The following is a 54452-nucleotide window of genomic DNA, read 5'->3' on the forward strand; positions in this document are numbered from 1 at the left end:
GGTAGCGGGTCGGGATCTTCGTGTCGGCAACCTGCTCCACCTGCCGTTCGCTGCGGCGCCGGTACGCCACGAGGTCGGCAATGGAGATCAGCAACAGCCCGTGTTCCTCGGCGAAACGGGTGAGTTCCGGCAGGCGGGCCATGGTGCCGTCATCGTTGACGATCTCACAGATGGCACCGGCGGGACGCAGCCCCGCCAGCCGGGCCAGGTCGACCGCGGCCTCGGTGTGGCCGGGGCGCCGCAGCACCCCGGCGGCCTTGGCGCGCAACGGGAACACGTGACCAGGCTTGCTGATCTCCGCGGCGGTGGTCGACGGATCGGCCAGCAGCCTGATCGTGAGCGCCCGGTCCGCGGCCGAGATACCGGTTGTCACCCCGTCACGGGCATCGACGGAAACCGTGAACGCCGTGCCCATCCGCTCGGTGTTGTGCGGAACCATCTGATCGAGGTCGAGTCGGTCGAGATCGACGCCGTCCATGGGTACGCAGATCACCCCGGAGGTGTGCCGAATCGTGAACGCGACCAGTTCCGGCGTGGCCTTCTCGGCCGCGAAGATCAGATCGCCTTCGTTCTCACGGTCCGCGTCGTCGACGACGACGACGGGCCGTCCGGCGGCGATCGCCTCCACCGCCTCACCGATGGAGGCGAAACGTGTGTCGCCGACTGCCAGGGGCGTAGTCATGAAAGTCGTCCGCTCCCGCTCTGGATCGTGTGGGTGAAGGTCGCGGTGGTGACCTGGGCGGCGGTCAGCTTCTCGACGTACTTCGCCAGGACGTCGACCTCGAGGTTGACCCGCTCCCCCACCGCACGCCGGCCCAGGGTCGTCGCCTGCAACGTCGTCGGGATCAGGCTCACCGCGAACGAGGCCGGTCCGGACGCGGTGACGTCGACAACCGTCAGGCTGACACCGTCGACGGTCACCGACCCTTTCTCGACGAGGTAACGGTCGAGACCCGGTGGCAGGCTGATGCGAACGACCTCCCACTGGATGTCCTGGCCGACCGTGGCGCGGTCCGGGGATCCCAGCGGATCACGCAGTGATCTGTCGGGTCCGTCCTGCGCGTCACCGGAGGCACTCCCGCCGAAACTGGGTTCCCGGTCGATGACCACGCCGACACCGTCCACGTGCCCCTGCACGAGATGGCCACCGAGACGGTCGGCCAGGCGCACGGCGCGTTCCAGATTGACGGGGTCTCCGACGGACAGACCACCCAGGGCCGAACGGTCGAGCGTCTCCTGCATCACGTCGGCGGCGAATGCCTGCCCATCACCGTGCGGGAACCAGCCGGTAACGGTCAGACAGACCCCGTTGACCGCGATGGAGGCACCCTCGCTGACGTCCTCGAGCACCCTGTCGGCGCTGATGATCAGTCGGGCTGCGGCCTGGCGCAACTCGACGGCCGCGACGACGCCGAGTTCCTCGACAATGCCGGTGAACATTCCTGTCGTGCCCCCTCGTGTCGGCACCACGTCCGAGACAAGGGATGGTCACGCGGGACGCGTCCGACGTGTGGGCGCCGGACGGGGTCGGGGACAGCCCGAAGGCAGCCGGACGACACACGCCCGCGCGCGTCCTCCCATCCGGACTTTCACCGTCGGTCCCGGAATTTCACCGGATCCACCGCCCGCTGGCTGCGGACGGGTCGCGGACTGTCACCGCCGGCTCGGAGTTTCACCGACCCCGGAGCGCGCGTGCAACTGCAACTACTTGTCCGAGTGTTACACATGAAGCCTGCACAGGCGCGGGACAGGCTCTACCGGGTACCCGGTACCCGGTACCGGGCTGTCGGGACGCCGGGCGGGACCAGTCGCGGGGACGCGCCCAGCGCCTGCGCCCGCAGCGCCTCCAGTGCCGCCGCCGGGTCGGCCGCGCCGAAGACGGCGGTGCCGGCGACGAACACGTCCACCCCGGCCTGCGCGGCCCGCTCGATGGTGTCGGTGTTGACCCCGCCATCGATCTGCAGCCACAGGTCCAGGCCACGGTCGTCCAGCAGCCGCCGCGCCGCTGCGATCTTCGGCAGGACCTCGTCCATGAACTTCTGGCCCCCGAACCCCGGTTCGATGGTCATCAGCAGGAGCAGGTCGAAACGGTGCAGGTCGTCGAGGTAGTGCTCGACGGAGGTGGCGGGCTTCACGGCGAGGCCGGTGCGCGCGCCGGCCGCCCGGATGGCGTCGGTCGTGCGGGGCAGGTCATTCACGGCCTCGGCGTGGATGGTGACGTTCGCAGCGCCCCGCTCGGCATATCCGGGAGCCCACCGGTCCGGATCTTCGATCATCAGGTGGCAGTCGAGCGGCGTATCGGTTACCTTGCGCAACGCATCCACCGTGTCCGGTGAGAACGCGAGGTTGGGCACGAAGTGGTAGTCCATGACGTCGACGTGGAGCCAGTCGGCGTGCCCTTCGACCACAAGTGCCGCCTCGGCGATCCGTCCGAAGTCGGCGGCCAGCAGGCTCGGGTAAATCTGCGCTGTTGCCACCCTTCGAGCGTATCGACCGCTCCCGGCCCGTCCGACCCACCGGTGACCTCCGGCCACCGGGACCTTCGGCCTGCCACCCAGGTCGAAGCGTAGGTCGTTTCCGGCATCCCGACGGCGGTTTCCACCTACGCCCTGCGTCACCGACGGCTCAGGGGCTTGCCCGGCGCAGGATGGCGAGGAACATCGCGTCGGTTCCATGCCGATGCGGCCACAGCTGCACGAACGGGCCGTCCCCCAGGTCGTCCACCCCGGGCAGGGACGCCCGTGCGTCCAGGACGGAGACGTCGGCGCGCTGCCCGGCCACGTCCGCCACGACCTCGGTGGTCTCCGCCGGATGCGGCGAACAGGTGACATACGCGACCACCCCACCGGGACGGACCAGGTCAAGGGCGGCGACCAGCAGTTGGCGCTGCAGCGACGACAGCGTCGCGACCTCGGAGGCCGGACGGCGCCAGCGGGCCTCCGGTCGGCGCCGTAGCGCCCCGAGCCCGGTGCAGGGCACGTCCGCCAGCACACGGTCGGCGGTGCCCGGAACCAGCGGACAGCGGCGACCGTCCGCCCGTACCACGGTCACGTTCGACCGGCCGGCCACCGCACGGGCCACGAGCCGGGCACGGGCCGCCCGCGGCTCCACCGCGACGAGCCTGGTCCGCGGCAGCAGACCGGCAAGCAGCGCGGTCTTGCCGCCCGGTCCGGCGCACAGGTCGACGCTCACGCCGGTGTCCGCCCCTACGGTCAGCACCTGCGACAGCGCTGTGACGACAAGTTGGCTGCCCTCGTCCTGCACGCCGGCGCGGCCGTCGGAAACCTCGGCGAGCCGTCCGGGATCGCCGCCTGCCAGACGGACGGCGTACGACGACCACCGGCCCGGTTCGGCGTCCAGACCGGCCTGGCGTACCGAGTCCAACAGCGCGTCCCGGTCGATCAGACCCGGCCGTGCGACGAGGTGCGTGGTGGGACGCTGGTCATCGGCCTCCAGCGCGCAGCGGGTCTCGGCCATGTCACCCTGCAGGGCCGAGGCGAAGGTCTCGACCACCCACCGGGGATGGGAGGTCACCATCGCGAGATGCCCGACCGGGTCGTCGGCGTAGCTGGGCGCAGCCACGAGTGCCGCGATGTCGCCACCGGTTTCAACGACCCGGGAGGCGACCCTGCGCAGCACCGCGTTGGCGAACCGGACCGGCCGCTCGCCGCTGGTCTGGCGTACCAGGTCGACGGTCGAGGCGACCGCGGCCCGCGCCGGCACCCGAGTGTGCAGCAACTGGTAGGCACCGAGGCGCAACGCGTCGCGCACGGGCGGGTCCACCGCCTCCACCGGACGGTTCGTGGCCGTCCCGAGCAGCAGGTCCAGAACGCCCATGGCCCGTAGCGTGCCGTAGGTCAGCTCGGTGGCGAACCCCCGGTCCCTGGCGGGAAGCCGACGTTGCGCCATCAGCGCCGGCAGCAGCAGGTTCGCATAGGCACCGCGCTCGTCGACCGCACGCAGCACCTCCCAGGCGAGCATCCGCGCCGGATCCACCGGGGAGGTCTGGGGCGACCGGGCGGGCCCGGTCGCAGCGGCCCTGCTCACGCGAACCTTTCGCCGTCGGTGAGCCGGGCCCCCCGGGCCCAGGCGGCAGCGGCCATGGGCGGACGTCCCTCGGGACGCACCTCGCCCAGCAGCACGACACCGCCCCCGGTCCCGGCCGCGACCTCACCGGCACCGGCACCGGCACCCGGGAGTACGGCGACCTGCCCGGGAGCCAGCGGCGGAAACTCCGGGTCACCAGCGATGGCGGAGTCCCCCGAGGCGGTCCACGGACGCACTGGACCGATCTTGATCCTGTGGTCACGGAACGTCGTCCAGGCACCGGGCGCCGGAGTAGCCGCCCGGACCAGCCGATCAACTCCGTAAGCCGGCACGGACCAGTCGACCCGGACATCCGCGACGGTCAGCTTCGGCGCGAGCGACACTCCGTCGGATGGCTGGGGACAGGCCTCCAGCATCGCGTCCTCGATGCCGTCCAGCACCGCCAGGAGTAGCCCGGCGCCGGCGTCGGCCAGCCGGTCCAACAGGTCGCCGGCGGTGTCACGGGCGCCGACGGGCTCGGTCAGCGTCCCGTAGACCGGACCGGTGTCAAGACCTTCCTCGATCCGGAATACCGACGCCCCCGTCACCTCGTCACCGGCCAGCAGTGCGTGCTGTACCGGCGCGGCACCACGCCACGCGGGAAGCACGGAGAAGTGCAGGTTGACCCAACCGTGTTTGGGGATGTCCAGGGCAGCCCGCGGGAGCAGCGCCCCGTAGGCCACCACCGGGCAGCAGTCCGGTGCGATCTCGGCAAGGCGGGCGAGGAACTCCGGGTCACGCGGGCGGTCGGGCGTGAGGACCTCCACCCCGGCATCCTCGGCGAGGACCCGGACCGGCGGGTGGATGACCCTGCGGCCGCGGCCGACCGGACGGTCCGGGCGCGTCACGACCGCGACGACCTCGTGGCGGGGGGAATCGAGCAACCTGCGCAGGCTCGGGAGCGCCGCGGTCGGCGTACCCGCGAACACCAGCCGCATCAGGGACAACCCCGCCAGTGCCGTGCGGTACGGGGGACGAGGCCAGAAGTCACAGTTCCCAACGCTAGCAGTGGATCCACAGGGACACCCGTCACCGGGCCCAGGGTTAGCGGGCACGCCCGAACAGCGGATGCGGCGAGGCCCTCACCACCGGCGCGGCCTGCCCGGCCCACTCCGCTTCGCGGATCGCCCTCATGGCCGCCTTCTTGGTGACCCGGTCGAGCCGGTCGATGAACAGAACACCGTCCAGATGGTCGGTCTCGTGCTGAACACACCGTGACATCAGGCCGCTACCCTCGATCACGACGGGATCGCCGTAGACGTTCTGACCGACCGCCAGCACCCGCTCCGGCCGTTTCAGGTCAAACGCGAGACCGGGCAGGGACAGACAGCCTTCCTCGCCGTCCATCATCTCCTCGCTGAACGGGCCCAGTATCGGGTTGATCAGATGGCCCACCTCGTCGTCCACGTCATAGGTGAACACCCGAAGCGACACACCGAGCTGCGGCGCGGCCAAGCCGACCCCGTTCGCCTCGTGCATGGTGTCGGTGAGGTCGTCGACGAGTCTGCGAAGCTCCTTGTCGAAGGTCGTGACCTGCTCGGCGACCGTCCGCAACACCGGGTCTCCCAGCAGCCGGATATCCCGGACCGTCACTGTCGCACCTCTTCCCGCTACGCCTCTGACACGGACTTCCCCCGCGTGGCACATCCGGACAGAGCCCTTGAGCCCCACCGGCATCGCACCCCACCGGCATCGCACCATCGGTCCGGCGACCAAGGGTCGCCAGATCACGTCGCCACACCCGCGAGGAAACTCCATGCTACGGGGCGCGGGCCCCCGGACGCCCGATGAACCCCTGACCTGTCCGCGCGGGATGCGGCACATGTCACAGCAGGGCAACCGGGTCGAGCATGACCCGGACCGGCGCGGACCTGCGGGCGTCAAGCACCCCCTGTGCGGCCTTGAGCGCGACGGCGAGCAGCTGGCCATCGGCCCGTCCGACCCGGACGATGGCGCGTTCCCGCTGGTTCGGGCCGTTCACCGGGGGGCCGCCGCCCCGCGTGTCACCCGGCCTGCCCGCGGTGTCGCACGCAAGCGGGCCGAGGACGTCTGCGCCGGCGGGAAGTGACGCCGCGGCAAGCAGCTCCGCTACCGGGCCGGGAGCGCCTTCGACAACGGCGATCCGGGTCGCCGGGGGGAAACCCAGGGCGGCACGCTCGTCCGCCTCCCGCCGGATGAACCAGGCCGGGTCCCACCGTGTCAGAGCCTGTACCACCGCGAGTCCGGCGTCGCCGGTGATGACGACCCTGCCGCCGTCCGCGCAGGGCCGGGCCAGTGCCGCGGCAGCGCACCACCGTCGCAGCGCCTCCTCGGCCGCACGCAGGTCCGGCCGGCCGAGCAGCGCCCAGGTGTCGAGGAGCAGGACCGCTCCGTACCCGCCGTCCGCGACCGGCTCGGCTCCCGGCGTGGCCACCACCAGCGCGGGTCCGGCCACGACGGTCGCCAGCACGCCGTCCCGCCCGGAAGTACGGACGGTGACGCCGGGGAAGGCGCGCCCGAGTTCCTCGGCGGTCCGGCGATCACCGACCACACTCGCCCGCAGCCGGACATCCGCGCAGGACGAACACCGCCATCCCCCCACCGGACGTCCGCACCAGCCGCAGGACGGCGGACCTGAGCCGCTCGGGCGGCCCAGCGGCCCCTGGCACTGACGGCAGCGGGCCGGTCTGCGACAGCCTGCGCAGGCCAGGGACGGCTGGTACCCACGCCGCGGTACCTGCACCAGCACCGGTGTGCCCGCGGCCAACGCATCCCGGGCGGCCCGCCATGCCAGCGACGGCAGCCGCGCGGCCCGTGCCGCCGGGTCCCTGGCCTCCTCGAAGTCGGAGCCGGTGGCCTCCACCCGGGCGGCGGCGGCCCGAACCACCGGCCGTGGGGCGCTCAGGGCACCCGCCCAGCCGACGCGGACCATGGCCTCCGCCTCCGCCGACGGCGACCAGCCACCGATGATCAATCCTGACCGCTGCTGACGGGCGCGCAGCACCGCGACATCCCGGGCGTGCGGGTAGGGAGCGCGTGGCTCGGCGTGCAGATCGTCGCCGTCGTCCCACACGACGATCAGGCCGAGGTCTTCGACCGGCGCGAACATGGCCGCCCGGGTACCCACGACGACCCGGGCGCTCCCACGGCGGACCGCGAGGAAGCGCCGGTACCGCTGCGCCGGGCCCAGATCCGCGCTCAGCGCGACAAAGCCGTCCGCTCCGAGTGTGTCCGCCAGGGCGTTCGCGACCCGGTCGACGTCGCGGTAGTCGGGCACGACGACCAGCGCCCCCCGGGCGGAGGCGACCGTGGCGGCCACCGCAGCGGCCACCATCGCCGGCCAGAACGGGCCGGGAAGCGCCCACCACACCACCCGTGGACTTCCACCGGCGGCCAGGGACGTGAGCATCCGCTCGCCCTGCGGGTAGTCCGACCATCTACCCGTGGCCCACCCCACCGCCGACCGCGCATCCGGCGCCCGGAACCCGCCGTCCGGCCCGTCCGGCCCGTCCGGTTCATCGGTCCCGATGGCCGCGGCTACCCGCGGCTCCTTCTCCACCCGGGCGTGTCGAGGTGGGACGGCAAGGCGGAGAACGTCGGCGAGGCTGCCGGCGTAGCGGTCGGCCACCGCCCGGGCCAGGCTCGCGATCTCGGGCGCGAGGATGGGTTCCGCCGACACGACCCGGGTGAGGAAGGCGAGTTTTCCCGCGTGGTCCGACCGCTCGCACCGCTCCAGGACGAACCCGTCCACGAGGCGGCCGGCGAACCGGACCCGGACCCGCGCGCCCGGGACCGCCTCGGCGGCCCACTGCGCCGGAACCGTGTAGTCGAACGGCCGATCCAGATGGGCGTGGTTGACGTCCACCGCGACCCGGGCCACCGGTAGCTCGCTCGCCGGCACCTGCGCCCCCGGCCCGGTGGCCCGCACCGCACGGATGGGCTTCGGTGGGCCGCCGCAGGCCGGTGGGCGGGACGAGCCGGCCGGCGGCGGCCCACCGAAGACGCCGAGCTGTTCGGGCATGCCTGTGTAGTACCAGGCCCCTATGACAGATCCATCCAGGCACCCACGACGAACACCGCCGGGTTACCCGCGCACGGCAGCCGCCAGGGCTTCGGCGCGGGAGATCGACTCCCAGGTGAAGTCGAGCTCCGGACGCCCGAAGTGGCCGTAGGCGGCGGTCTGGGTGTAGATCGGCCGCAACAGGTCCAGGTCGCGGATGATCGCGGCTGGGCGGAGGTCGAAGACGGTGGTCACAGCATCCTGGATCTGCTCGTCCGGGACCGAACCTGTACCGAAGGTCTCGACGAACAGACCCACCGGATGGGCCTTGCCGATGGCGTAGGCGACCTGGACCTCACAACGGCGGGCGAGCCCGGCGGCGACCACGTTCTTGGCGACCCAGCGCATCGCATACGCAGCCGACCGGTCGACCTTGGAGGGGTCCTTGCCGGAGAAGGCGCCACCACCGTGGCGGGCCATCCCACCGTAGGTGTCAACAATGATCTTGCGCCCGGTGAGGCCGGCGTCCCCCATCGGGCCACCCACCTCGAATCGGCCGGTCGGATTCACCAACAGCTGGTGGCCCTCCGTCAGGATGTCGAGGGTGGCCAGCTCCGGCGTGACGACGTACTCGGCGATGTCAGGCGCGAGCAGGGTGTCGAGGTCGATGTCGGCTGCGTGCTGGGTGGACACGACAACGGTGTCGAGCCGCACCGGCCGCCCGCCGGAGTACTCGATCGTGACCTGGGTCTTGCCGTCGGGACGCAGGTAACCGACCTGACCGTCCTTGCGGACGGCCGCGAGGCGCCGGGCGAGGCGATGCGCCAGCGCGATCGGCAGCGGCATCAGCTCGGGTGTCTCGTCACAGGCGAAGCCGAACATCAGGCCCTGGTCGCCGGCGCCCTGGCGGTCCAGTTCGTCCTCGTCGGACCCGCCGACACGGGCCTCGTGCGCGGTGTCCACTCCCTGGGCGATGTCGGGCGACTGGGAACCGATCGACACGCTCACGCCACAGGACGCGCCGTCGAAGCCCTTCTTGGAGGAGTCGTAGCCGATCTCCAGTACCCGATCCCGGACGACCGCCGAGATGTCCACGTAGGTCTCGGTGGTGACCTCACCTGCGACGTGGACCTGGCCGGTAGTAATCATGGTCTCGACCGCGACCCGGCTACGCGGGTCATCTTTGATCATTGCATCGAGAATCGAGTCGCTGATCTGGTCGGCAATCTTGTCCGGATGCCCCTCGGTAACGGACTCGGACGTGAACAGGCGCGTCGCCACGTTATGACCCCCTGGGAGATCCAGTGTGATTCCGGCGAAGTCTACCGACGGGTACCGACCGCCACCCCGGCATCCGGACCATCACGGACCGCGAGTCGGGTCACCACCAGATCGAGCACCCGGTGCGCGAGAAGATCCTTGCTGGTCCGTTCGATCATGGTCTCGCTACCGTCCGCACCGAGCACCACCGCGGCGTTGTGGTCGACCTCGAAACCGAGCCCGTCGCCGACCTGGTTGACAACGAGCAGGTCGGAGCCTTTGCGGGCGAGCTTCTCCCGACCGAGGTCCAAAACGTCGACGCCCGGCCCGCCGGTCTCGGCTGCGAAGCCGACCAGTACCTGGCCGGGTCGACGGGCGGCGACCAGCTCCGCCAGCACATCCGGGTTACGGACAAGCGCGACCGGCTCGGGGTCACCGTCCGTCTTTTTAATCTTGTAAGTCGCGCGGGCGACAGGTCGGAAGTCGGCGACCGCCGCCGCCATGATGACCACATCCGCCTGCGCCGCCTCCGCGTGCACGGCCGCCCGCAGCTGCTCGGTGGACACCAACCGCACGGTGCGGGCTCCGGCGACGTCCGGGAGTGCCACGTTCGCCGCCACCACGACGACGTCCCCCCCGCGGGCGATGGCCGCTCTGGCCAGCGCCTGACCCTGCCGGCCGCTGGAGGAGTTACCGAGGAAACGGACCGGGTCGAGATGCTCCCGGGTGCCACCGGCACTGATCACGATCCGCCGACCGGCGAGATCCGGGGCCGGACCGGCCGCGAGACCGTCCCCGCCGCGAGCGAGAACGGCCCGGGCCAACGACGCGATCTCCGCCGGTTCCGGGAGCCGGCCGGCGCCGGAGTCCGCACCGGTCAGCCGGCCGACAGCCGGGTCGATGACCACACAGCCGCGAGCCCGCAGCGTCGCCACGTTGGCACGGGTCGCCGGGTGTTCCCACATCTCGGTGTGCATCGCGGGGGCGAACACGACCGGACATCGCGCGGTGAGCAGGGTGGCGGTCAGCAGGTCGTCCGAGCGTCCGGTCGCGGCACGGGCCAGCAGGTCCGCGGTTGCCGGGGCGATCAACACCAGGTCGGCCTCGCGGCCGAGCCGGACATGCGCGACCTCGGCGGCGTCCGTCCAGACGTCGGTGGCCACCGGATGGCCGGACAGCGCGCTCCAGGTGGGCTCGCCGACAAAGCGCAGCGCCGAGGCCGTCGGTACGACCCGGACGTCATGCCCGGTCTCGGTCAGCTGACGCAACACCTCGACCGCCTTGTAGGCGGCGATCCCGCCGGCCACGCCCAACACGACGCGGGGGCGCCGAACGGTGCTGCCCGATGCGGCGTCGGTCATGTCCGCAACCCTGTCATACCGGAAACCATGCCATGCCCGGTGCCTGATCCGCGGCCGGCATTCGGTACATCCAGACGCCGTCAGGATGCCGGCGGCAAGGGCTCACTGACGGTCTCGTGCGTCAACAGCCCCGCATTGATCTCACGCAGGGCGATGGACAACGGCTTCTCCTGCGCGCTGGCGGTCTCGACCAGCGGGCCCACGTACTCCAGCAGGCCCTCGCCCAACTGCGAGTAGTAGGCGTTGATCTGACGGGCACGCTTGGCGGCGTAGATCACCAGGCTGTACTTGGAGTCGGTGGCTTCGAGGAGCTCGTCGATCGGCGGGTTGGTGATGCCTTCGGGATGCGCGGCAGTGCCGGACACGGTGTCCTTCCGGAAAAACACGGGCGGCTGCCGGCTCGAAACGAGCTGGCTGCCAGGGTGGGCAGGAGAGGTTGACGGTTCGTCTGGTCATGCGCCGAGTGCCACGAGTCGAGGCCCCGGGCCATCCCAGTATGAGCTTCCAGAGTAGCGCCGCCTTCGGCCGGCATCACCGACAAGGCCTCCGGCGGCGCCCAAGAACGACGATCGCGCCGCCTTCGCCCGGTGCCCGGGACAGTCCCCGCGTCAGCCGGCTGCGACGAGTGACACGAGGCGTTCCGCAGCCGCCGTCACGTCATCGTTGACGACCACCGCGTCGAACTCGGTCTCGGCTGCCAGCTCGATGCGCGCCCGGTCGAGCCGGCGTATGATCACCTCTGTCGGTTCCGTGCCCCGTCCGGTGAGCCTGCGCACCAGTTCCTCCCAGGACGGTGGAGCGAGGAAAACGAACCGCGCGTCGGGCATGACGGCGCGCACCTGGCGGGCACCCTGCAGCTCGATCTCCAACAGGCACGGCACCCCCGCGGCCAACCGCTCTCCCAACGGCGCGCGGGGCGTCCCGTAGGCATGACCGGCGAACATCGCATGCTCAAGAAGTTCACCTGTCTTGACCATTTGGGCGAACTCCTCGGCATCGACAAAGTGATACTCCACCCCGTCGGTCTCCCCGGGCCGGGGTGCACGAGTCGTGCAACTGACCGAGACCCAAACCTGAGGGTGGCGTCGACGCACCTCGGCGACGACGGTCCCTTTACCGACACCCGACGGGCCGGACAGAACTGTGAGCCGCATCAGCACACCTTAGTGGTCGGCGCCGGAAGTTCGTCCAGGGTCTGCCGGCGCCAGGCGGCGCCTCGCATCGTTGTCGTTGGCCCAGGTAGAACACCGCTACCTGGGCCTCCTCCGCCTTGCGACGCATCCACCTGACATCCGACACCCCCCGAACAACTTACGAGCGCCGACCACTTAGAGCCTGCCTGGTAGCGCGTCGGACACCAGTGCGCCGCACGATGACTTACCTGGTTAGTTAGACATCACGCGGGTTGTTAGGACAGAGCTCCGGTGCATCCGCAAAGAAACGCGGTCGGTGCGGCGTCCCGGTCATGGGGCGAGGTTCTCAACCATGACCGGGACGCCGCACCGACCCGACAGCACCCAGGGAGGTGCGTCACACGCCTGTCGAACACTGGTGTGGATCAGGAACTCGCAAACTCCTGCACCAGCGCGGCACGCTGTTTGGCACCAAGGCCTCGAAGCCGGCGACTGTCGCTGATCGCCAGCCTCTCCATGATCCTTGTGGCGCGGACGCGGCCGACGCCTGGCAGGGATTCGAGAACTGCGGCCACCTTCATCTTTCCGATGACCTCATCGGTATCGGCTCTCTCCAGGACGGATGCAAGAGACACTTCCGCCTTCTTGAGCCGCTCCTTGAGTTCTGCACGCTGCTTACGCGCCAACGCAGCTTTCTCGAGGGCAGCAGCCCTCTGCTCGGGCGTGAGGGGCGGCAGGGGCACGGGTACGCCTCCTTCTTTCGGGTGATCGCGGCGCCGCGCAAACTAACGAGTAACGGGCGTCTCGGTCCAGCCGGTAGTACGGGCACATCCACGGACTATTGTCCACAGAACAGCACCCACACGTCCGAACGAATCGGGTTGCTTGCTCCCGTACCGTTTACTTTCGGTCGTTCGCGGACCCACCGTACCGGGCAGATCCGCCTGAGATGGCCCGACCGGGGCCTCTGTGACATCACACCAGGTCAGCGGCACTGTGATGGTGTCAATAACTAGTCAGAAACCGAGCAGCCGATGCACCTGGATCGCTCGAAGCAGTGATCGGACGCCCTACCACAAGGAGATCGGAGCCTGCCTGGAGCGCCTCCGCGGGTGTGGCTATACGCGCCTGATCGTCGCTGCCGGCACCCCTCGAACGAACTCCGGGCGTGATAAGAGTCACATCACTTCCGACCTCCGCGCGCACCGCGGAGACCTCCATCGGGCTGCACACCACCGCTCGGGCCCCGGCCCCCACAGCCAACACCGCAAGCCTGCGGACGATGTCGACAGGGGCCCCGCCGAACCCCAGCGAGGTCAGCTCGTCACCACCCAGGGACGTCAGGACGGTCACCGCGGCGATCTCGACATCCGGGGCGGCGTCAACCGCCGCCCGGACCATCGCCGCGCCGCCAGCAGCGTGGACCGTCACATACCGGGGCTTCAACCGGGCCACCGACCGCAGTCCACCGGCCACCGTGTGGGGGATGTCATGCAGCTTGAGGTCGAGGAAGAGCCCGATCCGGTCCCGCCCGGCCGGGCGGGCTCCTCCGGCCGGGCGGGCTCCCGACTCGCCTCCGACGGCATCCCACAGCGCGGCCACGATGTCCGGTCCCTCGCGGTGGAACAACTCCAACCCGACTTTCAGGACGGCTACGTGCGGCGCCACCGCACGGGCCAGGCGCAGCGCGGCCGGCCCGTCGGGCACGTCCAACGCGACCGCCACCGGCGGACGCGACGTCCACGCGTCCAGCCGGGTCCGCGGGTGCGTCGTCAACCCGTCGTCCAAGGGGTTGCAGCCGGTGCGACCGGACCCACGCCCTTCGTGATGACACTGTTCACGGCAGGGCCTTCCGTCACAGGACGCTCCGGACCGGCCGGTTCCTGGCCGACCGCCGACCATGAACCGGCCGGTGAGGTGTCCGTCCACCCGGCCCGCAGCTCCGTGTGGAAGCTCTGTAGCGGCATCACACCGATCTCGCCCCGTACCAGGGCTTCAATACCCTGCACACAGGCGGCCGCGCCCTGGATCGTGGTGATGCACGGCACGCCGATCGCCACGCACGCCGTCCGGATCTCATAGCCGTCCAGTCGCGGCCCGACACCCCACGGCGTATTGATCACCAGATCGATCTGACCGGAGGTGATCATTTCAACGCAGTCGGTCAGGGTGGAACTGGGCGCGGAATGCTTGCCGAGGATGACCGCCTTCACCCCGTTGCGGCGCAGCACCTCCGCGGTTCCCTCGGTGGCGTACACGACGAACCCGAGATCCGCCAGACGCTTGATCGGAAAGATCATCGCACGCTTGTCGCGGTTGGCCACCGAGACGAACACCCGACCGTAGGTGGGCAGCGACGCGTAGGCGGCAGCCTGTGACTTGGCGTAGGCGATACCGAAACCCGCGTCGATGCCCATGACCTCGCCGGTGGACTTCATCTCCGGTCCGAGCACGGTGTCCACGCCGCGCCCGCCCGAGTCCCGGAACCGACCGAAGGGCAGAACCGCCTCCTTCACGGCGATGTGGGAGTCCAACGGCAGGGTCGCACCGTCACCGCGGGGCGGCAGCAGCCCCTCCGCGCGCAGCTCGGCCACTGTCGCGCCCAGCATCACCCGGGCCGCCGCCTTCGCCAGCGCCACCGCGGTCGCCTTCGACACGAACGGCACGGTTCGCGACGCCCTGGGATTCGCCTCCAGCACATACAGGACGTCGGACTGCAACGCGTACTGGACGTTGAGCAGGCCCCGCACGCCCACCCCCTCGGCGATCAACCGGGTGGACTCCCGGATCCGCTCCAGATCGGCCCGGCCCAGTGTGATCGGTGGCAGCGCGCACGCCGAGTCGCCGGAGTGGACCCCGGCCTCCTCGATGTGTTCCATCACGCCGCCCAGGTACAGGTCGGTCCCGTCGTAGAGGGCGTCCACGTCGATCTCGACCGCGTCGTCGAGGAACCGGTCGACCAGCACCGGGTGCTCGGGGGAGATCTGGGTCGCACGCTCGATGTAGGCGCGCAGCATCCGGTCGTCGTAGACGATCTCCATCCCGCGCCCGCCGAGGACGTAGGACGGGCGCACCAGCACGGGGTAACCGATCCGCTCGGCCACGGTCCGGGCCTCAGCGTAGGAGGTCGCCACGCCGTGCGGCGGCGAGGGCAGACCGGCCAGGGTGAGCACCCGGCCGAACAGGCCACGGTCCTCGGCCAGGTGGATCGCGCGCGGGGGCGTCCCCACGATCGGGACATCGGCGGCGGCGAGTGCCGCGGCGATGCCCAGCGGGGTCTGCCCACCGAGCTGGACGATCACTCCGACCAACGGCCCGGCCTGCCGTTCGGCATGGACGACCTCCAGGACGTCCTCGACGGTGAGCGGCTCCACGTAGAGCCGGTCGGCGGTGTCGTAGTCGGTGGAGACCGTCTCCGGATTACAGTTGATCATAATCGTCTCGTAGCCCGCGTCCGACAGCGCCATCACCGCGTGGCAGCAGGCGTAGTCGAACTCGATGCCCTGGCCGATCCGGTTCGGCCCGCTGCCCAGCACGATCACCCGCGGTCGGTCGCTGGCGACGACCTCGGTCTCCGAGTCGTAGGACGAGTAGTGGTACGGGGTGGCCGAGGCGAACTCGGCCGCGCAGGTGTCGACGGTCTTGTAGACGGGCCGGATGCCGGCACGGTGCCGGAACGTGCGGACCACGTCCTCCTTCGTGTCGAGCACCTCGGCGAGCTGCGCGTCGGAGAAGCCCGCCCGCTTCGCCCGCAGGATCCCGTCCGAGTCACGGCTGGTGGTCGCGGCGATCTCGTTGAGATACGCGATCTGCTCCACGAACCAGGGATCGATGCCGGTGACCTCGGTGACCCGGGCCGGCTCCGCCCCGGCCCACAACGCCTGCTGCACCGTGCGCAGCCGCCCGTCATGCGGGATACGGGCCCGCTCCAGCAGTTCGTCGGCATCCCCGGAATCACCCGCGAAGGAGAACACCACTGACGGCTGCTCCAGTGAACGCAGCGCCTTCTGCAACGCTTCCGCGAAGCTGCGCCCCATCCCCATGGCCTCACCGACCGATTTCATCGTGGTGGTAAGCGTCGGGTCCGCCCCGGGGAACTTCTCGAAGGCGAAGCGGGGCACCTTCACCACGACATAGTCCAGCGTCGGCTCGAAGGCGGCCGGCGTGGTGCGGGTGATGTCGTTGGGGATCTCGTCGAGGGTGTACCCGAGCGCGAGCTTCGCGGAGATCTTCGCGATGGGGAAACCGGTAGCCTTCGAGGCGAGCGCCGACGACCGCGAGACCCGGGGGTTCATCTCGATCACCACGAGCCGCCCGGTCGCCGGGTCCACGGCGAACTGGATGTTGCAGCCGCCAGCGTCCACGCCGACCGCCCGCATGACGGCAATGGCCATGTCCCGCATCCGCTGGTACTCGCGGTCGGTCAGCGTCATCGCCGGTGCGACCGTCACCGAATCGCCGGTGTGGACGCCCATCGGGTCTATGTTCTCGATCGAGCAGACCACAACGACGTTGTCGGCGCGGTCGCGCATCAGCTCGAGTTCGAACTCCTTCCAACCGACGACCGACTCCTCGACGAGCACCTCCGACGACGGGCTCGCGGTTATGCCGTCCACGGCCATCCGGCGCAACTCGTCCGGGTCGTGCGCGAAACCGCTCCCCGCGCCTCCGAGGGTGAAGCTCGGACGCACCACCACCGGATAGGAGAACTCCTCGGCGGCGTCGAGGCACTCCTGCGGCGTCGTGCAGATGGCACTGCGCGCGGTCTCGCCTCCGACGGAGGCCACGATGTCCTTGAAGGCCTGACGATCCTCACCCGCGCGGATCGCGTTGATGTTCGCGCCGATCAGACGGACGCCGTAACGGTCGAGGACACCCGCCTCGTGCAGTGCGACCGCGGTGTTCAGCGCGGTCTGGCCGCCCATCGTCGCGAGCAGCGCATCCGGGCGCTCCCGATCAATGATCTTGGTGACCATGTCGACGGTGATCGGTTCGATGTAGGTGGCGTCGGCCAGGTCCGGGTCCGTCATGATCGTGGCGGGGTTGCTGTTGACCAGCACCACCCGCAGGCCCTCGGAGCGCAGCACCCGGCAGGCCTGCGTCCCGGAGTAGTCGAACTCGCACGCCTGACCGATGACGATCGGCCCTGATCCGATGACCAGGACGCTGGTCAGATCCTCTCGCCGCGGCATCAGCGCATGACCTCCCGTCCGCGTCCCTGTGTATCCGGCCCACTGCCTCGCACGCCGGGTCGCGCGCCGTCCTGCCCGCCGGGTCGCTTCCGGGCCCTCACCGGTAGGCCGCCATGAGATCGCGGAAGCGTCCGAACAGATCCTGGGCGTCGTGGGGGCCAGGAGCCGCCTCGGGATGGAACTGGACGCTGAAGGCGGGCACGTCCAGGCAGGCCAGGCCCTCCACCACGCCGTCGTTCAGCGACACGTGGCTGACCTCCACCCGTCCGTAGGGAGTCTCTGTGACGCCTTCCAACGGTGCCCGGACGGCAAATCCGTGGTTGTGGCTCGTCACCGCGATCCGGCCGGTCGCGGCGTCGGCCACCGGCTGGTTCAGCCCGCGGTGACCGTAGGCCAACTTGTACGTGTCGAAGCCGAGCGCCCGGGCCAGCACCTGGTTACCGAAGCAGATACCGAAGACCGGGATCCCCGCGTCAAGCACCGCGCGCACCGCGGCGACCTCGTGGTCCGCGGTCGCCGGATCCCCCGGACCGTTCGACAGGAACACGCCGTCCGGAGCGAGACCGACGAGCACGTCACCGCCGGTGCGGGCCGGTAGGACATGAACCTCGCAGCCGAGGGCCGCCAGTGACGCCGGTATCGACCGCTTCATCCCCAGGTCGAGGGCGGCCACCCGGAACAGCGGCTCACCGGTCCCGGCCGCCACCACATAGGGCCGTTCCGTGCTGACCTGCGGTGCCAGGTCCGCGCCGACCATGCTGGGGCTCGCGCGTACCCGTTCCAGAAGCTTGCCCTCGTCATCGGAGGCGGCGCCGATACCGCACCGCATCGCCCCGCGTTCCCGCAGGTGGCGGGTGAGCGCCCGGGTGTCGACACCGCTGATACCCACCACCCCGGCCGCCCGGAGGTCCTCGTCCAGGGTGCGCTGCGCCCGCCAGTTCGAGGCGATCCGGCTCGGGTCGCGGACCACGAAGCCGGCGACGTGGATCTTCTCCGACTCGTTGTCGTCGTCGTTCATCCCGGTGTTACCGATGTGCGGGGCAGTCATGACCACGATCTGCCGGTGGTAGGACGGGTCGGTCAGGGTCTCCTGGTATCCGGTCATGCCGGTGGCGAAGACAGCCTCACCGAACGCCTCCCCCGACGCGCCGAACGCCTCCCCGACAAAGCTGCGCCCGTCCTCCAGCATCAGCCGCACGGCCTGGGGACGCGCACCACGACGGCCAGCCGCCTGCGCCGGGGACTCAACCGGTTCGCTCCCGCCGTCCGCCAGCCCGGCGGCATCCGACAGCAGCGCGAACGCGTCCTCACTCGTCATCTCGTCTCGGATGCCCTTCGGCGACCCGTTCCCCCCGGTCTCGGTCCCGGTCTCGGTCCCGGTCCCGGTCCCGGTCCCGGGACGTGAACTCTGCTCGCTCCCGCCCGCGCTCACCGGGTGTCCTTCATCTCGCGGACGACCTCACCCAGCGGGGATGTGAGGGGGTCGACATGGATGGCATCGGGGAGATACCCCGGACCACCGGTGGCCGGCCCGTCCTTCCCGGTGGCCACCGAACCGGGACCCCCAGCCCCGGGCCGCGTCCCGGGGACGTCGGAGGCCATGGGCGCACGGGTGATGACCGGAATGGGCGACGTGCCCGGCGAGCGGGCCGGTGGCACGGTGCCGACCGGCGCCCCACCCGGACCGGACCGGGCGGCTCCCGGTGTCCGACTTGTTGCCTGACCCGGTACCTGACCCGGTACCTGACCCGCTGCCCGCGGGCGAAGCCGCGACACCGCCCGCCCGACCGGTCGAGGCTTGGTGACCTCCCCGTCGGTCGGCCCCGGCCCCGGCCCGATCAGGTCGTGCACCGCGCGAACCACCTTGGGCTGGCGCGCCCGGTCGTCCCCGCGCAGGCCGGTCTCCAACTCATGGCCGCCGAACGACCAGGCGATGACGATGATGCGCCCGGCACCGGCGACCTTGCCTGCGTGGGCCCGCTCGAGGCGGGCGCCGCGCACGGCCTCCCGCGGGATCCAGAACGGCTCGCTGCCGGTCCGGTCCACCTGGATCCCCCGGTCGTACACGGTCACGTACGCGTCGGCACGTCCACCGAGCCCCCGGGCGGTGATCCGGTCGAGCCAGTGCCCGGCGTCCACCGTGCCCAGATACAGACCCTTGAGCGGCGCGGCGAGAACCGTGCCGGTCTGCCCGGGAACGGGCGGCAGGTCGGGGAGGTCCTCCTCCTGCCGCTCGGCGCGGCGACGCCAGGTGCGGCGCATGCCACCGACCGCGGCCACGAACAGCAGCAGGCAGCCGAAGGCGAACAGCAGGTGCAGGCCCAGCCGGTCCGGACCGCGTTCGGGGGCCGCCGTGGGAAGCCCGTCCGCGAGAGCGGCGAGCGAGGCGGTGAAGGTGAGATGGTCGGTCATACGATCTTCCCGTCGAGCACGGTGGGACGCCCCCGCAAGAACGTCGCCTGGACGCGGCCAGGCAGGTTGCGGCCGGCGTAGGGAGTGTTACGACTGCGGCTGGCGAGCGCACCGGGGTCGACCGTCCAGCGGGCCGCCGGATCGACAAGGACCAGGTTCGCCACGGCTCCGGCCGACAGCGCCCTGGTCCCGTCCGGGGATGCGTCGGGAAGGCCGCCGATCCGGCCCGGGGCGATCGCCATCCGGTCGGCGAGCCCGGCCCAGTCCAGCAGTCCCGTCTCCACCATGGCCAGGATCGCGATCGACAGTGCCGTCTCAAGGCCGACCATGCCGGGACGGGCGGCCGCCCACTCCGTCTCCTTGTCCTGCGGGGCGTGCGGCGCATGATCGGTCGCGATGCAGTCGATCGTGCCGTCCGCGAGCCCGGCGCGCAGCGCCTCGACGTCGGTGGCGGTCCGCAGCGGCGGGTTGACCTTGAATACCGGGTCGAAGGATGTGACCAGGTCGTCGGTGAGCAGCAGGTGGTGCGGGGTGACCTCGGCGGTGACACGCCAGCCCTTGGACTTCGCCCACCGCAGGATCTCCACCGAGCCCGCGGTGGATACGTGACAGACGTGCAGCCGCGAACCCACGTGGCCGGCGAGCAGCGCGTCACGAGCGATGATCGCCTCCTCGGCCGCGGCCGGCCAGCCCGACAGACCGAGCCGTGCCGACACCGCACCCTCGTTCATCTGCGCGTCCTCGGTCAGCCGGGGTTCCTGGGCATGTTGTGCGATAACCCCGTCGAATGCCTTGACATACTCCAGTGCCCGGCGCATCAGCACCGCGTCAGACACGCAGTGACCGTCATCGGAGAACATCCGGACACCTGCGGCCGACGATGCCATCGCGCCGAGCTCGGCGAGCCGGACGCCCCGCAGCCCTTCGGTCACCGCGCCGACCGGGCGCACGTCGCAGTGCCCGGCGTCACGCCCGAGCCGCCATACCTGCTCCACCACCCCGGCGGTGTCCGCGACCGGCTCGGTGTTGGCCATCGCGAACACGGTGGTGAATCCGCCGAGCGCCGCCGCCCGGGTGCCCGAGGCGACGGTTTCGGCATCCTCCCGTCCGGGCTCTCGCAGGTGGGTGTGCAGGTCCACCAGACCGGGCAGCGCGAGTAGACCGTCCGCGTCGAGGATGTTCGCGCCGGCGGGGGACAGCCCCGGACCGACCTCGACGATCATCCCGCCGTCGAGCACCACGTCCACGGGGTCCGCGCCGAACGGCCGGACCCCACGCAGATGCCAGCGTCCCGCGCCGGCCACCGGCTCGGAAGTCACCACATCGCCACACTGCGTCATGTCACCTCCCTGGTGCCGCCGAGAAGCAGATAAAGAACCGCCATCCGCACGCTTACGCCGTTGGCGACCTGTTCGACCACGGTCGAGCGGGTCGAATCCGCCACATCCGAAGCGATCTCCATCCCCCGGACCATCGGTCCCGGGTGCATCACGAGCGCGGACGGCGGCATCGCCGCGAGCCGGTCGGCGTCCAGGCCGTACCGACGGGTGTACTCCCGCTCGGTCGGGAAGAACGCCGCGGTCATCCGCTCCCGTTGCACCCGCAGCATCATGACCACGTCGCTCTTGGGCAGCACCGCGTCCAGGTCGTAGGAGACCTCTGCCGGCCACTGCTCGACCCCGACCGGCACCAGCGTGGGCGGGGCGACCAGCGTCACCCTCGCTCCCAGGGTGGACAGCAGCCACATGTTGGAACGGGCCACCCTGGAGTGCAGCAGATCACCGACGATCGTGACGGAAAGGCCCTCCAGGCGGCCGAGTCGGCGGCGGATGGTGAACGCGTCGAGAAGCGCCTGGGTCGGATGCTCGTGGGTGCCGTCCCCGGCGTTGAGCACGCTGCCGCGGACCCAGCGGGCCAGCCGGTACGGAGCGCCGCTGGCCGGATGCCGACAGACCACGGCGTCAGCGCCCATCGCCTCCAGGGTCTGCGCCGTGTCCTTGAGACTCTCTCCCTTGGAGACGCTCGACCCTCGGGCCGAGAAATTGATCACATCCGCGGACAACCGCTTGGCGGCAACCTCGAAGGAGGTGCGGGTGCGGGTCGAGTCCTCGAAGAACAGGTTGACGACCGTACGTCCGCGCAGGGTCGGCAGTTTCTTCACCGATCGGTCGGCAACGGTCGCCATGTACTCGGCCGTGTCGAGTACCCGCAGAGCGTCATCGCGGGTGAGATCCTCGGTCGACAGCAGGTGCCGCATCACCGCGTCGTCCCGTCCGGCCGAATCCCGTCCTGTCCCCGCCACCGCGAGGAGAGCGGCAAGAAGAACCCGGCCCGGCGGACAGCCGGGAGGAGGAGCCGGCTCATCGATCCGCCCCTTCCGACACGATCAGCACCGCGTCGGAGCCGTCGATCTCGGTGAGACGAACCGCGACGGCCTCCTGACGAGAGGTCGGCATGTTCTTGCCGACGTAGTCGGCCCGGATCGGCAGTTCCCGGTGGCCGCGGTCCACCAGGACCGCCAGCTGCACCGCTCGAGGCCGCCCGAACTCGGCCAGCGCGTCCAGCGCCGCCCGCACCGTCCGTCCGGAGAACAGCACGTCGTCGACAAGGATCACCGTCCGGGCGTCGATCCCCCCGTCCGGCAGGTCGGTGACCTCCAGCGGACGGACGGCGCGAAACCGCAGATCGTCGCGATGCATGGTCGGGTCGAGTGAACCGACACCGAGCTCGACGCCCTCCACCGCCCGGACCCGCGCAGCAAGTCTGCGGGCTAGCGGCACCCCACGGGTGGGTATACCGAGAAGCACCACGCCGTTTCCACCAGCGGTCTTCTCCAGGATCTGGTGAGCCATCCGGGTGAGGACCCGGCCGATGTCCTCACCGGACAGCACCGTGCGGGCGGTGCCATGGCCGGATGTCTCCCGACCGGACACAGGCCCTCCTGCGGAGGCTGCGGCCATGCCGACATCCCTCCTTCCCCGCCTCACTGGACGGTCCTTAAAGGAGCGGTCTGGATGACGGTACCAGGCACACCGACTGTTACTGCACGTTACCCACAAGGAACGAGATGTGCATGAAGGGCTCTCGCCAGGGAAGTTCCCATAGCACTAGCGCCTACTGCGATCGAAGGGCTACAGAAAGTGGTACAAAGAAAGAGTCGACACGACCCCCCTGGTGTCGGGCGCCAACCGACCCGGGACTACTATGGGTAACCACCGGCGGCAAGAGCCCCGGTTCCAATTGATCGACCACGACGGGAGTGGGCACTCCGATGTCCGACTATGCGAAGGCGCTCGGTGCTCGGCTGCGCGCAATACGCACCCAGCAGGGGCTCTCGCTTCATGGCGTCGAGGAGAAGTCGCACGGGCGATGGAAGGCTGTCGTCGTGGGCTCCTACGAACGCGGAGACCGCGCCGTTACGGTGCAGCGCCTGTCCGAACTTGCCGAGTTCTACGGCGTCCCGGTGGGAGAACTCCTTCCTGAGGGTTCCACCGTGGCACCACTCGAGCAGTCCCCGCGCATCGTCCTCGACCTGGAGCGACTTTCCCAGGTGCCGAAGGAGCAGGGCGGGCCGCTCGCCCGCTACGCGGCGACCATCCAGAGCCAGCGAGGCGACTACAACGGCCGCGTGCTGTCCATCCGCTACGAGGACCTGCGTTCCCTCGCCGTCATCTACGACACCTCGCCGAGCAAGCTCACCGAGCAGCTCGTCTCCTGGGGCGTCCTGACACCGGAGCAGGGCCAGGAAGCAGGAATCAGCGAGTCGGCGTAGCCCCCGGCTCCGTTCCGGATGCACGTCGCCCCACGGCGACGTCCCGTTACGGACTCCCGCGTCCCGGCTGGTCCGCCAGGAACGGCAAGACCTGGCGGACCAGCCGGAATGACCGTTCTCATTCGCTCAGGCCGGCGGTCCGAATCCCGGCCGAGGCCGCAGAGGACGTTACGGGTAAAGAGCCGTCCGCTCCCTATCCGGCCTCACGAGCCTGCCCGAAGCCTCCGGCAAACGCGCGAGAACGCTGCCCGCAGCCTCTTTCCCGGGCGTCGGCTAGCGAGACGTCCGTCCGAGTTTCAGGTCGAGCAACCGGGCCAGCAGGCCGTTGACGAAGACCGGTGACCGTTCCGTCGAAACGAGCTTGGCGAGTTCGACGGCCTCGTCGATGGCCACCCCGTCCGGGATGTCCTCGCGCCACAGCAGTTCCAGCGCGCCGATCCGCAGGATGTTGCGGTCCACCGCGGGCATACGCTCGAGGGTCCATTCCTCGGCATAGTCGGAAAGCATCTCATCGATGTCGGCGAGGCGTTCGGCGACACCTTCGACGAGGCTGACCGCGTATTCCGGCACCGGTGGATCGGACTGGACCAGCCGCGCGGCGAGTGTCTCGGTGAAACTGCTCCCGCGCAGGTCCGCCTCATAGAGGATGTCGAGGGCGCGCTTACGCGCCTTCGACCGGGCGCTCAGCTCGTCACCCGGCCGAGGTACCGACCATCCCTGGTGTCGACCTTCACCTTCTCGCCCGTGGTGAGGAACAACGGCACCTGGATCGTCGCACCGGTCTCCAACGTCGCCGGCTTGTTACCACCGGTGGAGCGGTCGCCCTGCACCCCGGGCTCGGTCGCGGCGATGACCAGTTCGACGCTCGCGGGCAGCTCCACGTAGAGCGGTGCGCCATCGTGCAGCGCCACCGTCGCCGTGGTGTTCTCCAGCATGTAGTTCGCGGCGTCGCCGACGACTCCGGGCGGGATCGGGATCTGGTCGAACGACTCGCTGTCCATGAAGACGAAGTCGGCGCCGTCGCGGTAGAGAAAACTCATCTCGCGTCGGTCGACGGTTGCCACCTCGACCTTCACACCGGCGTTGAACGTTCGGTCGACAACCTTGCCGGTCAGGACGTTCTTCAACGTCGTCCGAACGAACGCCCCGCCCTTTCCGGGCTTGACGTGCTGGAACCCGACAATGTTCCACAGGATGCCGTCGAGGTCGAGTGTCATGCCGTTCTTCAGGTCATTGGTGGTCGCCACTGCGCACAACTCTCCAGCCGGACCAGCAGGTTGGTCCGTTCGACTGACGGGGGATCTCGCGAGAGTCTATAGGGTGGGCGGCCCTGACCACCGAACGCCGTCCTACGCGTCGGCACCGGACCGATCCCCGAGGTCTCGCGAGAGCCTCGAGGCGATCACCCGCAGCGCGAGGAGATAGGAGTCGAAACCGAGCCCAGTGATGGTGCCGACCGCCACCGCGCTGATCACGCTGTGATGCCGGAACGGCTCCCGGGCGTGGGTCTGGCTCAGGTGCACCTCCACGAGCAGGCCCTCGACCTGCGCAGCCGCGTCGCGCAACGCATACGAGTAATGCGACCAGGCACCCGGGTTCAATACGACCGCGGATGCGGTGTCCGCGGCCTCATGCAGCCACCGGAGCATCGTGGCCTCGTCATCGGTCTGCCGGCAGTCCACCTCCAGCCCGAGCTCGCCGGCCTGCTCCTGGCAGGCCGCCACGAGATCATCGTAGCCGCGGCTGCCGTACACCGCGGGTTCCCGCCGCCCCAACCGGCCGAGATTGGCGCCGCTGAGCACCATGACCTTCATGAGTGGACCTTTACCGATCGGACCTTGACGAATCGGACCTTCATGAACCGGACCTCATAGCCGGCCCGCCGCATCCGGCAGATCGGACAGTTCCCGGGCCACCTCCGAGAACGCGGCCACGACCAGCGCCGGGTCCGGATCGTCCAGCGTACGGGGCCGGCCCGGTCCGTCCAGGACGACGAACCGCAACCGCCGACCGCGGCTCTTCTTGTCCACCCGCATCGCGTCGAGCAGCTCCGACCAGCGGTCCGCCCGGTAGGTGGTGGGCAGGCCGACGCGTTCGAGCAGCTGGCGGTGCCGGTCCGCGGTCGCCTCGTCGAGCCCCACCGCGAGCCGACTCAGGGACGCGGCGAAGACCATCCCGACGGACACCGCGGCACCGTGCCGCCAGGTGAAACCCTCGACCTTCTCGATGGCATGCCCGAGGGTGTGCCCGTAGTTGAGGATCTCCCGCCGGCCGGCCTCCTTCGGGTCGGCCGAGACCACCTCCGCCTTCACCCTGATCGACCGCTCGACGAGCTCACGCAGATGAAGCACGCCCGTCGGGTCCTCCTCGAGCAGATCGAGGATGACCGGATCGGCGATGAAACCGGCCTTCACCACCTCGGCAAGGCCCGAGGCACGCTCATTGGCCGGGAGGGTCTGAAGGGTCGCCAGGTCACACAGCACCGCGAGCGGATGGTGGAACGCGCCGACGAGGTTCTTGCCCGCCTCGATGTCGATCCCGGTCTTTCCACCGACAGCCGCGTCCACCATCCCCAGAATCGTCGTCGGGACCTGCACGACGTCCACGCCACGCAGCCACGAAGCCGCGACGAACCCGGCGAGGTCGGTCGCGGCTCCGCCGCCGAGACCGACGACCACGTCGTCCCGGGTGAAACCGACCTGGCCGAGGACGTCCCAGCAGAAGCCCGCGATGCGCAGCTGCTTGGCCTCCTCGCCGTCGGGGACCTCGACGGCGTGGGCCTCGACCTTCGCCGAATCCCGCAGGTCCGCGACCACCGCGTCCGCGGTGGCCCGCAGGGCACGCGGGTGGATGACGGCGGCTCGGGTCCGGCCGGCCACCAGGTCGGCGAGCTCCCCGAGCAGACCCTCACCGACCACGACGCCGTAGGGGCGCTCCCCGGTCGGGGTGACCTCTATCCGCGTCACCGGCGAGACCGTCACAGCGCAGCCACCAGCTTCTCGACCAACTCGACTACCTCCTCGGGTGTGCGCCCGGCGGTGCTCACCACCGCGGACGCGACTTCGGCGTACAGCGGGGCGCGGGCCCGCAGCATCGCGGCCATCTTGGTGCGCGGCGCCTCGACCAGCAGCGGACGGTCCCGGGCCAGTCCGACCCGCTTCACCGCGTCACTGATCCCGACGTCGAGGTGGACGACCGTGTGCCCGCGCAGCAACGCCCGGGTGGCAGGGTCCAGCACGGCGCCCCCGCCCAGGGCGAGTACCCCGTCATGCTCGGCCAGTGCGCGGGCGACCGCGTCCCGTTCCAGTGCCCGGAAGTAGTCCTCACCACGCTCGACGAAGACATCGGCGACCGACATCCCGGCGTGGACCTCGACGTCACCGTCGGTGTCACGAAAACCCGCGCCGCAGCGCCGCGCCAGCAACTGCCCGATCGTTGTCTTCCCAGCCCCCGGCGGGCCCACGAGAACCACGATCGGTCGCCGTGCGCCGAGCATGGCAACCTCGCCCGCAGAACCGGTCACGACGCACCGGCCGCAGCCGGCACCAGAACATCCATAACCATACCGGCTCCTACCGCCCTACCTGACGATCAGAGACTTCAGATAGGCCTCACAGTTGCGGCGGGACTCCTCCACCGAATCGCCGCCGAACTTCTCCATCGCGGCGTCCGCGATCACCAACGCGACCATGGCCTCGGCGACCACTCCGGCCGCGGGCACCGCGCACACGTCGGAGCGCTGCGCGATCGCGACCGCCTGTTCCCCGGTCGCGACGTCGATGGTGGACAGCGCCCGCGACAACGTCGAGATCGGTTTCATGGCGGCCCGCACCCGCAACGGCTCGCCGGTGGTCATCCCGCCCTCGACACCGCCGGCCCGGTCGGTGGCCCGGCGCACCTGGTACACCCCGGATCCCGCCGAACTCCCGGGACCGGCGGGCAGTGGTTCGATCTCGTCGTGAGCCTGCGACCCGCGCCGCCGGGCCGTGGTGAACCCGTCCCCGAACTCCACGCCCTTGATCGCCTGGATGCCCATCAGCTCACCGGCGATCCGCGCGTCGAGACGGCGGTCGCCGTGGACGTAGCTGCCGAGCCCCGGCGGGCAGCCATAGGCCAGGACCTCCACGATCCCGCCCAGGGTGTCGGCGTCGCGGCGCGCGGCATCGATCTCCGCGACCATCGCGATACTGGTCGCCGGATCCGCGCAACGGACCGGGTCGGCGTCCACCGCGTCCATCGTCGCCGGCTGGGGTGGCTGCGAGCCGGGCGGTACCTCCACCCCACCGAGGGCCACCACGTGCGAGATGACCTCGATGCCGTACGCCTGGCGCAGCAGGGCCTTCGCGACCGTACCGAGAGCCACCCGGGCGGCGGTCTCCCGGGCACTGGCGCGCTCAAGGACGGGGCGGGCGTCGGAGAAGCCGTACTTCTGCATCCCGGCCAGGTCGGCGTGGCCGGGCCTCGGCCGGGTCAGCGGGGCGTTACGGGCCAGCCCCGCCAACTCCTCGGCGTCGATTGGGTCCGGCGCCATGACCTGGCGCCATTTCGGCCATTCGGTGTTACGGATGACGATGCTCACCGGGCCGCCCAGGGTGAGGCCGTGGCGCATGCCGCCGAGCAGCTCGACCTCGTCACGCTCGAAGCTCATCCGCGCACCGCGCCCGTGGCCGAGACGCCGACGCCCGAGTTCGTCTGCGATCTGGGAGCTGGAGACGCGGATGCCCGCCGGTAGGCCCTCGACCGTCGCCACCAGCGCCGGGCCATGCGACTCTCCGGCAGTCAGCCAACGCACCATGCTGCCAGTCTTCCACGCTGCCGGACACTCGAACGAGTCAGACCGTCCAAGGCCACCCGAGGCACGGAAAAACGACGGTCATCTCCAGGCCGACAGCGGCGCGATCATTGTTCCCGGCACCGCCGGAGGCCCGGAGGATTCATGCGAAGCCAGTGCCACCCCAGGCCAGAATGCCGACGAAGGTGCCCGCGAGCAGAAACGGCCCATAGGCGATCCGCGCGCGCGGACCTGCCCGTCCGGTCACCAGCAGAAGCAGTGCCCACCCGCCGGCGAGCATCATCCCCGCGGCCAGGCCCGCGACGACCGCCGATGCACCGAGCCACCCGAGGGCACCGCCGAGCAGGCCGGACAGTTTCACGTCGCCGAACCCGAGGCCTGCGCCCGGCAACGCCCAGATCGCGGCGAACAGCGCGGACACGACCGCCGCCGCGAGGACGCCGCGTAACCAGCGTCCCGGCTCCCGGTCCAAGACGGCCGCAAGCCCGAACAGCGCGGCGAGTACCGGATAGGACGGCAATGTGATCGCATCGGGCAGTCGATGGACCCGGGCGTCGATGGCGGCGAGGGCTACTCCGACCACCCCCAGGTAGGCGTAGGCCGGCAGCCAACTCACATGGTCGGACAGCTTCACCGCGAAGGCGACGACGACCGCGGCCGTGACCACCCCCAGCGACCCCCGGGTGGGCACCGGCCTGCGGACCGATTCGCCGTCGGGCGGGCCGAAGGCGCCCACCAGCCACGGCAGCGCCGGGACGACGCACAGCGCGACAAGGACGATCACGGTCGCCGACGCTGCCGCCGAAACGTTCACCGGACGGTCCGCCCCGGCTCCCGGGCGCTCAGCGCGCGCTGTCCCTCGTCGAGGAGCAGACCGACGTCCACCTCGGCGCCGGTGAACAGCCGCACCTGGCCGGCCGCCTGAGCCGCGAGCACGACCAGCCCCCCGGCAACCGCAGCCCCGGCGGCCTGCGCCGCGGCGGCAAGGCGGGTGGGCCACGGGTGGTACAGCAGTTCGACCAGCCCGGTTGACGCGGGCCACGGGAATCGGGCGAGGTCGTCGGTGGCGCCGGCCGGAGTGGTCGCTATGACCACGTCCGCCGCCCCCAGATCGGCCGCGCCGAAGTCAGCGCCACCCGGATCGGCACCGCCCAGGTCAGCGCCACCCGGGCCGGCGGCGCCTAGGAAGCCCGCCGTTCCCGTCCGCGGGGCCAACCCCGAGCCCGACGGCTCCCACCGGTGGACCGTGACGGCAAGCCCGAGTACGACGCCGAGATCGACCAGGGGCACGGCGGCCGGCGGCCGGCGGGCTGCGATGTCAACCCGGTGGGCGCCGAGTCCGGCGAGCGCCCCGAGCGCGGCCCGAGCGGTGCCACCGGCGCCGAGCACGAGCGGGTTACCCGGTGCCACCCCGACGCCGAGAACCTCGGTGACGGCATGGGCGATACCCGCGACATCGGTGTTGAAGCCGTCCAGGCGCACGTCCGAACCGGTGTCCGTGCCCCGCCGGACGACGACGGTGTTGACCGCGCCGATGGCTGCGGCGTCGGTATCGATCGTGTCGAGCAGTGCCAGGACGGCCGTCTTGAGCGGCATCGTCAGTGACAGACCCACCCAGCCGGGTTCCGTGCGGACTCGGGTGAGGAGATCCGCCAGCGCGATCTCGTCACACTCGATGGCCCGGTAGTCCCAGTCGAGCCCCAGCGCATCGTAGGCCGCACGGTGCAGAACGGGTGACAGCGAGTGCGTGATCGGCATTCCCAGGACTGCGGCTCGGGCATGCGGCTGCCAGGTGTCCGCTCGACCACCGGAGCGGGTCACGACCCGCCCTCGGACTTGTATCGCGCGAGCGCGTCCTGCCACTCCCGTTCCGTGGTAGCGAAGATCGTCACATTGGACTTCGGCAGGGACACGAAGTACATCCAGCTTCCCGCTGCCGGGTGGAGGGCCGATTCCAACGCCCACCGGCCCGGGTTGGAGATGGCGCCCGGTGGCAGTCCGGCCACCTTGCGGGTGTTGTAGGGGTTGTTGGCGTTCAGCTGGCTCTGGGTCAGCGGACCCTCGTACTCGTTGAGTGCGTATCGGGTCGTCGAGTCCAGGTCGAGGCGCCGGAAGGCTCCGCTCGTGTCGGCCAGCCGGTTGTAGATGACCCGTGCGACCTTGGGCCCCTCATCCGGGTTCTTCACCTCCCGTTCGATGATGGAGGCGATGGTCACGACGTCCTGTGGGCTGCGCCCGAGAGCGGCCGAGCCGGCCTCGATGTTGAGCGATGCCGTCTCCGACCTGAACCTGTCGACGAACATCTTCATCGTGGTGGCCACCGACGCGCCCGGCTGCAGGTCGTAGGTGAAGGGAAACAGGTAACCCTCGATACCGGTGGCATACGACGGCAGTTGGAGCGGGGCCGGGTGCTTCACGACGTCCTCGATCGCCGACATCGGCTGGCCCGTACGGTCCGCAAGGGTCGTGAACACCTGCCGGGCGGTCATGCCCTCGGAAATAGTGAGTCGGAACAGTGCGTGGGACCGGGCGTCGAGCAGCGTGGCGAGCGCGTCGACCGCGCGCTCCCGCTGCCGGAGTTTGTAGAACCCGGGCTGGATGGACCGCGACCGCTCGTCGGACGCGGCCGCGTCGACGAAGGCCGCCGGAGTCCGCACGACGTCCGCGGAGGCGAGGACCCGCGCGATGTCGCGGGCGGTCGACCCGGCCTGGATCTGGATGATGACCGAACCGTCACCGGGTCCGGCATAGTCGGCAGCCGACTCCCCACCGGCGATGCGTCCGATGACCTTGCCTGCACCGTAAATCCCGCCACCGAGGATTCCGGCCACAACGACCAGAATGACGATAAGCTTGGGTACGGTTCCGCGGTGTCGGCGGCCTCCCCGCCGGCCGGTCCGGCCGGTCCGGCCGCGCCCGGCACCATCAGGCGGCGCCTCTCCGAGCAGTTCATCAAGATCGTCGTCGATCACATGCTGTCCGCGGGTCGGTCCGACCCCGGGCCGTCCTTCGTCGGGTCCGGTGGGTCCGCGCCACGTGGTGCGTCCAGCACCGACTGCAGGATCTGCACAGCTGCCTCCTGGTCGACAAGTCCACGACGGGCTCGCGCGCGCATGCCACCTTCGGCCATCCGGCGGTGAGCGACAACCGTGGTCATCCGCTCGTCGACAAGCCGTACCGGAACAGGAGCCACCCGCACCGCGAGGAGATCGGCGTATTCCCGAGCCTGGCGCGCCGCCGGCCCCTCCGCACCGGACAGCCGTGTCGGAAGACCCACCACGACCTCCACAGCGCGACGATCCCGAATAATAATTGCAAGCTCTTCGAGATCACGCTGCATCCGGGGGTCGCGTCGTAGCGTTCCCACCGGGAACGCGATCATCGCGTCGGAATCACTCGCGGCAACTCCCACCCGTACCGTGCCCACGTCGACGCCTATGCGCACGCCTGCCCGGCGAATCATCGACCCACCCGCAGACCAGTCGGTGCCGATGCCCTAGACCAGGTGGGACGCCGCGCGATCCGATACGTCGTCGGTGTCGTCGGTGTCGTCCAACCCGAGCGCCTGACGAAGTTCATCCTCCCGCTCGGCCATACCTTCCCGTACGTCGGCCACGAAGTCCTGCACCGACTGTACGAGAGACCCGGCCATGTGCTGCGGGGTGAGCGAGGACAGCGTGCGGGCTGCCCGGCGTACGGTGACCACGCCGACAGCCGCGCCCAGGGCGATGTAGAACATCCGTGGCATCAGGCGCCCCCCCTCTCGGCTCCGGCGGCGGAGGCTCCGGCGCGGCGCTGGGTTCGCCGCGCCGCACGGTCAGCCTTGATCTCCGACGCTACCCGTGACTCGACCTCGGCACGGGTCCGCTTGGCCGCCGCGCGCCGAACCCCGTACGTGAACGCCGCGACCCGGACGACCGGACCACCAACCGTCGCCGCGAACAACGACGTGAGCGAGGAGATGTTCGTCGAGATCGACTGAACGTTCGCGGTAATGGCGTCGACCCGGTCGAGTTCCTTGTTTACGTGGCTGAGAGCCACGTTCACCTCGTCCACGGTCGTGCCCGCCTGCCGCACCCGTGCGGTGCCCTCGTCGATGGCGAAGCCGGTCTGGCGGACCCGGGCGGCCGCCTCATCGAAGATCTTCCCGAGCTTGAACAACACGTAGCAGCCGAACAGGACGAGCACGGAGAACGCCCCCGCCGCGATCAGTCCCGCGATCGCACCACCGGACATGTGTGCTCCGCCTCCGCTGTTATGGGCCGTGAGCCGGCCGTGCCTTCGTGACCCAGCAGGTACTTCTGTGCCGGTGCTGTATCTGGAGAACCAGCAGTCGCTGGTGGCGTCAGCTCGGCGCCTACCGCTCGGTTGCGGTCGGTGGACGTTCCAACCCGACGTTCCTGGAGCGACCCTACCGAGCGCGACCAGCTTCGTGGTCACTCGCCCCTGACTGCTTGTCCTCACTATCGCGCGCGGCAGCCGGATCGTCGGCGCCTCGCAGCGTCGCCCGCAGGAACGCCAACCGCTGTGAGGCCCGCAGTTCGAATCCGTGCTCGCTCGGCAGGTAGTAGTCGGATCCGACCAGGGAGTCCGGTGCGTACTGCTGGCCGACCACCCCACCCGGGTGATCGTGGGGATACCGATAGCCACCACCGTGGCCAAGATTACCGGCGCCCGGATAGTGCGCGTCACGAAGATGGATCGGGACAGGACCACCACGCCCGGTCCGGACGTCCCGGGCGGCCGCGTCGATCGCCCTGAACACCGCGTTGGACTTCGGTGCCAGCGCGAGATGAATCACAGCCTGGGCGAGAGCGAGCCGTGCTTCGGGAAGGCCCACCATCTCCAGCGCCTGTGCAGCGGCCACGGCCACGCCGAGTGCTCCGGGTTCGGCAAGCCCCACGTCCTCGCTGGCCAGTATGATCATCCTCCGGGCGATGAACCGGGGGTCCTCCCCCGCGTCCAGCATGCGCGCGAGGTAGTGCAGGGCGGCGTCGACGTCCCCGCCACGCATGGACTTGATGAAGGCGCTCGCCACGTCGTAGTGCTGGTCGCCGGCACGGTCGTACCGGACCGCGGCCCGGTTCACCGCCTGTTCGAGAGTGGCGAGGCCAACACGCGCCGGTATCCCACCCACGCCCGCATCGTCGGACTCCTTCGCCGTGTCCTTTACGGCGTCCTTCACGGCTGCCAGCGTGGCGTCGCCGGCGGCCTGCAACGCGGTCAGCACGCGACGGGCGTCACCGCCGCCCAGCCTCAGCAGGTGAGCGACCGCGTCAGGGTCCATCGCCAACCGGCCACCGTAGCCGCGCGGATCATGCAGTGCCCGATCGATCAGGATTCTCAGGTCGTCATCGGTGAGCGGTTCCAAAGTCAGCAGCAGCGACCGGGACAGCAGCGGCGCCACCACGGAGAAGAAGGGATTCTCGGTGGTCGCGGCGACCAGTGTGACGAGGCCGTTCTCCACCGCGGGCAGCAACGCGTCCTGCTGGGTTCTGGTGAAACGGTGAACCTCGTCGATGAAGAGCACGGTACGAACACCGGACAATCCGAGAGTGTCACGCGCCTCGTCGATCACCGCCCGGACGTCCTTCACGCCGGCGGTCACCGCGGACAGCTCACGGTATCGGCGTCCACCCGAGCTGGAGATGATGTGCGCCAACGTCGTCTTGCCGGTGCCGGGCGGCCCCCACAACAGAACCGAGGTGGTACCGCCACCCTCCACCAGACGCCGCAGCGGGCTACCCGAGCCCAGGAGGTGGCGTTGTCCGACGAGATCGTCAAGAGTACGGGGGCGAAGCCGAGCTGCGAGGGGACCCGACGTCGCGAGGGTCCGCTCGAGCCCCGCGTCGAACAGGCTCACCTACCTACCGTATGACCTGCCTCGCGGGTTGGCGGTGACGGGCGGCTCTTCCCGTGCGGACACGGGTTGGGTACCCCGGGCCCTGCGGTGTCCCTGGCGATCCGGGTTACGGCTCTGGTCTCGTTCGCCTCGTTCGCCTCGTTCGCGGCCCTGACCGCTGCGCTCGACCTCCTCGGGCTGCACCGTGGCACGGCGGGCGTGCGGCGCTGGGTCCCACGCCACGTTCGACATGGGGCTTGCGGCCGGTGCCGGTCCCGATGCCGATGCCGGACGAGCGGCGGCGAGACTGAAGATGTCGATCTCGCTCACGCCCCCGAGGGCCGAGAAGATGACAACGGCCAGGATCGAGAACGTCAGGACACACACGGCAAGGCTCAGCGTCACCGGGTCCACCCCCCGGGACACATCCGATATGTCGTTCGTGGCGACCATCTGGGTGGCGGCCATCCCCGTGTAGTGCATGCCGCACACGGCCAGCGCCATCACCAGCGACGCGACAAATATGTGGATCTTTCTCTGTACCCGGAAGAGGATCCACAGCGCGGCCAGGGCGGCGAACACGGCGATGACGACCGAGACCCCCACGAGCGTCGGATCGTAGGTGACGGTAGCGCCCATCCGCATGGCGGCCATGCCGGTGTAGTGCATCGCCGCGACACCGAGACCGGCCACGAACCCACCGAGCGTCAGTCTGGACACACTGCGGGGATCCCGTCCGACAATGATCAGACCAAGTCCCGAGACACCGACCGCGATGACGAACGACAGCGCGGTCAGCAGGATGTCGTAGCTGATGTCCACACCGGCGACGTGATAGGCGGCCATGCCCATGAAGTGCATGGCCCAGATCGCGCCGCCGCCGAGCGACACGGCGGCGGCCGCCGTCCAACGCAGCCGGTCGGGCCCCTCACTCACCGGGATGCGCAATGCACTGACCACGGCCGCAAACGACCCCACCACCGACAGCGCAACAGACACGCCGACGAAAAGCGCATCGTACTGGGCCGCGTGATGCACCCCTGCCGCAACGCCCATGACCTTCCCCCATCCGAAGCCGACGAAGACGTCATACTTAACATGCAATGGGATGAAAGTCACTTTTTTCTACCAAAATTATCAATTATTTTGATATAACCCTATAAGGGCACAACGGACATACCCAGGATGTCGACGACCGGATTGTCCGACTCGCAAGGCGGCCACCGGCCGCCCAGGGTTGGTAACACTGCCCGCGGGACAGGATGTGCTTCTTTGCCAGCGCCGCTCACGGTTCCCCGCGGCCGCGGGTCGCCGACCCGCGTGGGACCCGCCCGCGTGGGCTCAGCCGCGCCCACTCCCCCGCCCACGCCTCGACAGGTTCGAGCACTCCCTGCAGGCGCCGCCCGTGCACGGTGAGGCGGTAGTCACCGGCCTCGTCCACCTCGACGATCCCGGCCTCGCGCAGTTCCCGGAGCCGCTGTGTCAACTGGGGTTGAGGTACGTCCAGGCGCAGGGCGAGAGCACGAAACGCCGCCGGGCCCTCCCGCAGGCTCCAGAAGGCCGGCAGCGCATGGCGCCGCGCGAGCAGGTCGATCACATCGGACAGTGCCGCAGGCTCCTGGGACGGCCCGGCCGCCGACGGGCCGTCACGCGTCATCCGCTGACGTGGCTCGGGCACGACCGCCGCTCAGGACGTGTGGACCGCACCGGAGCCGTTGGAACTGTGCGCTCCGACCGTGCCGGCGAAGTACCCGGTGGACGACCCACGGCCACCTCTGCCTCCGACCGTCTGGCGAACCCTTTCCACGAAGCCGCTCGCCTGGGCCGAGACGACACCGGCCGCGCTCTGCACCTCCGGGCGCTCCCGGACGGCGCGTACCTGGCGCATGATCACGTCATAGCGCTCACGGCCTGCCCGCGCGCCCAGCAGGTAGCCGAACCCGAAGCCGACGATGAAACTGGGCCTGAAGTGCATGGCGCCTCCTGCTGGGTACCGGTGCCGTGAGCCGCGGTCCGTTCGCTGGCCGACTGGATGATTAGTACCCCATCGAACCGTCCCGGCGAACCTCAGGTAGTCTTACGAGGCCAGGTGCTGGAGCCCCATGATCTGGACTGACATGGTCCAAGCAATATCAACACGACCTGAGGAACACGACCTGAGGAACACGGTCTGGGGTACGACGTCTTGGTATGCCACGGTCCCGCGTAGCTCAATTGGCAGAGCGTCCGGCTGTTAACCGGCAGGTTACAGGTTCGAGTCCTGTCGCGGGAGCACTGTCAGGGTTTTCGATTTCTCGTGATCATTTCTTCGCTCCCGCCCTCGCCCCTGGACGTCCTTCGGCAGTTCGTCCGGCGGGTTGACGGCCTCGCCAATCACGATCACCGCCGGTCGGCTCCTGTTGGCTTCCGGTCCGCTGGGTCCGCCGCACGGCAGGCGCTCTGGAAGAGTGAGGGCATGACCGCCGAGCTGGGAGTCCGCACCGACGGAGGCGACGAGCCGGATACGGCAACCGCGCACAGGATGCTCGGGCTGACGGTCGACGCCTCGGCCGCAGGCGGCAGCCTCGTCGTCGACCAGCGGCTACTCAACTCCGGCGGGACGCTGTGGGGTGGTTGCGGGTTGGCCGTGGCGATGACCGTCGGCGAGACCGTCCTCGACCGGAGCTGCCTGTGGGCGACCGTCCAGTACATCTCCCCCATAACCGTCGGAGAACGGCTGGACCTGCACCTCGACGTGGGCCAGCACGGGCGGAGCCTGTCGCAGGCATCCGTACGTGGCACCGTCGACGGGCGGCTCGCGTTGCTGGCCATGGGCACCTTCGGTGGTCGCCCGGACCATGGCCGACAGTTCACCACGGCGCCCGAGGAAATACCACCCCCGCAGGACTGCCCCGCGCGGTCCACCACCGGTCTCGGACGCCCGATGCAGGGGATGCTCAGCCAGATCGAGCAGCGATGGGCACGTCCGCTGGACCCGACGCCGGGCAGCAACCCGGGTTCGGGTCACTGCATGTTGTGGGCACGGCTACGTCAGCCCCTGGTGACCTCGTCGGTGTCGCTGGCGATCCTCGCGGATCTGGCCCCGGCCGCCGTCACCATGGCGGTGACCGAACCGGTGTACACCCTGAGCCTGGACAACAGCCTCCGGGTCGGGCGAATCACGCAGAGCGACTGGGTGCTGGTCGACGCTCGGGTCGATGCCGTGACACGCAACGTCGCGCAGGTCAACGCCCGGATCTTCGACCAGGGCGGACAGCTGCTGGCGATCGCCAGCCAGTCCGCCAAACTGCTCCCCCCGGCTCGGATTCCCCGGCCGTGACGAGCGGGCGGGACGAGACAGCCATCCCGCCCGCTCGTCCCGCCCGCGCTGCCGACTCAGCTCCAGGATCAGGGATTGCTGATCGTCAGTCCGTATTCCGCACCGTTGTTGTTGTCCCAGTCACCGTTGTTGTTGCGGAAGGTCATTTTCAGATCGGCGTCGGCGGGAACCTGTGGGATCTGCGCCATCCATGAGCCGTTCCGCCGGCTCATCATGGTGCTCTGGATATTCCGCCAGTTGGAGCTGCCCCCGTCGGTGGTACCCCAGTGCATCGTGATGTCCGCGCCCCTGCCCGCGAGCGGCCCGGTGTAGTTCACCGGCAGCTGCTCGCCGACGATCGCAGGACCGGCGGTGACAGCGGCGGCGGGCGCTCGCCAGGAGGCTCCGACCGGCGGCTTACCGGTACGCACCATCTCGAACAGGTTCCGCTGCCCCTCCGGGGTCAGCGCGGTGATGTAGTGCAACGGGAAATGATCGTCCAGTGAGTACGTGAACGGTACATCGCGGAGTAGCTTGATCTTTCCTGCCATGAAGTCGATCAGGGGCTCGATGAGCTGCCAGAGCGCCGGAACCTGTTGCGCCGGCGGTAGCTGGTCGGTCCAACGGCCGTTCAGGTCCTGATTGTTCGGCTGCACGACCGGGAACGGGGACTGCGGCCGTATCGTCACTCCCCGGCCGAGCACCCTGATGTCGAGGCGGTCTGGAACCATTCTGACGGCCATGCCGGGCACCCAGGAGTTGAACCGGCGCTGCCCGATATTCGCAACGATATTCCCGCTGACCGGGTACCGGAACTCGCGACCGAAGTGGGCGAATCTACCCGATGCGCGCGGCGGGAGGTGGGGGACGACATCGCGGTCGTAGATGTACCGGATGAAATTGTCCCTGAGGAGTTCCAGCCGGTTGTCCCGGAGGAACCTGATCCGGTCACAGGCCTTGGCAAACGCATGATCCCCAACCATGGGCTGGCCGAACGTGTAGACGGCTCTGAGCCTGCCTGCGATGTCATGATAGGCGGGATCTGTCGTCAGCATGACGGCCGCCATCGCGGCCATCGCCCCGCCCAGGCCATGCCCGGTGATGTAGAGCGCTTCAAGGCTGTTTTCCGGGTCGGGTCTGTTTGCGTCAACCGACTGCCCGTTCACCGCCCGCCGCAGGGACTTCACCACGTGGTCGAATGTCGCACGTGTATTACCGTAGAACCCCTGATGGACGAACTTGTCGCCGTCCCCCGGAAGGTTCGGCAGAACTACTCTTTCGGGTTCGACGTCGACGTCGGTGAGCCAGTCGATGGGCTTCAGCGGCGAGATGCCCCGATAACACAGGATCACGACCCTGCCGTCCGCGCTCTGGACCAGAACCGCGTGTGAGTCGACCAACAGTACGTCGACCGTTCTGGAGATCATGAGGCAGTGACTGTCCACAAACCCCATTTCCACCATCCGCTCCGCCAGGACGTCCTGATCCGAGTACGCGTACGCCGCGCACGTGGCGAGCGTCTGTGTGACGGAGCCCGGAATCGCCGGATCGTCGTTCGCATGGGGGTCCAGGAAATCATCCATAATATCAGGATAGACGGTCATGGTAAGCCTCACTTCTCGCGCTTGGGGGCAATTATCCGTGCCGTCATGGCGTTGTTTGTGAGGGTCACATGACTGTCATCGCCCGCGGGCGGGGATCCGCGAAGATACCCGTCGAGAAAGGCTCCTCACAGCTACGGCCAGGCAGCACCCGACGCTCCCGATCCGGGCAGTCGACAATCCTGACCATCCCAAACCACACTCCGCGGCGACAACTATTCGGGATCGACAACCACACCGATTATGCAAGAGGTGGCCGTTGCCCGCACTCCGATCGACGAGGAGCATCCTTGGTCCGGAATTCCGGATTTCCATCGGAGTTGCCGGCACGGCAGCGCCGGATCACTACCATGATTGCCGGTGCCGCGGCCAGCGCCGCGGCATCAAAAAAACCGTACCCGCCGGCTGCTCCGCTCGGCGGGTTTCCCATCGACACCAGGCCGGTCGGGTCATGCGATGACCAGGCCCAGGTTCCCAGGGCTGTACCGAGCTGCTCAAGATAGGTGACTATCAGAAAAGCGCCGACGTATACGAGTGGCTGTCGCCCACGCCACAGGAAAAGGACGAGGCAACCGAACCAGAAAGCGCCGAGTGCATCCGGCCGACCACTGAGAAAAAGTCCCCAGAAGGAGTAGACACCGCCGATCACGACGGTGCCCGCCACGAGTACGCCGCGGGCCGCTCCGAACAGTCGTGACCGCCCGAGCGCAAGCGCACCGAGATACACCAGACCATGCCCTGGCGGCACGAAGGCCGGAACGTTGTGCAAGCGATATGTGTAGACACCCAGGGTCGGAGAGAATGCATACTCGACCACTGTCGCAAATGCTACGACCACGGCGATCTGGGCACGCGTCGCCGAACTCTCCGAACGCAGCAACAGGACCAGCACGATCCAGGTGAACACGCCCAGGGCACGTTGGTGCCACACACCCGAGTTGACGTCCAGCAGAAGTATGGACGGTATCCAGACAACAACCACAACCGCAACCGCGATGTCATGGGAGACCAGCATCCGGAGTGCCTGGGCAGTCCGACCACCTGCGGCGCGGTCCGGATCCGACCGCAGGGGATCCGACCGCAGGGGATCCGGGACGACGTGGGCGGGTATCCCGGCCGCCCGACCGACAGCCTGCCCTTCACGCGTAGATGTGCGTAGAAACGTCACCGCGTCCCAGCCAGGATCCGTCGCATCATCAGACACTCCTTCGAGCGGACCTCACGGTCCTGCCACCGCTGATTCGGCAGGGCCGAACCACTCAATCAGTGAGGTACATCACGCCACGGCGACCGGGACGCAACGGCCGGGCGCTACCAGGGCATCCGGGTGTCACCAGAACACGGGTAACCAGGACGCGACCTCGACGGAGCGCTCTCGTACGGGTGGAAAGGCGGACACTGTAGATGTGGAGATTCCGGGACCGCATCGGTTGGCATACACCGCCGAGCTGGTGCAACTACGTGTGGTTCTGGGCCAGCTGGCGAGTGAGGCCAGCCACATCGTAACGAGTGCGACCGCGACGGTGGCCGGTTCGGTCTGCGACCGGGTCCGGAGCAGCGACGTGCACACCGCCGTACAACGCCTACGAGACCACTGCCGGAAACTGGACGACAAGATGGTCGTGCTGCTGGCCCGCCAGAGCCCGGTGGCCGGGGATCTGCACCTGGTCGTCGCGATGCTGCGGATCGCCGGAACGGTGGAACGGATGGGGGAGCTTGCCGATCACATCGCCGCCACCGCCGACCTACGAACGCCTTCCCCCGTGGTCCCGGCCCCGCTACGCCCCACCGTCGCCCGCCTCGGCGGCCTGAGCGCCGACCTCGCCCGCCGGCTCGCCGCCGCGATCGTCAACGACGATCCGACAGCAGCGCGGCGGATGGAGAACGCCGACGACCATATCGATCAGATACACCGGCAGCTGCTGGCAACCCTGACCGACCCTGCCTGGCCACACGGGATCCAGGCCGCCGTCGACCTGACCCTGCTGTCCCGCTACTACGAACGCTTCGCCGACCAGGCCGTCACCGCCGCCCGGCAACTCGGCCGCGTCCACCCCGGCGTCCCGTAGCCCTCATCGCGCAGACTCTCACTCCCGTTGCATCCCGCCGGCCGCCAGAAGATCGGAAGAAACCCCCCGTCTCCTGGAAGCACCATCCGGACAGGCGACCTCCGCGGCGAGCAGTGCGACGTCGTCGTTCAGCGATGACGCGGTCCAACGCCGGAGCTGCCGCACGAGCACGCTGAGGGATTCCTCGAGAGACACGTGCCGGAGAGCGGCCTCGGTGGCAGACAGGAGGGGGAAGAACTCGCCCGTCACCGGATGACGCGCCTCGGTGAGCCCGTCAGTGTAGAAGAGCAGCCGATCGCCTGACCGAAGGCTGTACCGGGTGACGACCATGCCGTCGGCGCCGAAACCGAGAGGTGGCTGCCGGGAGGCGACGGGGACCAGCCGGATGGCGCCGTCGCGGAGCAGGACAGGGTCGGGATGGCCCGCGTTGACCATCAGAAGGCAACCGTTGTCTATCTCGGCGAAGACGGCGGTGACGAAATCCTCAGGACCGCTGACCTCCATGACTTCCCCGTCAAGAACCGCCATGACACCAGCGGGATCCTCCACCCGCCGCGCGATCACTCGGAAGCAGCCCATCACCCGGCTGGCGATCCGGACGGCGTCAAGACCCTTGCCACGCACGTCGCCGATCAGAATTCGAGTACCCCAGGGACTGTCCACGACCTCGTACAGATCGCCGCCGACGCTCGCCTCCGCCGCGGCACTCTCATAACTCACGGCAAGGAGAAGCTCCCCGGACGAAGCTGGTACAGCGCCGAGGATGGCACGCTGCGCCACCTCCGCCACATGGGTGATGTTCTTCAGCTTCGCTTCCCGCCGAGTCCGGTCGTGGCTGGCCGCGACAGCGAGAACGCCGCCCACCGCGATACCGCACAGACGGATCACCTGGGCCGCCACGCCACCGGCATAGTCGCCGGTGTAGAAACCGTTGCGGGCTCCGAGTAGCGAGCCGACCGCCACCGCCACCACCGCGTAGACCGTGGTCATCCGAGGACCGGTCAGGATGGCGGCGAGCATCGGGCTGATGACGCTGAGTGCAAGAATGACGTATCTTCGGTCGCCGAACAGATCAATGACGATTACCGCTGCGAGCACGAACAGCGGCGCGAGCGGACGTGCCCAGCTCGCTGCTCGCAGCCGTGGCATACCGCCACTCGTTCCCCGTCAGGACCGGCCGAAAGCCTCCAGTATGGTTGACAGCCGGTTTCGTGGCCTCGTCCCGGACAATTGCGATCTTATCGGCGGGACTGCCGGGCCGCCGGTATCGAGTAACGCCGTGTCCGCATCCGGTCAACCGGCACAGCGGTGGGTACAACGAGTGGATGACTGTCTCTCCCACCGCCACCGTGGTCCTGGAGCCCGCCGCCCGCACATTCGTCGAGGCCACGGCCAACCCGCCGTACCCGTTCGACCTCGGCCCGGTCGAAGGGCGCAGGGCCCTCGACGAGCTTCAGGACGGCGGCATCCCCAGGCCCGACATCCCCAGGCCCGACGCGGACATCGAGGACATCGGTGTTCCCGGCGGCCCGAACGGCGAGGTCCCCGTGCGCATCGTACGGCCCAGGGGGGCGACCGGGACGCTGCCGGTCATCGTCTACATCCACGGCGCCGGCTGGGTCTTCGGCGACACCCACACCCATGACCGCCTGATCCGTGAGCTCGCGGCCGGCACCGGCGCGGCCATCGTGTTCCCCGACTACCGCAGATCACCCGAGGCCCGCTACCCGGCAGCGCTCGAGGAGTCGTGGACGACCGCACGCTGGGTGGTGGAGCAGGGTGGCAAGCACGGCCTCGACAGCACGCGGCTGGCGGTCGCCGGGGACAGCGTCGGCGGAAACATCGCCATCGCGCTGACGCTGCTGGCCAAGGAACGCGGCGGCGTCCCGTTCGTCGCCCAGGTGCTGTTCTACCCGGTGACCGACGCGTCGTTCGACACCGACTCCTACCACCGGTTCGCCGAGGGGTACTTCCTGCGCCGCGACAGCATGCAGTGGTTCTGGGACCAGTACACGACCAACGACGACGAACGCGCCCAGATCACCGCCTCGCCGCTGCGCGCGACCACCGAACAGCTCGCCGGGCTGCCCCGGGCACTCGTCATCACCGGCGAGGCCGACGTCCTGCGGGACGAGGGCGAGGCGTATGCCGCGAAGCTGCACCAGGCCGGTGTCGACGTCACCGCCGTCCGCTACGAGGGCATCGTCCACGACTTCGTGATGCTCGACGCGCTGCGGGAGACCAACGCCGCCGGAGCCGCGATCGCACAGGCGATCAGCTATCTGAAGGATGCGCTCGGCACCTGACCCCGCGCGGGGAGCCGTGCACCACCGCGGTGTGAGCGCCACGAAACCTGTGGCGTTCATCGTTCTTCACCGCCCCGTCGGGGGCGTCGCGGATCTGCTGGCCGAGTGCACCGCCTGGGTCCAGCTACCACCGGCGCCGACAAAGGCAACATCGCGTCTGCCCACGCTGGTCCGCGAGGTCCGCCGGCTGACCGGTTGGTCGCAACGGGACCTCGCTGACATACTCGGCACGTCGCACACGACGGTACGCAAACTGGAGACAGACGGTCGCGTCACCGCCCGCTCGCGCGAGACGGCCGCGCGCGTCGCCCCGTTGCACGGGGTCCTGAGCCGGCTTGCCCGCGCCGCAGCCTGCCGTGCCATCCGACTGCCATCGCGACAGCGCCCGCGCCTCCGGCTGGCGGCAGGGCTGCCGGATTGACGTCGCCCTTCCGATCATCCATATTGCGGCCGCGTCGGACGGGAAGCCCACCCGCGTCCAGGACGTCCACTCCGAGTGGCTGCTCGCCGACCAGGACTGCGACCTCGCATGGAAGGCTGTGCGCGGCAGCGGCTACCTCCTGGAGCTACGCCCCGTCTTCTACGACGACCCGCCGGATGACTGGGGTATCCGCAATCCCCGGTTCCTCCTCGCGGACGACGGCGGCCACACGGATGCCTACGGCGCCGGCCTTCACCGGGTCATCGAGGTGTGTAACGAGGCGTTGGCCACCGGGCTGGTCTGTGCGCTGCGCTACAAACGGCATTACTACACCGCCCAGGGCCTCGGGTCCGGCGAGGTGACGCCGGAGTTCGCCCAGCACGCGGCGGAGGAGCAGGACCATGCCGACGACCTGCGGACCTTCCTGGGGAAAACGGAGCCCTGACCGACCTTCATGGCAGGGGCGGCTCCGCCGGATGGGCCCGCGCCCCCGGCAAGTCGCGCCACGGGGACGCTGCTGCGAGGAGGGCGGCTCGTTGGCGAATCAGGGAATACTGTGCCCCCCCCCGGAGAAATCGGACTTCTCCAGGGAGCGTTGCGTGTCGTGTCTGCGGTAGCGCAGCGTCGGGGTGTTGATGAGCACGCCGGCGGACAGGGCCGAACCTGCCATCAGCGTCGCGGTGTCTTCGACGCCGCGCAGAGCGGACCATCCGCCGAGTGCGAGCAGCAGGCTTCGATGCCACATCACGCCGGCGGGATGCACGGGCAGCCGATATGCCTCGGGTGGGCTGGTCGTCCATGCGGCCGGCAACGCCCCGCGTGGCAGCACTCCGGCCGACAGCGGCAGGGGATGCCCCCGCAGGGTGCCGTCCGGGAACAGGTCCCGTGCATGGCCGACGGCGAACCCCACCCACGGATGCGCTCGTAGCGCGTCGGCGAGGGTCGCGAGCGCGTGGTCCTCCAGTTCGTCGTCGGCGTCGAGGTTCTGCACCAGCGGTGCGGCGCATCTGCCGAGCGCGATGTTGCGCGCTACGGCGGGGCCCTCGACCGTGCCGTGAACCGCGGTCCGCACCCGGTCGTCGACGGCGGCCCCGCAGGCCACCAGTGCGTCGAGGACGTCCGCGGGAGGGCCGTCCACCTGCACCCGCCAGGTCCAGTCCCGGTGGGTCTGGCGGCGCAGCGACGCCCATGCGGCGGGGATGTAGCGGGCGTAGGCGGCGTGCACCGCCGTCACCACATCCACCTGCACATTCGCAGTATGTACCGGAAGGATGCCACATGTGTGATAAATACCTGTCCAAGAGGGCGAACCGAGGGGACGCATGAACATCACTTCGATCGTCGCGCAGCTCGATCAGGCGCCGACGGCCGACTCGCGGGAACTGGACCGCAGGTGCGAGTCGGTGGCTTCCACCCTGTTCGACGCGGGCGTGGAGCCGCCGTTCGACGTTGCGTCCGCGGACTTCGTCGCGGACCCGTGGCTGATCTGCGCGGACAGATACTGGCGTCGCCGTTTCCTTCAGGAGCCAACCGTGGAGGTCGCGGCCCAGTGCGCCCGGTGGCTCGGTGAACACGCCGCCGGCGCCCATCGCACCGACATCGCCGAGAAATGGTCGCTCGGGTACGCCTTCATCACCAAGGAGACCGTCGAGTCGCGTGAGGACCTGACCCTTGCCACCGGTCGGATCATCGAGCGCTTTCAAGGTTCCGGCGACATCTGCTTTTTCGCGACTCTCTACCATGCCGGCAAGCTCCGGGCGAACTTCTGGTTCGACGAGCTGTACCAGTTCCTGGAGGCATCGCTGCTCGCGGTCGCCGCCGATCAGCACCGCCGCGACCCACTTTTCATCGGGCTGCGCGCGTTCGCCGCTTTCGGCAGCCGGACGATCACCACCGAATATGCGACCGAACTCCTCGATCAGGCGTGGACGGCATCCCCGAGGTCGCGACACGTCGTCGATGTCTGCTTGAACGCGCTGTGGGCGGCAGTGCCGTTCGACGAGCAGGGAGCGCAGCTGCGGCGGCATGCGGGTGAGGCGGTCGCCGAGTATCCCGACGACCATCTCTTCCGCTTCCGGCTCGCGACCGGACAACGCATGTGCGGACGCTACGACGAGGCCCTCGCGAGCATCGACACCGCACTCCGACTACTACCCGCGATCGGCAGCCGCGTAAGCCACAAACTGCTACAGGAACAGTACCTGAACGAACGCGAGATGATCAAGGAAGGTCGTCAGCGAGCCAGCTGGGCTGGCGAACAACGGGACCGGTGGCGCCAGCAGGAAAACGCGAACCGAGACCTGCGCCACACACTGCAGACCTCCGCCATCCGCGCGATAGAACTCGTCACCATATTCACCGCAGCCATCGCGTTCGCCATCGGCTCACTCCAGATAACCCTCAGCGGCACGTTGACGCTACGCGACCGCGTCTGGCTGCTCGTGACACTCGGCGCCGGACTGCTACTTTTCGCCCTCGTCATCATCGCCGGAACCTGGGTCATCAGCAGCCGACGTCGAACACGCCCGTAATAGCTCAGGATGAGCCTCATGTCGGGCCGGTCTGGATCCGACAATCAGCTACGGCGATCCAGGTTCAGGAATCACCCGTCGAATCATATTTCCAGGTTGGGCTTGCCGACCCCGCTGCTCCCGTTTCACTCGGGCGGGGTGATGCGGCGGCGGCCCCGCGCGGACAGGCTCGGGTAAGGAGCCGTTCCGGGAGCAATGCGTCCTGGGTCGTGCTGGTAACGGCGCCTGAAACCGTCCTCCGATCGGCGACAAGGTGACAGATGATGATCGCTCAGGAATCCCCGCAGGGAATTCAGCTCAGCCGAGGACTCCTGGTAGGAGGGGGCGCGATGGTCGGGATCGGCGGTCTGCTGGGGTTCGCCGGCATCGCGCTCGTCGGCTCCGCTCTGGTCTCGGCGACACAGCGGTGGGTACAACAGCTTGAGCTGCCACCCAGCGAGATCGCAAAGCTCAAGTGGCAGCAGGCCCGAGCGGCCACAACCGCCGGTGCCAGGGCATGGCAGAGCGGACCACCGACCGAATCTCCTTCATAGAAGTACCGCGGTAGTCCGCCATCTCGGGCAGCGCGACCAGACCCTCGCGTCATACAGTCGCCCGGGTGAGGGTGCTGGTTACCGGCGGCACCGGCAAGGTCGGCAACGCGGTGGCCCGTGCCGCCCACAGCGCCGGCCATTCAGACAGAGAGGTGAGCGTTCATGGCGCGGGCCGCCTCGCCGAGTTCAGGCATTTCCACGACGGTGACACCGGCCGCGGTGAGCAGTTCGTGGCCCTGGCAGTCGGCGACGAACAGGCTGGGTTCCCGCCAGGCGATGACCACCCTGGGGATCTTCGCTTCCAGGATGAGCTGGGTGCAGGTACGCGGCCGGGACTTACGCTGCGAGCAAGGTTCAAGAGTGCTGTAGATCGTCGCGGTGGCGAGCCGAGGATCATCGGGAGCGACCTTCGCGAGCGCGGACTCCTCGGCGTGCACCGCGTCGTCGACCTCGCGGGAGAACCCGAACGCGATCTCCTCGCCGTTCTCGTCAACGATGACGGCACCCACCGAGTAGGCGCCGGTGGCCGGCGGGCAGCGGTAGGCGAGCTCGATAGCCCACGTCATCCACCGATGATCATCGAGCTGGGCCATCAAGGGCTCGTCCTTCCTTGGGCGGGTCCGGCGGCCGTCGGAGACGGTGTACCAGATGGCCGGTGGACGGCTCGCTCGCTGTCAGACAGTGGCCGTGGGGATCTGGTCCATCTCCTGCCGGAACTCGCGCACCTGGGGGACAGTCTGCCACCCGGCGACCGCCTCGTTCAGCGTCTACAAGCTGTTCATGATCCGATTGGAGTGGGTGTGGAGGCCGATCGGAAGCGCGCGCAGGCCCAGCGTCGCGGATGGCGGTCTGTCCGCCGCGGGGCAGTTTGAGCAGACGGGCGTCGAAGCCGGCAACGCGGTCAACTTCCTCCACGGCGCCTCCGTGGGCACGTTCATCTTCCTGGTCCAAGCCGAGATATTCGCCGGGATCAGGATGCTCACCCGCGGCGACCTCGCCCCCGGCATGCACGAGGTTCCCGCGGCCGACCGCGCCGCGATCGCGGCAATCTGGCTCTCCTACTTCAACAGGTGATCGACTTGGCCATCGCGGCAGACCACATCCGCACCACGCTGACCACCTACCTCGACACGCATCCCGAGGACAAACCCGACCTCGCGCCCGTTCTCGACCTCCTCGACGGCGGGGCCGACCTCACCTCCCGCAAGGAGTTCCGCGGCCACGTAACCGCCGGCGCGATCCTCGCCGACACCGACGGGCGCCTCCTGCACATCCACCACCGAGCACTGGACATGTGGCTTCTGCCCGGTGGCCATCTCGAACCGCAGGACACCTCGCTGCTGGGAGCTGCGCTGCGTGAACTCGCCGAGGAGACCGGCATCCCCGCCGACGCGGTCACCCCCGCAGACGGGCACCCCATTCACATCGACGTTCACCCCATCCCCGCCCGTACTCCCAGCAGATCGCTCGCTGGCGCTCCCGATCCGCTGGGTCCCCCGGACGCCAAGGGCGAGCCGGACCACCAGCACGTCGACTTCCGGTTCCTCTTCCGCACCACCGCCGACGTCCGCCAACTCCAGAGCGACGAGGTCACCGCCGCGACCTGGCGTGAGATCCACACCCTCAGGGACGCCACGCTGCGACAGCGCATCGCCGCAGCCCTTCGCTGACACCCGACCATCCGCCCTGCGCGCATCCCGCCCCGGACGCGCGCAGGGGCGGGCCCCCATCACCGTCACTCACGCACGCTGCACGTGCCTAACGTCCCTGAACGACACGCAACCCCTCAAAAACTCGCCGAACTCGGCGCCATCGGCCACGGCCCCGCCGGACCCGGGGTGGCAGACCGGCTCTGCGATCAGATCCGCATCTGGGGAGGCGACCGGAAAGCCCGCCCGGTCATCAACGTCCACCCGGCCGGCACACCGGACGAGCGTCTCCCCAACGGTCTCATCATCGACAAACCACACAGCCGGATGACCCTCACCTGGTAAGCCGGCTAACCGGCCCCGTTCCTTCAGAGATGACCGGCGAAAACGCGATCAAGGTCTATGCCCGATATGGCATCAACCTCAACGCGATCCCGGAGCTTCGTTTCCCCGAACGCACCTGATCCTCCGCTGGAGGGTGGCAGGGCTATCAGGCGCAGACGTCCTAACCGATCTCCATGGTGCGCTGGTCGTCCCGCTTCCATGCCCGTTGGAAGTCCGGGAGCCGCACCTTCCCCGAGCCCACGGCCGACGGCGAAATGGTAGCGGTCTCCTCGAACGGCACGGCGGTGGTCCGGGCGATCCCCCTCTTAACCGCCCGGACCGGGACCAATCTCGGACCGCCAACGCCAACAGGGCAAACAATTTTCTGATAATCAGGGTTATCGGTTGACTCAGAGTCTTTTCTGACCTTTTGGCTCGTATGCTGGCCGGGGTCCGGCGCCCGGTGGTGACGACCTGGCGGCGCCGTCACAAGGACTTCCCGCAGCCGGCCGTCAGCCAGGCCGGCGGTCCGCTGTTCGACGCGCGGGCGGTCGTCGCCTGGCTCGTCGGCTCCGGCCGCGCCGAGCAACGGCAGATCGAACCGGATCTGCGGCTCACGGCTACCCGCCGGACGCCGAGAAGACCGCGATCGAGCTGGTCCTCGCGCAGATGGAAACCTTCGCCGAGGACTGGTCACCCGTCACCGACCGTTGACCGTTGACCAAGTCGGCTTCGTCGTCCGGCTCGACGGCAATCGAGGTACCCGTATGAAGGTCGCGCTATCCGGCTCCACAGCAATCGAGGTACCCGTATGAAGGTCGCGCTGCTCGCCCCGGTGGCGTGGCGTACCCCGCCACGGCACTACGGCCCGTGGGAGCAGATCACCAGCCTGCTCGCGGAGGGGCTGGTCGCGTGCGGCGTCGACGTCACCCTGTTCGCGACGCTGGACTCGCTGACGGCCGGCACACTGGACGGGGTGTGCCCGCACGGCTACGCAGAGGACCCGACGCTCGACGGCCGGGTATGGGAGGCGCTTCACGTCGCGCACGCCCTGACCCGGTCGGGCGAGTTCGACCTGGTGCACAACCATCTCGACTGGCTGCCGCTGGCGTTCGCGGCGCACGCCCGCGCGCCGATGGTCACAACCGTCCACGGCTTCTCGGACCCCCGGATCGTCCCGGCGTACAGGCGGGCGGGGTCGGCGTACGTGTCCATCTCCGACGCCGACCGCAGCCCGGACCTGGACTACGTCGCCACGGTCCACCACGGCATCGACCTGGATGCCCTACCGTTTTCGGCCGCCGGTGGAGAGGACCTGGTCGTCCTCGGCCGGGTCCATCCGGACAAGGGCACCGCGGTCGCGATCGACATCGCCCGCCGCGCCGGCCGGCGTCTGCTGATCTGCGGCATCGTCCAGGACGAACGTTACTTCGCCGAGGAGGTGCAGCCGTACGTCGACGACGACTGGGTCCGCTACCTCGGCTCGGTGGGACCGCGCCGGCGCGCCGAGGTGCTCGGCTCGGCGGCGGCCCTGGTGCACCCCGTCGCGTTCGACGAGCCGTTCGGGCTTGCGGTGGTCGAGGCGATGGCCTGCGGGACACCCGTCGTGGCATACCCGCGGGGGGCCATGCCGGAGGTCGTCGACGAAGGGGTGACCGGGTTCCTGGTCGACGGGCCGGCGGCAGCCGCGGAGGCGGTCGACTTGGCCGCCGGCCTGGACCGCGCCGGCTGTCGCGCGGTTGCGCAGCGACGGTTCTCCGCGGCCCGCATGGTCGCCGACTACCTCGCCGTGTACCGACGGCTGCTCGGCTCCGGCTGACCCGGCCGGCCCGGCCGGCCGCTCACGACCGCGCCGCCGGGGAACATGGTCATGCAGGACGGGTCATGCAGGACGGGTCATCCGGGCGAGCAGCGGCCCGACCGGGAGGCTGGCCACCCCGACACGGGCGTCGCCGATCCCGTAGGGCAACCACAGGCGGCCGTCGTGGACCAGCCCGCCGCAGGAGTAGACGACGTTGGGGACGTAGCCGTCGGCCTCGGGTCTGCGTGGGGTGAGCAGCGGCTCCGGCAGCGTCGCCAGTACGGTGCTCGGATCGTCGAGGTCGAGCAGGATCGCCCCGATGGTGTAGGTGCGCATCGGTCCGACACCGTGGGTGAGCGTCAGCCAACCCGCCGGTGTCTCAATGGGCGACCCGCAGTTGCCCACCTGCAGGAGCTCGAAGGACGCCCGGGGCGAGTGGATCCGACGGCCCGGCTCCCACGCCTGGCCGTCGTCGGAGGTTGCCACGCTGGTGGTCTCGCCGTCGGAGCGGCACAGCGCGAGGTGCCGGCCTGCGACAAGCCGGGGGAACAGCGCCATGCCCTTGTTCCGTGCGGCTGTCCCGGTGAGCGGCGAGGCGGTGAAGACCCGCAGGTCGGGGCTGGTCAGCAGCCGCGGGGTGATGTGCTGGCCGTCATAGGCGGTGTAGGTCGCCCGGTAGTCGGCGGTCCCGTCCGGCGCGACGAAACGAACGAACCGGGCGTCCTCCATGCCGTTGCTCTCCGCAGCCACGGCCGGCCACAGCACCCGCTGCGCCACGGCGCTGGCCGGCGGGAACTCGACCCGCTGAAGCAGACCGGCCACGGCCCGGATCCCGGCCATGATCCCGGGTGCCTGGGGGCGGCGGAGCAGGTCGGCGGGCACCCGGGCGAAGGCCTCCTCAAGGCCGGCGCCGGTTGGGGCGACATCGAGCCCGTCGAGCCCGTCGAGAACGGCTCGGGTGACCTCGTCGTCGAGCCCGTGTTCGGCGAGCACGGTCTGCAGCCGCATGGGATCCCACTCGGCCGGTGCGGTCAGCCCGGTGGTGAGCGGACCGGTTCGCGGGTCCAGCCGCACCGCCGGGCCGGGACCGATCACGCCGACAGTGAAGCCGATCGAGGACAGGTGACCTTCGCCGACAGCGCGCAGGCTCAGCACGACCCGCAGCGCCCCCGGCGGGAGCTCCGACTGGTCTGGATGCGGCACCGCCGAGGGGTTGGTGACAGCGGCGCCCTCCACTGCGTACTCGGCGGTGAAGCACGCACCGAGCAACAGGGTGCGCGCCGACGATAGCTGCGCCGGCGCCCGCACCCGCGACGCCACGACGCCAGCGTGTCGCACCAGGATGCCCCGGTAGTCGTGGTGACGTGGGGTGAAGTGCCGCAGCAGGCCGGCGACGAGACCCTCGACCTCGTCCTCTGGCAGGGCGAGTACCCGGTCGACGATGCCGGCGGCTCGGGAGTGCACTTCGCCCCCCTCCTCGCCGGGGAGGAACAGCTTCGCGATGACTCGACCGGGATCCGCGGACAGCGCCAGTGGATGCCGGGTGACCAGGTCGATCTCCGGATCGATCTCCGGATCGATCTCCAGGCTCGGGGTCCCCGGTTCGCTCCGTCGGTCGCTCGCTTCACGACCGTGCTCGGCCCTCGGACCACTGCGCTCGCGCCCTTGCCCGCTCACGGTGCCGCGACCAGTCGGCGGGCATGCTGGGCCGTCGACAGCCACGCGAGGGTGGACTCCGCTCCCTGGTTGGTGTTGCGGCCATCCCGCTCGAGGCCGTCGCAGCCCCCGCCGGTGGCGGTGTCGAGCAGTGGCGTGGCGCTGTCGTTGTCGCCGAGGAACCACGCCTCGGCACGGCGAAGCCCGGTCAGCCACCGCGGCTCACCGGTGAGGTCGTATGCCCGGGCACAGGCGTCGGCGAGAGCCGCGGCCTCGATGGGTTGCTGGTCGAAGCGGGGCCGGCTGCCATCCCCGGGTCGGCTGCCGCCGACGGGGGTCAGCGACAGCCGGCCGGCACGGGTCTCCACGGCGAGCAACCACGCGAGCAGCCGTAGGCCTTCGGCGCCGACGGCCTCGTCCGGCAGGCAGGTGCCGGCGAGGATGAGCGCCTCCGGCACGGCCGCGTTCGCGTACCGCAACGCCGGCTCCGGCCAGGGCCACGTCGGGTCGGCGCCGCGCGGACCGATCGCGGTGACGGCGGCGGCGAGCAGGGCTCGGGCGGCATCGTCGTCGGGGTGGGCGAGCAGCACCTCCCCGGCTCCGAGCGCGGCGAACGTCATCGCCCTCGGCCATGGCGAACGGCGGCGGGCGCTGACCCGGAACCGGGCCAGCGCTGTCAGCCGCAGCCGACTGGTGGGTGCGCGCGCCGCAACGGTGCCCAGCCCCCACAGCGCCCGCCCCCACCAGTCACCGAGACCGGGTTCGTCCCGCCACCGCCCGTCGCTGCCGCGGCGGTTACGCACGGCTCCGTCCGCAGCCTGCGCCGCGACGACGAAGGCGAGGTAGCGCTCAAGGAGCCGGACCAGCTCAGGTGCCGGATCCGGCTCGCGGGCAAGGACGACGAGCCCGCGGGCGACGTCGTCGACGCAGTACCCGTGCTCCCGGCGCGGGACGGCTCCCAAGGCGTGTTCGAACAGTCCGACGTCGTCGCTGAGCCGAAGGAGGTGAGCGAACGACACGATGACGGTCACCGGGTCGCCGCCACCGGCCTGCTGGTCGTCCTGTCCCCCGCTCGGGCAACCAGCTCGGCAGCCAGCCGCTGGTAACGGCGGGCGACCGCGGGCCACAACAGTTCCGGAGCGCGCGCGGCGGTGGCGCGGGCCAGCCCGCCGGCGACACCGTCGTCGGTGACGATGCTGCGCACCGCCGCCGCGATCGCCGCGGAGTCGCCGTGCGGCACCAGAATCCCGGTACCGTCACCGAGAAGCTCCACCGCATGCGGGAAGCGGGTGGCGACGATCGGCTTGAGCGCCGCGACCGCTTCGATGAGGACGCCGGACGTCACCTGATCGCGGGAGTCGTAGGGCAGCAGCACGACGTCGGCCCCACGCACCAGCTCACCCAGTGCCACCGCGTCGAGGTAGCGGCCGTCGAAGGCGACCGACCCGGACACGCCGAGCCGGCGGGCCAGCGCGACCAGACTGTCACGATATGCCTCCCCCTCCCGTGCCAGCACCTTGGGATGGGTCTCGCCGGCCACGAGGTAGCGCGGGACGGGCTCGAGGTCGGTCAGGGCAGCCACCGCGGCGATGCCCCACTCGATGCCCTTGCCGGGCCCGATCAGCCCCCAGGTGAGGACGGTCGGCCGACCGACCCGCGCCGGGACGGCTGTCCGGTTGTCGGCCGCACCGTGCGGGATGACCGACACGCGGTGTGCGTCGACCTGGTATCCGGCTACGAGCCGGACCCGCGCGGTCTCGGTCATCACGACCACCGCGTCCGCGGCAGCGGCCACCGCTTCCAGGACGTGGCGCTGGTGGCCGGTCGGATGCACGAGGACGGTGTGCACGACGACGACCGTCGGCCCGGCGAGGTGGTGCAGCACCTCCAGCACCTCGTCGCCGTCCCGGCCGCCGTAGATGCCGTACTCGTGCTGCACCACGGCCACGTCGAAGCTGTTCAGCAGCCGGGCGGCCAGTTGCGGGCCGCCCCGTGTCCCGGCCACGAGGTCCCCGACCACCTCGGTCGGGGCCCGCCGTGGCCGGGCCGGCCCGGCGGAGGAGTCCAACAGACGCACCACCCCACCGACCGCCCCGGAGCCCAGGTGGGCCAGTTGTTCCCGTAGGGCTGCCGTGAACGTGGCGAGCCCGCACTGGGTCGGCGGATAGGTACTCAGGAAGCCGTAGCTGAGGGGCACAGGGGGCACCTTCCGGTCCGGTCGGCACCGACGGGGAGCGCCGGCAGGCACGCGAACGTCGAACTCGCCCGGATCAGCAGCGTGCCTGCCGACGTGACGAAGAAGGACCAGGAAGGCTGGAGCGACAGGCGCTCAGAAACCCATGCCGCCCATGCCTCCCATACCCGCCATCCCTCCCGGATCGCCGCCCGCCGTTGCGGTCCGATGTTCGGGCTTGTCGGCGATGACGGCCTCGAC

At 69.6% G+C, this 54452-nt stretch carries 55 protein-coding genes, 1 tRNA gene and 1 riboswitch; of the genes, 13 read left to right on the forward strand and 43 right to left on the reverse strand.

Annotated features, from left to right (window positions below):
- From ribB to pyrR, 19 genes are all read right to left on the reverse strand, one after another.
- On the reverse strand, positions 1-682 hold a 682-nt coding region (ribB, locus tag NBW77_RS10245), incomplete at its 3' end, for a 3,4-dihydroxy-2-butanone-4-phosphate synthase (RefSeq protein ID WP_250279622.1).
- Positions 679-1440, reverse strand: coding sequence for a riboflavin synthase (locus NBW77_RS10250; protein WP_131747609.1), 762 nt, complete (start codon positions 1438-1440; stop codon positions 679-681). The genes ribB and NBW77_RS10250, both read right to left, overlap by 4 nt.
- A 125-nt stretch (positions 1441-1565) precedes the next feature.
- Positions 1566-1694: riboswitch (FMN riboswitch) on the reverse strand.
- 60 nt (positions 1695-1754) lie between these two features.
- Positions 1755-2477 carry a ribulose-phosphate 3-epimerase gene (rpe, locus tag NBW77_RS10255; protein WP_131747575.1) on the reverse strand — a complete coding sequence of 241 codons (723 nt, stop codon included), beginning with the start codon at positions 2475-2477 and terminating at the stop codon, positions 1755-1757.
- Positions 2478-2625: 148 nt separating this feature from the next.
- A complete protein-coding gene (locus NBW77_RS10260; protein WP_131747611.1) occupies positions 2626-3981 on the reverse strand; it encodes an RsmB/NOP family class I SAM-dependent RNA methyltransferase in 1356 nt (451 codons plus the stop codon).
- Between the two features lie 62 nt (positions 3982-4043).
- A complete protein-coding gene (locus NBW77_RS10265) occupies positions 4044-5024 on the reverse strand; it encodes a methionyl-tRNA formyltransferase (protein WP_250279623.1) in 981 nt (326 codons plus the stop codon).
- Between the two features lie 106 nt (positions 5025-5130).
- Positions 5131-5679, reverse strand: a complete 549-nt coding sequence (gene def, locus NBW77_RS10270) for a peptide deformylase (RefSeq protein ID WP_131747576.1) — start codon at positions 5677-5679, stop codon at positions 5131-5133.
- A 232-nt stretch (positions 5680-5911) separates the two neighbouring features.
- Complete coding sequence (locus NBW77_RS10275) at positions 5912-8086, reverse strand: primosomal protein N' (protein WP_250279624.1); 2175 nt, start codon at positions 8084-8086, stop codon at positions 5912-5914.
- Positions 8087-8149: 63 nt separating this feature from the next.
- Positions 8150-9346 (reverse strand): methionine adenosyltransferase, encoded by a 1197-nt coding sequence (gene metK / locus NBW77_RS10280; protein ID WP_250279625.1) that lies wholly within the window; start codon positions 9344-9346, stop codon positions 8150-8152.
- 41 nt (positions 9347-9387) lie between these two features.
- Positions 9388-10686, reverse strand: coding sequence for a bifunctional phosphopantothenoylcysteine decarboxylase/phosphopantothenate--cysteine ligase CoaBC (coaBC, locus tag NBW77_RS10285; protein ID WP_131747577.1), 1299 nt, complete (start codon positions 10684-10686; stop codon positions 9388-9390).
- Between the two features lie 80 nt (positions 10687-10766).
- Positions 10767-11051: a DNA-directed RNA polymerase subunit omega gene (gene rpoZ / locus NBW77_RS10290; protein WP_131747578.1), complete on the reverse strand. Its 285-nt coding sequence runs from the start codon at positions 11049-11051 to the stop codon at positions 10767-10769.
- Positions 11052-11294: 243 nt separating this feature from the next.
- Positions 11295-11840, reverse strand: coding sequence for a guanylate kinase (gene gmk / locus NBW77_RS10295; RefSeq protein ID WP_250279626.1), 546 nt, complete (start codon positions 11838-11840; stop codon positions 11295-11297).
- A gap of 404 nt (positions 11841-12244) precedes the next feature.
- Positions 12245-12562 (reverse strand): integration host factor, actinobacterial type, encoded by a 318-nt coding sequence (gene mihF, locus NBW77_RS10300; RefSeq protein ID WP_013874509.1) that lies wholly within the window; start codon positions 12560-12562, stop codon positions 12245-12247.
- 262 nt (positions 12563-12824) lie between these two features.
- Positions 12825-13595 (reverse strand): orotidine-5'-phosphate decarboxylase, encoded by a 771-nt coding sequence (pyrF, locus tag NBW77_RS10305; RefSeq protein WP_250279627.1) that lies wholly within the window; start codon positions 13593-13595, stop codon positions 12825-12827.
- Positions 13592-17011: a carbamoyl-phosphate synthase large subunit gene (gene carB / locus NBW77_RS10310; RefSeq protein WP_131747579.1), complete on the reverse strand. Its 3420-nt coding sequence runs from the start codon at positions 17009-17011 to the stop codon at positions 13592-13594. Before carB ends, pyrF begins: the two co-directional genes overlap by 4 nt.
- Positions 17012-17108: 97 nt before the next feature.
- Positions 17109-18200: a glutamine-hydrolyzing carbamoyl-phosphate synthase small subunit gene (carA, locus tag NBW77_RS10315; protein ID WP_242605966.1), complete on the reverse strand. Its 1092-nt coding sequence runs from the start codon at positions 18198-18200 to the stop codon at positions 17109-17111.
- 239 nt (positions 18201-18439) lie between these two features.
- Complete coding sequence (locus NBW77_RS10320) at positions 18440-19423, reverse strand: PH-like domain-containing protein (protein WP_175324753.1); 984 nt, start codon at positions 19421-19423, stop codon at positions 18440-18442.
- The gene (locus NBW77_RS10325; protein WP_131747580.1) at positions 19420-20763 is read right to left on the reverse strand and encodes a dihydroorotase; all 1344 of its coding nucleotides are present in this window, start codon (positions 20761-20763) and stop codon (positions 19420-19422) included. The genes NBW77_RS10320 and NBW77_RS10325 overlap by 4 nt, the downstream gene beginning before the upstream one ends.
- Positions 20760-21683, reverse strand: coding sequence for an aspartate carbamoyltransferase catalytic subunit (locus NBW77_RS10330; RefSeq protein ID WP_175324754.1), 924 nt, complete (start codon positions 21681-21683; stop codon positions 20760-20762). The genes NBW77_RS10325 and NBW77_RS10330 overlap by 4 nt, the downstream gene beginning before the upstream one ends.
- A gap of 100 nt (positions 21684-21783) precedes the next feature.
- Entirely contained in the window at positions 21784-22383 is a 600-nt protein-coding gene (pyrR, locus tag NBW77_RS10335) for a bifunctional pyr operon transcriptional regulator/uracil phosphoribosyltransferase PyrR (RefSeq protein WP_242605960.1), read from the reverse strand.
- Positions 22384-22694: 311 nt separating this feature from the next.
- Here pyrR and bldD point away from each other — a divergent pair, with 311 nt between their 5' ends.
- Positions 22695-23195: a transcriptional regulator BldD gene (gene bldD, locus NBW77_RS10340; RefSeq protein WP_131747582.1), complete on the forward strand. Its 501-nt coding sequence runs from the start codon at positions 22695-22697 to the stop codon at positions 23193-23195.
- A 273-nt stretch (positions 23196-23468) separates the two neighbouring features.
- On the opposite strand, the gene nusB is transcribed toward bldD, so the two are convergent.
- The 16 genes from nusB to NBW77_RS10420 all read right to left on the reverse strand — a co-directional run bounded on the left by nusB (position 23469) and on the right by NBW77_RS10420 (position 35804).
- Positions 23469-23882, reverse strand: a complete 414-nt coding sequence (gene nusB / locus NBW77_RS10345; protein WP_131747583.1) for a transcription antitermination factor NusB — start codon at positions 23880-23882, stop codon at positions 23469-23471.
- Positions 23879-24442 (reverse strand): elongation factor P, encoded by a 564-nt coding sequence (efp, locus tag NBW77_RS10350; RefSeq protein WP_131747584.1) that lies wholly within the window; start codon positions 24440-24442, stop codon positions 23879-23881. Before efp ends, nusB begins: the two co-directional genes overlap by 4 nt.
- A gap of 102 nt (positions 24443-24544) precedes the next feature.
- On the reverse strand, positions 24545-25009 hold the full coding sequence (locus NBW77_RS10355; RefSeq protein WP_131747585.1) for a type II 3-dehydroquinate dehydratase: 465 nt from the start codon (positions 25007-25009) through the stop codon (positions 24545-24547).
- Between the two features lie 54 nt (positions 25010-25063).
- Positions 25064-26176, reverse strand: coding sequence for a 3-dehydroquinate synthase (aroB, locus tag NBW77_RS10360; RefSeq protein WP_131747586.1), 1113 nt, complete (start codon positions 26174-26176; stop codon positions 25064-25066).
- Positions 26173-26718: a shikimate kinase gene (locus NBW77_RS10365; RefSeq protein ID WP_349816989.1), complete on the reverse strand. Its 546-nt coding sequence runs from the start codon at positions 26716-26718 to the stop codon at positions 26173-26175. The genes aroB and NBW77_RS10365 overlap by 4 nt, the downstream gene beginning before the upstream one ends.
- Positions 26719-26775: 57 nt before the next feature.
- Positions 26776-27990, reverse strand: coding sequence for a chorismate synthase (gene aroC, locus NBW77_RS10370; RefSeq protein WP_250279628.1), 1215 nt, complete (start codon positions 27988-27990; stop codon positions 26776-26778).
- Positions 27991-28129: 139 nt separating this feature from the next.
- Positions 28130-28801, reverse strand: coding sequence for a prepilin peptidase (locus NBW77_RS10375; RefSeq protein WP_131747587.1), 672 nt, complete (start codon positions 28799-28801; stop codon positions 28130-28132).
- Positions 28798-29808, reverse strand: coding sequence for a shikimate dehydrogenase family protein (locus NBW77_RS10380; protein WP_349816990.1), 1011 nt, complete (start codon positions 29806-29808; stop codon positions 28798-28800). Before NBW77_RS10380 ends, NBW77_RS10375 begins: the two co-directional genes overlap by 4 nt.
- Entirely contained in the window at positions 29805-30959 is a 1155-nt protein-coding gene (gene mltG / locus NBW77_RS10385) for an endolytic transglycosylase MltG (protein ID WP_131747588.1), read from the reverse strand. Before mltG ends, NBW77_RS10380 begins: the two co-directional genes overlap by 4 nt.
- Positions 30956-31450, reverse strand: a complete 495-nt coding sequence (gene ruvX, locus NBW77_RS10390; RefSeq protein ID WP_131747589.1) for a Holliday junction resolvase RuvX — start codon at positions 31448-31450, stop codon at positions 30956-30958. The genes mltG and ruvX overlap by 4 nt, the downstream gene beginning before the upstream one ends.
- Before the next feature lie 33 nt (positions 31451-31483).
- Positions 31484-31735: a hypothetical protein gene (locus NBW77_RS10395; protein WP_131747590.1), complete on the reverse strand. Its 252-nt coding sequence runs from the start codon at positions 31733-31735 to the stop codon at positions 31484-31486.
- Positions 31735-32223, reverse strand: coding sequence for a DUF948 domain-containing protein (locus NBW77_RS10400; RefSeq protein WP_131747591.1), 489 nt, complete (start codon positions 32221-32223; stop codon positions 31735-31737). The genes NBW77_RS10395 and NBW77_RS10400 overlap by 1 nt, the downstream gene beginning before the upstream one ends.
- 175 nt (positions 32224-32398) lie before the next feature.
- On the reverse strand, positions 32399-33850 hold the full coding sequence (locus NBW77_RS10405; RefSeq protein ID WP_131747592.1) for a replication-associated recombination protein A: 1452 nt from the start codon (positions 33848-33850) through the stop codon (positions 32399-32401).
- Entirely contained in the window at positions 33851-34885 is a 1035-nt protein-coding gene (locus NBW77_RS10410; RefSeq protein WP_131747593.1) for an MHYT domain-containing protein, read from the reverse strand.
- 229 nt (positions 34886-35114) lie between these two features.
- Positions 35115-35507, reverse strand: a complete 393-nt coding sequence (locus tag NBW77_RS10415; RefSeq protein ID WP_349816991.1) for a winged helix-turn-helix transcriptional regulator — start codon at positions 35505-35507, stop codon at positions 35115-35117.
- 9 nt (positions 35508-35516) lie between these two features.
- Complete coding sequence (locus NBW77_RS10420; RefSeq protein WP_131747594.1) at positions 35517-35804, reverse strand: hypothetical protein; 288 nt, start codon at positions 35802-35804, stop codon at positions 35517-35519.
- 224 nt (positions 35805-36028) lie between these two features.
- Here NBW77_RS10420 and NBW77_RS10425 point away from each other — a divergent pair.
- Positions 36029-36101, forward strand: a tRNA-Asn gene (locus tag NBW77_RS10425).
- A 183-nt stretch (positions 36102-36284) separates the two neighbouring features.
- A complete protein-coding gene (locus tag NBW77_RS10430; protein ID WP_131747595.1) occupies positions 36285-37148 on the forward strand; it encodes an acyl-CoA thioesterase in 864 nt (287 codons plus the stop codon).
- A 68-nt stretch (positions 37149-37216) separates the two neighbouring features.
- Here NBW77_RS10430 and NBW77_RS10435 read toward each other — a convergent pair whose 3' ends face one another.
- Both NBW77_RS10435 and NBW77_RS10440 read right to left on the reverse strand, forming a co-directional pair.
- Positions 37217-38731: a lipase family protein gene (locus NBW77_RS10435; protein ID WP_131747596.1), complete on the reverse strand. Its 1515-nt coding sequence runs from the start codon at positions 38729-38731 to the stop codon at positions 37217-37219.
- A gap of 238 nt (positions 38732-38969) precedes the next feature.
- Positions 38970-39743 (reverse strand): hypothetical protein, encoded by a 774-nt coding sequence (locus tag NBW77_RS10440; RefSeq protein ID WP_250279629.1) that lies wholly within the window; start codon positions 39741-39743, stop codon positions 38970-38972.
- Positions 39744-40158: 415 nt separating this feature from the next.
- Between NBW77_RS10440 and NBW77_RS10445 the strand changes: the two genes are divergently transcribed.
- Positions 40159-40797, forward strand: coding sequence for a phosphate signaling complex PhoU family protein (locus NBW77_RS10445; RefSeq protein ID WP_250279630.1), 639 nt, complete (start codon positions 40159-40161; stop codon positions 40795-40797).
- Positions 40798-40815: 18 nt separating this feature from the next.
- Here NBW77_RS10445 and NBW77_RS10450 read toward each other — a convergent pair whose 3' ends face one another.
- Entirely contained in the window at positions 40816-41946 is a 1131-nt protein-coding gene (locus NBW77_RS10450) for a PP2C family protein-serine/threonine phosphatase (RefSeq protein WP_131747599.1), read from the reverse strand.
- Positions 41947-42122: 176 nt separating this feature from the next.
- Here NBW77_RS10450 and NBW77_RS10455 point away from each other — a divergent pair, with 176 nt between their 5' ends.
- Genes NBW77_RS10455 through NBW77_RS10465 form a run of 3 tightly spaced genes read left to right on the forward strand, consistent with a single transcriptional unit; the run spans position 42123 to position 43969 of the window.
- Entirely contained in the window at positions 42123-43103 is a 981-nt protein-coding gene (locus NBW77_RS10455; RefSeq protein WP_131747600.1) for an alpha/beta hydrolase, read from the forward strand.
- A gap of 49 nt (positions 43104-43152) precedes the next feature.
- Complete coding sequence (locus NBW77_RS10460; RefSeq protein WP_165486215.1) at positions 43153-43524, forward strand: helix-turn-helix domain-containing protein; 372 nt, start codon at positions 43153-43155, stop codon at positions 43522-43524.
- On the forward strand, positions 43460-43969 hold the full coding sequence (locus tag NBW77_RS10465; RefSeq protein WP_207387119.1) for a hypothetical protein: 510 nt from the start codon (positions 43460-43462) through the stop codon (positions 43967-43969). The genes NBW77_RS10460 and NBW77_RS10465 overlap by 65 nt, the downstream gene beginning before the upstream one ends.
- Before the next feature lie 99 nt (positions 43970-44068).
- On the opposite strand, the gene NBW77_RS10470 is transcribed toward NBW77_RS10465, so the two are convergent.
- Complete coding sequence (locus NBW77_RS10470) at positions 44069-44767, reverse strand: glycosyltransferase family 2 protein (RefSeq protein WP_242605963.1); 699 nt, start codon at positions 44765-44767, stop codon at positions 44069-44071.
- A 79-nt stretch (positions 44768-44846) separates the two neighbouring features.
- On the opposite strand from NBW77_RS10470, the gene NBW77_RS10475 reads away from it, so the two are divergent.
- Together NBW77_RS10475 and NBW77_RS10480 are read left to right on the forward strand one after the other, a co-directional pair.
- Entirely contained in the window at positions 44847-46055 is a 1209-nt protein-coding gene (locus NBW77_RS10475) for a hypothetical protein (RefSeq protein ID WP_250279631.1), read from the forward strand.
- A gap of 260 nt (positions 46056-46315) precedes the next feature.
- The gene (locus NBW77_RS10480; RefSeq protein ID WP_165486216.1) at positions 46316-46588 is read left to right on the forward strand and encodes a hypothetical protein; all 273 of its coding nucleotides are present in this window, start codon (positions 46316-46318) and stop codon (positions 46586-46588) included.
- A 140-nt stretch (positions 46589-46728) separates the two neighbouring features.
- Here NBW77_RS10480 and NBW77_RS10485 read toward each other — a convergent pair whose 3' ends face one another.
- Complete coding sequence (locus NBW77_RS10485) at positions 46729-47181, reverse strand: deaminase (protein ID WP_250279632.1); 453 nt, start codon at positions 47179-47181, stop codon at positions 46729-46731.
- Positions 47182-47236: 55 nt separating this feature from the next.
- On the opposite strand from NBW77_RS10485, the gene NBW77_RS22810 reads away from it, so the two are divergent.
- The 4 genes from NBW77_RS22810 (at position 47237) to NBW77_RS10505 (ending at position 50380) form a co-directional block, all read left to right on the forward strand.
- The gene (locus NBW77_RS22810; RefSeq protein ID WP_207387120.1) at positions 47237-47662 is read left to right on the forward strand and encodes a hypothetical protein; all 426 of its coding nucleotides are present in this window, start codon (positions 47237-47239) and stop codon (positions 47660-47662) included.
- On the forward strand, positions 47659-48258 hold the full coding sequence (locus NBW77_RS10495) for an NUDIX hydrolase (RefSeq protein WP_207387121.1): 600 nt from the start codon (positions 47659-47661) through the stop codon (positions 48256-48258). Before NBW77_RS22810 ends, NBW77_RS10495 begins: the two co-directional genes overlap by 4 nt.
- 84 nt (positions 48259-48342) lie before the next feature.
- Positions 48343-48582: a hypothetical protein gene (locus tag NBW77_RS10500; protein WP_131747604.1), complete on the forward strand. Its 240-nt coding sequence runs from the start codon at positions 48343-48345 to the stop codon at positions 48580-48582.
- Between the two features lie 790 nt (positions 48583-49372).
- On the forward strand, positions 49373-50380 hold the full coding sequence (locus NBW77_RS10505; RefSeq protein WP_131747606.1) for a glycosyltransferase family 4 protein: 1008 nt from the start codon (positions 49373-49375) through the stop codon (positions 50378-50380).
- A 63-nt stretch (positions 50381-50443) separates the two neighbouring features.
- Here the strand turns inward: NBW77_RS10505 and NBW77_RS10510 are convergent, their stop codons facing one another.
- From NBW77_RS10510 to NBW77_RS10520, 3 genes are read right to left on the reverse strand one after another with little or no spacing between them, the layout of a single operon-like run.
- Entirely contained in the window at positions 50444-52039 is a 1596-nt protein-coding gene (locus tag NBW77_RS10510; RefSeq protein ID WP_250279633.1) for a glycoside hydrolase family 130 protein, read from the reverse strand.
- The gene (locus NBW77_RS10515) at positions 52036-53049 is read right to left on the reverse strand and encodes a glycosyltransferase (RefSeq protein WP_250279634.1); all 1014 of its coding nucleotides are present in this window, start codon (positions 53047-53049) and stop codon (positions 52036-52038) included. Before NBW77_RS10515 ends, NBW77_RS10510 begins: the two co-directional genes overlap by 4 nt.
- The gene (locus NBW77_RS10520) at positions 53046-54215 is read right to left on the reverse strand and encodes a glycosyltransferase (RefSeq protein ID WP_250279635.1); all 1170 of its coding nucleotides are present in this window, start codon (positions 54213-54215) and stop codon (positions 53046-53048) included. The genes NBW77_RS10515 and NBW77_RS10520 overlap by 4 nt, the downstream gene beginning before the upstream one ends.
- Between the last annotated feature and the right edge of the window lie 237 nt (positions 54216-54452).

The organism is Frankia sp. Cppng1_Ct_nod, from assembly GCF_920656135.1.
In the GTDB taxonomy this organism is placed as follows: Bacteria; Actinomycetota; Actinomycetes; order Frankiales; family Frankiaceae; genus Protofrankia; species Protofrankia meridionalis.

Bases quoted from the DNA above. Each gene is read 5' to 3' on its own strand.
- NBW77_RS10485 (WP_250279632.1), bottom strand. From the start codon at position 47,181: ATGGCCCAGCTCGATGATCATCGGTGGATGACGTGGGCTATCGAGCTC.
- NBW77_RS10395 (WP_131747590.1), bottom strand. From the start codon at position 31,735: ATGCCACGGATGTTCTACATCGCCCTGGGCGCGGCTGTCGGCGTGGTC.
- NBW77_RS10475 (WP_250279631.1), top strand. From the start codon at position 44,847: ATGAACATCACTTCGATCGTCGCGCAGCTCGATCAGGCGCCGACGGCC.
- NBW77_RS10275 (WP_250279624.1), bottom strand. From the start codon at position 8,086: ATGCCCGAACAGCTCGGCGTCTTCGGTGGGCCGCCGCCGGCCGGCTCG.
- NBW77_RS10400 (WP_131747591.1), bottom strand. From the start codon at position 32,223: ATGTCCGGTGGTGCGATCGCGGGACTGATCGCGGCGGGGGCGTTCTCC.
- NBW77_RS10480 (WP_165486216.1), top strand. From the start codon at position 46,316: ATGATGATCGCTCAGGAATCCCCGCAGGGAATTCAGCTCAGCCGAGGA.
- NBW77_RS22810 (WP_207387120.1), top strand. From the start codon at position 47,237: ATGGCCGGTGGACGGCTCGCTCGCTGTCAGACAGTGGCCGTGGGGATC.
- pyrR (WP_242605960.1), bottom strand. From the start codon at position 22,383: ATGGCCGCAGCCTCCGCAGGAGGGCCTGTGTCCGGTCGGGAGACATCC.
- NBW77_RS10260 (WP_131747611.1), bottom strand. From the start codon at position 3,981: ATGCTCGCCTGGGAGGTGCTGCGTGCGGTCGACGAGCGCGGTGCCTAT.
- NBW77_RS10420 (WP_131747594.1), bottom strand. From the start codon at position 35,804: ATGCACTTCAGGCCCAGTTTCATCGTCGGCTTCGGGTTCGGCTACCTG.
- NBW77_RS10435 (WP_131747596.1), bottom strand. From the start codon at position 38,731: ATGACCGTCTATCCTGATATTATGGATGATTTCCTGGACCCCCATGCG.
- NBW77_RS10430 (WP_131747595.1), top strand. From the start codon at position 36,285: ATGACCGCCGAGCTGGGAGTCCGCACCGACGGAGGCGACGAGCCGGAT.
- carB (WP_131747579.1), bottom strand. From the start codon at position 17,011: ATGCCGCGGCGAGAGGATCTGACCAGCGTCCTGGTCATCGGATCAGGG.
- aroC (WP_250279628.1), bottom strand. From the start codon at position 27,990: ATGGTGCGTTGGCTGACTGCCGGAGAGTCGCATGGCCCGGCGCTGGTG.
- NBW77_RS10455 (WP_131747600.1), top strand. From the start codon at position 42,123: ATGACTGTCTCTCCCACCGCCACCGTGGTCCTGGAGCCCGCCGCCCGC.
- ruvX (WP_131747589.1), bottom strand. From the start codon at position 31,450: ATGATTCGCCGGGCAGGCGTGCGCATAGGCGTCGACGTGGGCACGGTA.
- NBW77_RS10325 (WP_131747580.1), bottom strand. From the start codon at position 20,763: ATGACGCAGTGTGGCGATGTGGTGACTTCCGAGCCGGTGGCCGGCGCG.
- NBW77_RS10410 (WP_131747593.1), bottom strand. From the start codon at position 34,885: ATGGGCGTTGCGGCAGGGGTGCATCACGCGGCCCAGTACGATGCGCTT.
- NBW77_RS10320 (WP_175324753.1), bottom strand. From the start codon at position 19,423: ATGACCGACCATCTCACCTTCACCGCCTCGCTCGCCGCTCTCGCGGAC.
- gmk (WP_250279626.1), bottom strand. From the start codon at position 11,840: ATGCGGCTCACAGTTCTGTCCGGCCCGTCGGGTGTCGGTAAAGGGACC.
- bldD (WP_131747582.1), top strand. From the start codon at position 22,695: ATGTCCGACTATGCGAAGGCGCTCGGTGCTCGGCTGCGCGCAATACGC.
- coaBC (WP_131747577.1), bottom strand. From the start codon at position 10,686: ATGACCGACGCCGCATCGGGCAGCACCGTTCGGCGCCCCCGCGTCGTG.
- NBW77_RS10450 (WP_131747599.1), bottom strand. From the start codon at position 41,946: ATGCCACGGCTGCGAGCAGCGAGCTGGGCACGTCCGCTCGCGCCGCTG.
- NBW77_RS10505 (WP_131747606.1), top strand. From the start codon at position 49,373: ATGAAGGTCGCGCTGCTCGCCCCGGTGGCGTGGCGTACCCCGCCACGG.
- NBW77_RS10355 (WP_131747585.1), bottom strand. From the start codon at position 25,009: ATGAAGGTCATGGTGCTCAGCGGCGCCAATCTCGGCCGGTTGGGGCGG.
- carA (WP_242605966.1), bottom strand. From the start codon at position 18,200: ATGCTGGAGGACGGGCGCAGCTTTGTCGGGGAGGCGTTCGGCGCGTCG.
- NBW77_RS10440 (WP_250279629.1), bottom strand. From the start codon at position 39,743: ATGCTGGTCTCCCATGACATCGCGGTTGCGGTTGTGGTTGTTGTCTGG.
- NBW77_RS10250 (WP_131747609.1), bottom strand. From the start codon at position 1,440: ATGTTCACCGGCATTGTCGAGGAACTCGGCGTCGTCGCGGCCGTCGAG.
- NBW77_RS10265 (WP_250279623.1), bottom strand. From the start codon at position 5,024: ATGCGGCTGGTGTTCGCGGGTACGCCGACCGCGGCGCTCCCGAGCCTG.